This window comes from Gallibacterium genomosp. 1 (assembly GCF_000771875.1).
Taxonomy (GTDB): Bacteria; Pseudomonadota; Gammaproteobacteria; order Enterobacterales; family Pasteurellaceae; genus Gallibacterium.
On record NZ_JPXX01000021.1, the window covers coordinates 55,236 to 112,906 of the forward strand.

The window sequence follows — 57,671 nt, forward strand, 5'->3', positions numbered from 1 at the left end:
CGGCTGAAATGCAATTACCGATTCCAAATCCGATTTGGCGACCGGGCGATACTATGGATGCAATGCCACCGGCGCTGGAAAAACTACCTTATATTGTGGTGATTGTCGATGAATTTGCCGATTTAATGATGATTGTCGGAAAACAGGTAGAAGAATTAATCGCGCGCTTGGCACAAAAGGCGCGTGCTATCGGTATTCACTTAATTTTAGCAACACAACGTCCTTCAGTGGACGTCATCACCGGCTTGATTAAAGCCAATATTCCAAGTCGTATCGCATTTACCGTTGCCAGTAAAATTGACTCACGCACTATTTTGGATCAATCCGGTGCAGAAGCGTTATTAGGAAAAGGTGATATGCTCTATTCCGGTCAAGGCGATTTAATTCGTGTTCACGGTGCTTATATGACCGATGATGAAGTCGCTCGTGTTGCCAATGACTGGCGCGCCCGAGGCAAACCGAATTATTTAGATGAAATTGTCGAAAACAGTGAAGAGGAACAAAATAACAACGGTGAAGGTGGCAATAATGAGCTTGATGAAAAATTTGATGAAGCAGTCGATGTGGTGTTAAGCACAGGCAACACTTCCGCTTCATTTTTACAGCGTCGTCTGGGTTTAGGTTTTCCTCGTGCCGCGCGTATCCTCGATCAAATGGAACAACAGGGCATTTTATCTTCGCCGGTTAATGGTAAACGTGAAATCCTGGCACCAAAAAATAATTATTAAGGAGACATCAATGAAAAAATTACTGACATTTTGTGTTTTATGCGGCTTACTTTGCAGCACTACCGCTTTTGCTGATGCAAAATCTGAATTACAACAGCGTTTATCACAAATCAATTCACTGAGCAGTCAGTTCCAGCAACGTGTTTCCGATGCGGAAGGCAAAGTGGTTCAGCAAGGTGAAGGCACTTTACAAATTAAGCATCCGAATTTATTTAAAATGGAGATTAGCTCGCCACAAGAGAGTGAAATGGTTTCAGACGGCAAAACCTTATGGTATTACGATCCTTTTGTTGAGCAAGCAACAGCCAACTGGGTAAGTGAAGCGGTAAATAATACGCCGTTCGTGTTATTAACCAGTGATGATCAACACCATTGGGCAAGTTATCAAGTCACACAAAAACAGGATGTGTTTACACTTACACCGGTTGATAAAAAGAGCAATATCAAACAATTTACTATTCGGATTAATGCCAACGGATTATTAAATAGCTTTAGCACTATCGAAAAAGACGGTCAGGCGAATTTATATATTTTACGCAACATTAATACTTCGGTTTTACCCGACTCAACCTTTAAGTTTACCTTGCCAAAAGGTGCGGAATTGGATGATCAACGCAAAAAATAGTGATTGTTATAGGTGCTAAATGGAAACGCTTGATTTAAATTTTTCCGGTGATGATTTTCGCCCCTTAGCTGCAAGGATGCGTCCAACCTCATTGGATAATTATTTTGGTCAAAGTCATCTGGTCGGTAAAGGAAAGCCGCTACGCAAAGCAATTGAAAGCGGCAATATTCACTCTATGATTTTTTGGGGGCCGCCCGGTACCGGCAAAACGACACTGGCTGAAATTATTGCCCATCGCTTAAATGCAAAAGTAGAATATCTTTCTGCCGTTACCAGTGGCGTGAAAGAAATCCGAGAAGCAATAGAGCGTGCTAAACAGAACCAATTTATCGGTCAGCAAACATTATTATTTGTAGATGAAGTTCACCGCTTTAATAAATCTCAGCAAGATGCCTTTTTACCTTATATTGAAGACGGCACTATTATCTTTATCGGAGCAACCACAGAAAACCCCTCTTTTGAATTAAATAGTGCGTTACTTTCACGCGCTAGAGTCTATCTTTTAAAATCTCTTAATATTGATGAGATTACTGAAGTGTTGCAACGAGCTTTACAGGATAATCAGTTCGGTTATGGCAATCAAGTCATTACTCTTGAAGATGGTTTGTTAGAAATGCTGGCAGAATATGTAAATGGTGATGCTCGTTTGGCATTAAACTGCTTGGAGTTAATGGTTGATATGGCAGAGGAAACTCCCCAAAAAGGAAAAGTGCTAACAAAGCAATTATTAGTTGATACGTTAGGAGAAAGACAAGCACGTTTTGATAAACAAGGCGACCGTTATTATGACCTGATTTCAGCATTGCATAAATCTGTCCGTGGCTCTGCTCCTGATGCTGCACTTTACTGGTATGCTCGAATTATCACTGCCGGCGGTGATCCACTTTATGTTGCTCGCCGCTTATTAGCGATTGCTTCAGAAGATATCGGCAATGCTGATCCAAAAGCAATGGAGGTTGCATTGAATGCGTGGGATTGTTTCACACGTGTCGGTGCAGCGGAAGGTGAACGAGCCATCGCTCAAGCTATTGTTTATTTAGCCACAGCACCGAAAAGTAATGCAGTGTATCTTGCTTTCAAAAAGGCAAAGCAACTAGCAACACAATATCCTGATTTTGATGTGCCTTTACATTTGCGTAATGCACCAACAACTCTGATGAAAAATATGGGCATAGGTAAAAATTACCGTTATGCCCATGATGAGCCAAATGCTTATGCCGCTGATGAAAATTATTTTCCAGAGCCTCTAAAAGGAACACGCTTATATTTTCCAAATGAGCGTGGAATGGAGATCAAAATTAAACAAAAATTGGATTGGCTAGCTCAATTAGATGAAGAGGCAAAACATAAAAAATCATAGTATAACTAAATAGGGCTATTTTAGATTAGCCCTACATTCCCACCAAAATAGCAATATTGAAATAGCCCTACTTTCTCTAATATTTCACGCTTAACAAACCTCTCTGACAACATATTTAAAAATGTTGCTACTGATACTACAAAAAATCTAACACCAAATTAGCCAACTCGTCTGAGTGACAATAATTTTATCAAAGCGTTGCTATAGAAATAATAGTGAATTAATTTGTTAATTTTTATATTTATGAGAATAATTTTCATTTACTTATTTGTGATTTTAGGTACAATCAATCTTGCTTTTCAAATCACGCTGAAAAATATTTTAGTCAAATCTGAAGCGGGATAGCGGTATGAATAGCACTACGAATAAAGATGGTCGTTTAATTAATAATATGCACTACTTTTGCCTATCGTATTATGAATACTATTTATAGCCTATGTGTTGTAAAAATTAAACGGCTGGAAAATGTAAACTAACTATGGAGTATCCAAATGAAAAAAATATTATCCGCTATTGCTTGTCTCACGACCTTTGCCACTTCTGCCTTCGCTGCAAATGAAGTAAATGTATATTCTTACCGACAACCTTATCTAATTGAACCGATTTTAAAACAATTTGAACAAGAAAGTGGCATAAAAGTAAACTTTATTTATGCCGATAAAGGGCTTGTTGAGCGTGTAAAAAGAGAGGGCGAACTTAGCCCTGCTGATGTATTATTAACCGTAGATATTAGCCGTGTGATGGAAATTGTTAATGCAGGGCTAGCTCAGCCTATTCAATCCAAGGTGTTAGATAGCAACATTCCCGCACAATTCCGCGATAGCCAAGGCAAATGGTTTGCATTAACCAGCCGTGCGCGCGTGGTGTATTCTTCAAAAGATCGTGTTGGCAAACTTCCTGCAAGTTTCACTTACTACGATTTAGCTAAACCTGAGTTGAAAGGCAAAGTGTGTGTGCGTTCAGGAAAGCATTCTTATAACGTGTCGTTAGTGGCTTCAATGATCGCACACGATGGCGTAGAAAAAGCCAAAGCCTTTTTAACAGGATTAAAAGCGAACCTCGCCCAAAAACCACAAGGTGGCGACCGCGATCAAGTGAAAGCGATTAAAGAGGGCGTTTGTGATTATTCTTTAGGCAATAGCTATTATTACGGCAAAATGCTTGAAGATGAAAAACAAAAAAGCTGGGCGGAAGCGGCTTATATCAACTATCCAGACCAACAAACTGTCGGCACACATATGAATATTAGTGGCGTGGTGATCGCGAAATATGCTCCAAATAAAGACAATGCGGTAAAATTAGTGGAGTTTTTGAGTGGCGATAAAGCACAGCATCTTTATGCGGAGCTAAACCACGAATACCCTGTAAAACCTTCTGTCGAGAAATCAAAACTCGTACAATCGTGGGGTGAGTTTAAGCAAGATAATTTACCGCTCGAAAAAATCGCGGAAAATTATGAAAATGCCCTCAAACTCATTGATGAAGTGAAATTTGATCTCTAATTTTCTAATAATACAAATTTATGATAGCCTATTGCTGATCCTTTAAATAGGCTATCTTTTTATCACCTAGACAATGTTAGATAATAAAAAAACGTATTCTAAACTGACTGCCCTTTTATTCGCCTGTAGCTTGGCAAGTTTCTTTCTTTTGCCAATCTTCGCCTTATTGGCTTCCGCCTTGAGCGGTTCGTTGCAAAGTATGCAACATTTATGGGAAACGGTGTTCACCGATTATCTCATTAACTCATTGTTTTTAGTGCTTGGCACAACCTTGCTCAGTGCGTGTTTTGCCTTACCTTGTGCTTTTTTGGTTTCCCGTTACCATTTTTCAGGTAGAACCCTTTTACAATGGTTACTCTGTTTACCGCTGGCTATTCCAGCCTATTTATCCGCTTATCTTTACACTGATTTTCTTGATTATCCCGGTATCGTGCAACAAACCTTACGAAATGTGTTTGATTGGCAAAGTAAACAAGATTACTGGTTTCCCAACATTCGTAGCCTTGGCGGCGCGTGCTTTATCCTTGCCTTGTCGCTCTACCCTTACATTTTTTTGCTCACCCGAATGGCATTAATGGAACAAGGAGAACACTTACAACAAAGTGCAAAATTACTGGGAGCCAATCAATGGCGTATCCTCTATAAAATTACACTACCGTTAATCCGCCCAGCTATCGCCGTAGGCTGTGCCTTAGTGGCAATGGAAACCCTAGGGGATTTTGGTACAGTCGCTTTTTTCGCCATTCCCTCGCTGACTACCGCAATCTATGATACTTGGCTCGGCTTTGGTGATTTGCACGCAGCGGCACAAATTTCACTCTTTATGCTCGGCTTATTACTACTTTTTATAAGCCTTGAACGCTACGCTCGTCGCCAACAACGTTATTATCAACGTAGTGGTCAAGGCACGGCAAGTACAAGCCCCTTAACATTTTCAGCTAAACTATTGCTTATTTTTTGTCTTGTTTTAATTACTTTTGCATTTTTTATTCCTCTATTTCAACTAATTTATTGGTCAATACTGTATTTTGATCAAACGTGGAATGAATATTTCTGGCAATACAGCAAAAATAGTCTGCTCGTTTCAGGATTAGCAATGGTATTTTGTGTGCTTATCGCTCTACTACAACACTTCCTTGCACGCTTTTATCCAAATAAACTCACCACACAAAGTCTGAAACTCTCTGCGCTCGGTTATGCCATTCCGGGAACAGTTTTAGCCATCGGTTTACTCATTCCATTCACCTTTGCCGATCACCAAGTAAACAGCCTCGTAAAATGGTTCGGGCTTTCCCCTGTCGGCTTGTTTTTTTCAGGATCGATTTTTGCTTTAGTCGCCGCCTACCTTATTCGCTTTTCCGCAATGGCATTAGGAAGCCTCGAAACTAGCCTCAATCAAATCCCACCCTCATTAGATATGGCGGGCAAAATACTCGGGCATAAACCCTTAGCCATTTGGCAAAAAATTCATTTCCCATTAATGAGAAAAGGCATTTTCACTGCCTTATTATTAGTATTTATTGAAAGTATGAAAGAGCTTAATGCCTCACTTTTATTACGGCCTTTCAATTTTGATACGCTAGCAACGTACGTTTTTACCTTTACTTCTGACGAACAACTAGAACGTGCAGCACTGCCCGCGTTGGTACTGATCTTAGTTGGCATCGTCCCCGTATTAATTTTGACCCGATCCTTACTGAAATCAACGAGAAGCCTGTGATAATGAATACCTTAACGATTACTAATTTGACTTGCTCTTATCAGCAACAAAACATATTACAAAATCTAAATTTAAGTATTGAAAATGACGATATTATCTGCCTACTTGGGGCGAGCGGTTGTGGGAAGACAACTTTGCTCAAAGGGATTGCAGGACTAATCCCCCTTCATTCGGGCAAAATTTATTTACAAGGGAAAGAGATTGGTCATCTTGAAGCCAATCAACGTGAAATTGGACTGATTTTTCAGGACTATGCTCTTTTTCCACATTTAACCGTTAGCGAAAACATTCTCTTTGGTTTGCACCAAAAGCCATCACCAGAGCAACAAAAAATACTGCAAAAAATGACCTCACTTGTACATCTGCAAGGGTTAGAAAAACGTTATCCACACGAGCTTTCTGGCGGACAACAGCAACGTGTTGCTATTGCTAGAGCCTTAGCTTGCTGCCCTAAATTACTATTACTTGATGAACCTTTCTCAAACATTGATAGCCAAGTGCGTCGCCAAATGATTGAAGAAATTCGTATCATTTTGAAACAACAGCATATTCCTGCGATTTTTGTTACTCACAGTAAAGAAGAAGCGTTTTTATTTGCTGATAAATTAGCCATTATGGATAAAGGCGTCATCTGCCAAATAGGTACACCAAGCCAACTATATCAACAACCTAATAGCCCTTTTATAGCAAACTTTCTTGGTGAAACTAACTATCTACCGTGCCAATATAAAGAAGAAGGTGGTTATCAATCGCTCTTTGGCTATCATCCTTACCCTAAAATATCATCAGATAGCAAAAGTTATTTATTGGTTAGGCCTGAACAAATCAAAATAAAAATTGATGGTTCAGGTATTGAGGGAAAAGTTATTCAACAAAGATTTCTTGGATCTCATTACAGATATTTAGTCCAATCAGAAAATTTCCAGATAAATATAACAAGTCAAAAAATGTTGTCCTTAGGAGCAAAAGTAAAACTATCACTTAGTCCTACTTTTGAACCTATTATCTTCCCATACTATTTATGATAATTCGTCAAGTTCTTAAGTGATTCATTTAAATTACTGTATAACAAGAGCGTATTTTCTCTAATGTCTTAATCTCATCTTCAAAGTCACATTTTGTGGAGAACATTTATGAGATACAATAAAAGCTTTAGTTTTATTCAAAAAAAACGCACATAAAGTGCGTTTTTTATGATGAGAGAAACAATATGATTTTAAATTAATACTTGATTCGCTGCTAAATAACCTTGTGTTGCATATTCATTTTCATCGAAAGATACTAATTCCCACGCTTCCTGATCAGCTAACACCGCACGAATTAATTTATTATTCAAACCGTGTCCTGACTTAAATGCTGTAAACTCCCCGATGATATTGTGCCCTGCCATATAAAGATCACCGATAGCATCAAGCAATTTATGACGAACTAGTTCATCTTTAAAGCGTAAACCTTCTTCGTTAAGAATACGGTAATCATCTAACACAATCGCATTATCCAAACTTCCTCCCAAAGCTAAACCATTAGCCTGAAGGTATTCAATATCACGCATAAAACCGAATGTTCTTGCACGACTAATTTGTTGAATAAATGCTTTTGTCGAGAAATTTAGCTGATAATGAGCAACATCTTTACCAATAGCGGGATGTTTGAAATCAATCGTGAAATCCAATTTAAAACCATCATAAGGTTTAAATTCCGCCCATTTATCACCATCTTCAACACGAACAGTTTTCTTAATACGAATAAACTTCTTCGCAGCATTCTGCTCTTCAATTCCTGCATCTAATAACAAATAGACAAATGGACTTGCACTACCATCCATAATTGGAATTTCCGGTGCATCAACTTCGATAATAATATTATCGATACCCAACCCAGCTAACGCAGAATTTAAATGTTCAACAGTTGAAATACGCACACCATCATCATTGATCATACAAGTACAAAGCATTGTATCGCGGATCATATTAGGATCTGCTGTAAAAGTAACTACTTCAGGTAAATCAGTACGGCAGTAAATAACACCTGTATTTACTGGTGCAGGACGCAAAGTTAACGTTACTTTTTTACCGCTGTGAAGACCGATACCTGTTACTTTTACACTCTGTTTAAGCGTTCTTTGTTTAATCATAATTACTCCAGTTATCAACGCAACTTACAGCACATTGAAACTTTTCATTGTTTATTTAATTTGCGTTATCACGCAAGAATGTTGGTAAATCAAATAATTTAGCCTCATCTAATGCCGGTTTTTTCACTGCATTACCGCTAGTTGAAGTTACGGTTGAGTCTGTTCTCGAACCAAACTGATCTGGGCGAGTCGTTTCACCAAGAGGTGGTATATTATAAGCAAACTGTTTTGCTTTCGCATCTTGCGCTTGAGTATTATTTGAAACAATCTTAATTTGAGATTCATCTTTCACTCTACCACCGATGCCTGTTGCCACAATAGTAACCCGTAATTCATCTTCCGGTAATTCCGGATTCACACTAGTACCGATAACAACCGTTGCATCTTCTGCAGCAAATGCGTGAATAGTTTCACCAACTGCTTCAAATTCACCTAATCCGAAATTAAATCCACTAGTGGTAATATTTACCAATACCCCTTTTGCACCGGAGATATCAATATCTTCCAATAATGGGCTAGCAATCGCATCCTGAGCCGCTTTTTCAGCACGCCCATCACCCACTTCCCCAGTTGCAATACCGGTTCCCATCATCGCATATCCCATTTCAGACATTACTGTTTTGACATCAGCGAAGTCAACATTGATAAACCCCGGAGAAGTAATAATATCAGAAATACCACGCACCGCATTACGCAACACATCATTTGCTGCTGCTAATGCTTCAAGGAAATTAATATTTTTACCCAAAACTTTCAAAAGCTTGTCATTCGGAATAGTAATTAAAGAATCAACATATTTTGCTAATTCTTGAATACCAGACTCAGCAAACTGCATCCGTTTTCTACCTTCAAATTTAAACGGCTTAGTTACTACAGCAACAGTTAAAATACCCAACTCTTTTGCCACTTCCGCAATAATAGGAGCAGCACCTGTTCCAGTGCCACCACCCATACCAGCTGCGATGAAAACCATATCTGCGCCTTCGAGCATACTACGTAACGCTTCACGATCTTCTTCCGCTGCCTGACGACCTATTTCTGGTTTTGCTCCTGCTCCTAGGCCTTTAGTAATCTCAGCACCGATTTGAATAGTTTGCTGTGCCAAACTTTTACGCAATGCTTGCGCATCCGTATTTACGGAAAAAAATTCAACACCTTTAAATTCATCCTGCACCATATGGTTTAAGGCATTACCGCCGCCACCACCGACGCCAATGACTTTGATGACCGCATCCGCTGTGGTTTCATCAATAATAGGCTCAATTAACATAATTGTTTCTCTCTTTTATATAACCATTTAAAACGATTTGTTATTCTGTTTATTGTATGCCAAAAATCAATAATATCAAAACGTAAACTTTATTTTAGTGCTATTTTATAACCACTAACAGGCTATTTTGCCTATCTTACGCTAATCATTTCATAATATTGCATACTGATATCACTTACTTTATTACTCTTGTGGTTAATATCATCAATAAACACGTCATTCTTCTCCTTTTTTAAATTAATGACCGAACGTTATACATCAAAACTCAGACTTCACTTTATCAATAAATTTCTTCAAGAAACCTGCAACTTTATTTGTTTTTGATAACTCTTTGCCTATACCTTTTGTTTTAAGCGGCTGTTGGGATTCGCCATTGTAGTAAGTATATTGCAATAATCCCAACACTGTAGCATATTGCGGTTTATCCACATAATCAGTGAGACCAGTAATATTCAACGGTGTTCCGATTTTCACCTGAACCTGTTGCCCGAACACTTCGGTAGCACAATCCAAAATGCCGTCAATCAATGCACCACCACCGGTCAACACAACACCTGCAATCAAATCTGAAGCCACATTATTATTTTTTAGCTCCTGTTTTAACTGCCGTAACTCTTTATCTACCATTCCCAACAACTCTCTATAACGTGCTGAAGTAATAATAGATAAATCCTCTCTGGTTAAACCTCTTGGTGGGCGTCCGCCAATGCCTTGCACCTCAATCAGTTTATCCGGAGATGTGCGCTTTTCTGACGCAGATAACAGCACTGCACTGCCATAATTTACTTTAATGTTTTCGGCATTGCTGCGCGAAGTGTAAATTCCTTGTGCCACATCATCGGTTACACGATTACCGGCATAAGGAATAACTTTACTGTAACGCAATGCACCATCAGTAAAGACAAGAATATCCATTGTGCCGGCACCAATATCTATCAAACAAACGCCAAGCTCTTTTTCCTCTTCACTCAATACCGAATAACTGGAAGCCAATCCGGAAAAGACGATTTGATCAACAATTAATCCGCTGCGCTCTACTGCTTTACGCAAATTAATCAACCAATCCTGATGGCAAGCGATCAAATGGGCTTGTGCGGTTAGTCGAACACCTTGCAATCCTAATGGATTTTTAATATTCATCTGACGGTCAACAGAAAACTCTTGCGGAATAACGTGAAGTACGGTTAAACCATCGCCGACTTTCACTGAGCTGGCAATATGCATTGACTCATCAATATCTGCCTGCGTAACCTCACCCGACAAAGGCACGAAACCACTTTCATTCAGGCTTTGAATATGTTCCCCTGTAATAGCTAATGTCACTCGTGCGATTAATTTCAAATCCGCAACCGATTCCGCCGCTTCAATTGCACGCTGAATAGAATTTACTACTGCTTCTAAATCAGTAATGCTACCTTTATCTATTCCTTTTGAAGGACAGCTACCTACACCGATAACATTTACCACACCGTCCGGCAATAACTCACCGACAACCGCAATGACTTTGGAAGTTCCGATTTCCAAGCCGACTATTATTTGGGGTTCATCAATCTTAGCCATAATTATTCACTTAATATATCTTGTGCCGTTGTATTTTCAGGTGCGTCAGTAAAACTTACTGCTGCGCCTGTATTGTATCTTAAATCAATATAAGCGATTTTTTTATTTTCAGGAATTTCTATTTGTGGATAAATCGTTAAAAAACGATCAATTTTCTCTTTCCATTCGCCTCGCCCAAGCTTCAATATAATATCATTAGATAAAGTTACGTTCCACGAGCCGCGGTCATCAATGCTGACAATTTTTAAATTAATATTCTTTCCTTGCAAAATTTTGCCTAATTCATACCAAGTTTTTAATACATTTATTCCTTGAAAATCCGGACCGGATAAATTAGGCAATTTTTCATCATTAATTTTTTCTTTCGGCAAGCTAAAAATTGTCCCGTCAGCCGTTAAATAATTGACCTGATTCCACTTAGCAACCGGAACATATTCCACCACATTAATATTTAATTGCGCCGGCCATATTTTACGAATGGAAATAGTCTTAATCCACGAAAGCGATTCAAACATCTTTTCAATAGATTCGACATCTTGAGCAAAATATCCTCTTAATCCCTGATGACTTTCCGCATATTTTTTCAACATTTCACGCACATCATCATTTGTAGTAAATTGTGTCTTACCCACCAAATTAAATGAACTAATCGGCTTCGGATCCAATTTTTCAAATAATTCGATGCGATGTGAGTAACTGTAATAACCAAGACCAATGATAAACAAAAATAAAAAAAACTTGATCCAAGTCTTTAAATCAACTTGAGATATGCGTTTTTTCTCATTAGGTTCTCGGTAATAAACGGAGCGAGAATATTTTGTGCGATTTCTCATTCAGCACTTAACTCCAAAATTTTTACTACTAATTGAGAGAAACTATAACCGACAACTTTTGCCGCCATTGGGAATAAACTGTGGCTTGTCATACCCGGATTGGTATTCACTTCCACCAAACGGAAACGCCCTTGCGCATCAGTCATAACATCAATGCGGCTCCAACCGCGGCAACCGACAATATCATAGGCCTGTTTCACTAAATTTCTCAATTCATTTTCACGCTCTTCACTTAAACCTGATGGGCAGAAATATTGCGTGCTGTCGAGAAGATATTTAGCATCATAATCATAAAATTCGCCTGCCGGTTTAATTAAAATGGAAGGCAACACTTTACCGCCCAAAACCGGTACCGAAAATTCCTGTCCGGCAAGCCACTCTTCGATCAATACCGTATCATCGTGCGTCAAGGCGGTATCCACCGCTGCCGCTAACTCTTCCACTTTTTTCACTTTGGTTAAACCGACACTGGAACCTTCCAATGATGGTTTCACCATTAATGGCAAGCCTAATTTGGCTACCACTGCTTGCGCATCAAGTTGAGAACGTGTTTCTTTAGTAATCACCACCATCTCGGCAACCGGCAAACCAACCGCCTTCCATAACAATTTGGTGCGCATTTTATCCATTGTTAATGCAGAGGACATCACACCACAACCGGTGTAAGGAATACCTAACTGTTCCAATAACCCTTGCAAAGAACCATCTTCACCGCCGCGCCCGTGTAGAATATTAAATACGCGTTGGAAGCCCTGTTTTTTTAAATCTTCCACCGGAAACTCTTTTGGATCGATAGCGTGCACATCCGTGAAACCTTCGTCCTGCAATGCTTTTAATACCGCTGCTCCAGAATTTAATGACACTTCACGTTCTGCCGAAGTTCCACCCAATAATACCGCTATTTTTTGTTGTTTTAATTGTTCAATATCCATTATTTACTCCATAACTCCACAAGGCGACGAGATAGCTTGCTCACACTTCCTGCTCCCTGCGCTAAAATTAAATCTCCATCTTGCAACACTTGATCCATAATTTCCGGCAACTGTTCCGGATCTGCCAAGAAAATCGGATCAATCTTACCCAAGTTACGAATTGAACGACAAAGAGAACGGCTGTCCGCACCGGCAATTGGCGCTTCCCCTGCCGGATAAACATCCAACATAATCAATACATCAACTTGCGATAACACTTGCACAAAATCATCAAACAGATCTCGTGTTCTGCTGTAACGGTGTGGTTGGAAAATCATCACAATTCGTTTATTTTCCCAGCCGTGACGTGCCGCCTGAATAGTCACATTGACTTCGGTCGGATGATGGCCATAATCATCAATTAACATCACCTTACCGTTAGGGCGAATAAAAGAGCCTAACTGATCGAAACGGCGACCGGCACCTTGGAAGTCTGCTAATGCGGCTAAAATAGATTCATCATCAATACCTTCCTCTTTTGCCACTGCCAATGCCGCAGTTGCATTTAAAGCATTATGTTTGCCCGGCACATTCAGCAGAATTTCCATTCTTTGCCCATCCGGACAAATCACGGTGTAATGCCCTTGAAAACCGGTTTGGCTATAATCTTCAATGCGATAATCCGCTTTGTCGCTAAAACCATAAGTAATCACTTGGCGACCAACCTTCGGCAATAGTGTCTGTAGCACAGGATCATCAGCGCACAACACCGCTAAACCATAAAACGGTAAATTATGTAAGAAATTGATATAAGTCTGTTTCATCTCTTCAAAATTACCGTGATAAGTATCCATATGATCCGGTTCAATATTGGTTACCACTGCAACCATCGGCTGTAAATGCAAAAAAGAGGCATCGCTTTCATCCGCCTCTGCAATCAGATAACGGCTTAAACCCAAGTGCGCATTGGTACCGGCAGATTTCACCAAGCCACCGTTAACAAAGGTCGGATCTAATTTCGCCTGCGCATAAATCATCGCTATCATCGCAGTTGTAGTGGTTTTACCGTGCGTACCTGCCACCGCAATGCCGTGACGAAAACGCATAATTTCCGCCAACATCTGGGCGCGTTGAATAACCGGAATTCTGGCTTCACGCGCGGCAATCACTTCCGGATTATCCGACTTAATCGCACTGGAAACCACAACAACACTTGCGCCGGCAATGTTGTCGGCACTATGCTGTAAAAAAATTTTTGCGCCCATTTCCGCCAACTGCAAAGTCACCGCATTTTCTTGAATATCCGAACCGGTGATTTGATAGCCTTCATTTAACAATACTTCGGCAATGCCACTCATTCCGGCGCCACCAATTCCAACAAAATGGATCTGCTTTACGCGGCGCATTTCAGGCACAACCATACGCACCTGATGTTGAAAATTCTGTTTAATCTTATCTTCCATACTGCTCTCTTAATTAGTCACTGAAATAATCGTTTCCGCCACTCGCTGTGCTGCCGTCGGTGCTGCTTTGGATTGTGCTTTTTCTGCCATAGCCAATAAAGTTGGACGCTCCCATTTTTGCAAAAATTCAACCACCCGTTCAGGGGTTAGCTCGGCTTGTTGGATAATTTCCGCCGCACCGGCATCTGCTAAATAACGTGCATTAAGATACTGTTGTTGATCTTTATGTTGGAACGGCACAAAAATCGCCGGCACGCCGGCAGCGGCGATTTCACACACGGTTAGTGCACCGGAACGACAAATCACCACATCAGCCCACGCATAAGCTGCCGCCATATCATCAATAAAATCAGAAACATTCACCTTAATATTTTGCGGATACAACGCTTTTATTGCTTCACTGTTACCTTTCCCTGCTTGATGTCGAATGACCACATCTTTTGTTAATTGTGCTGCCACTTTCGGCATTAATAGATTCAAGACTCTTGCGCCTTGACTGCCTCCGACAACCAAAATACGCAACGCCCCTTCTCGCTGACTGAAACGTTGTTGCGGTGTCGGCAAAGCAAAGAGATCGGCACGCACCGGATTACCGACCACTTCGGCATCAGCAAAAGCGGTCGGGAAAGCTTGCAACACACGTGTTGCAATTTTTGCCAGCCATTTATTTGTCAAACCGGCAACCGCATTCTGTTCGTGTAAAATAATCGGCACCCCTGCCAATTTTGCCGCTACACCGCCCGGACCGGAAACATAACCGCCCATTCCTAAAACGGCATCCGGCTGATAAGTTTTAATAATTTTTCTCGCCTGCAATATCGCCCGTAAAATTTTAACCGGTGCGGCTAATAATGCTTTTATACCTTTACCGCGCAATCCGGAAATTTCAATAAAATGAATAGCAATGCCGTGTTTCGGCACAAGCTGTGCTTCCATACGATCTTTCGTACCAAGCCATTCAACCTGCCACCCTTGTTGCTGCAATACATTAGCAACTGCAATCGCAGGAAAAACGTGTCCGCCGGTGCCACCTGCCATAACCAGTAATTTTTTCGTCATAATACTCTCTTAATCATCTCGTAAATGTGCGTGCCCTGTTGCCATTCTATTTTCGTGATCAATTCGCAATAAAATCCCCATCGCGACACACATAATAATTAAACTTGAACCCCCATAACTAATTAATGGGAAAGTTAATCCTTTAGTAGGCAATAAACCGATAGTTACGCCCAAATTGACAAAACCTTGGAAAAAAATCCAAAAGCCGATACCAAAGGCAAAAAATCCACGGAAGCGAGCTTCAAGTTTTAAAGATTCTTTTGCTATCTTGAATGCTCTAAATACCAAAGCGGACAGCAAAATAATAATCAGCAAAATACCGACAAAACCGAACTCTTCTCCAATAATCGCCATTACAAAGTCGGTATGCGCTTCCGGCAAATACTCCAATTTTAATACCGAATTACCTAAACCTTGCCCCCAAAACTCACCGTTACCGAACGCCATTAATGAATTTGACAACTGGTAACCTGAACCGAAAGCATCAGCAAACGGATCCAAATAGGAAGTCACACGCTTCATTCGATAAGGCGAAATCAGAATTAAGAACATAATCGCGCCGGCACCCATTCCTATTAATAATACGAACTGGAACAGTTTTGCACCGACCACAAACAGCATACCGAAAGTGATCACAAACAAAACAACGCTACTTCCTAAGTCCGGTTGGCAAAGCAGGAAAATAATTAAAATGCCACAAACTAAAGTAGGTCGCCCGAAGATTAGCTTTTTTGTTAAAACGGCATCATATTTACGCACAAAAAAACTGGATAAATAGCAAATTAATGCTAATTTCGCTAATTCCGCCGGTTGAAAATTAACAAAACCGAGCGAAATCCAACGCGTTGCACCATTGATATTTCTACCGACAATCAGCACCACAATCAGCGACAACAATGCCAACAAATAAAGCCAATGACTCCATTTTTCCCATTTTTCGGTCGGAATCTGCAACACAAAAAAGAAACAGGCTAAACCGGTAACAATATAAACCGCATCACGAATCGTAAAATAGAGCGGATCGTCATAAAGTTTTGCCGCCACCGGAAAAGAGGCGGTGGTTACTGCGACAAAGCCGATAAACAATAAAATGATAAATAGCAAAAATAGCGCACGATCATAAAGAGAAGAGTGTGGCGTAATTCTTCCCCAACGATCAAACCAGTTTTTAAACTTTGACAACATCCGATTCTATCTCTCAATTTGACTGTTTTGCCAGACGTGCAAATTCTTGCCCACGCACTTCAAAATTCGGGAATTGATCCAAACTCGCACAAGCTGGGGAAAGCAGTACCATATCGCCGGCTTTTAATTTCGGTCTAATCTGCTCAATCGCTTGCTCCATAGTGTCCACCACCACACTTTGTGATGATAACTCTGCCAACGGCAATTTATCTTGACCGAAGCAATAACAGAAAATATTCGGTTTATTAATTAATGATTTAAGATCGCTGAAATCAGCTTTTTTGCCGTCACCGCCCAATAATAGATATAAATTACCTGCCACCTGCAAACCGTTCAATGCCGCTTCAGTACTGCCTACATTGGTCGCTTTAGAGTCATTCACCCAACGCACACCGTTTTCATAATGTACCGTTTGAAAACGATGATCCAGACCGGCAAAAGATTGCAGCGCATCGATGATGCCTTGCTGTGGAATTTTGACCGCTTGAGCTAAGGCAATCGCCGCCAACGCATTCATATAATTATGACGACCAATCAATTTCATTTTCTCAACATCCAACAACAAACGGCTGTCGGTTGCTAAATAAGTATGCCCCCACATCTCCTGTAAATAATAATCGGCGTGTTTTTCCGCAAAACTCAACAAACGATGTTGCGGTTCACGATAATCCGGATAAGTTGCCCGATCTTCATTATTAACCACTATCGTTTCTGCGTGACGATAAATGCGTAATTTCGCCTGACGATACTCTTCCATATCATCATAACGATTCATATGATCTTCGGAAATATTTAAAATGGTTGCCGCTGCCGCATTCAAACTGTAAGTGGTTTCTAATTGAAAACTTGATAATTCAAGCACATATAACTGGCAACCTTTGCCTAGCAACGATAATGCCGGAATGCCGATATTGCCACCGATACCAACATTTAAATCTGCCGCTTTCGCCATTTCATAAACTAAGGTAGTAACGGTGCTTTTACCGTTAGAACCGGTAATAGCCACAATCGGTGCATCCGCTTCACGACAGAAAAGTTCAATATCGCCAACAATTTCAACACCCTTTTCACTCGCTTTGCGAATTTCTGGGGTTTTTAATGAAATGCCCGGACTTAACACAATCAAATCACTCTGCAACAGCCATTCCTGATTTAAACCGCCGGTATGTACGGCAATGTCTGCCGGCAATTGATCCAAACCTGCCGTTTTTTCTCGGGTGTCAATCACCTGTAAATTCACTTTTTTATCTGCGAAATAAGAAACACAGGATAATCCGGTTTTTCCTAATCCCACTACTGTTACTGTTTTGCCTGTATAGTTATATTGATTTGCCATTTTCGCCTCCAACCACAGTTAACGTAGCTTCAATGTTACTAAGCCGAGTAACACCAAAATTAAAGAAACGATCCAGAAACGCACGATAACACGAGGTTCCGGCCACCCTTTCAATTCAAAATGGTGATGAATTGGCGCCATACGGAAAATACGCTGTTTTCTTAATTTATATGAGCCGACCTGCAAAATAACCGATAGCGTTTCAATAACAAATACGCCGCCCATAATGACTAACAGAAACTCTTGGCGCACCAATACCGCGATTGTACCAATTGCACCACCTAATGAGAGCGAACCGACATCTCCCATAAAAACCTGTGCCGGATAAGTATTGAACCAAAGGAAACCTAATCCCGCACCGACCATTGCAGTACAAACCACCACCAATTCGGCACTGTATTTAATGTATGGAATATGCAAATAATCAGCGAAATTCACGTTACCGGTCGCCCACGCAATTAACGCAAATGCGGCTGATACCAACACGGTCGGCATAATCGCCAAACCGTCCAATCCATCCGTCAAATTCACAGCATTACTGGTACCGACAATCACAAAATAGGATAAAACGATATAGAACAAACCGAGTTGCGGCATAATCTCTTTAAAGAACGGCACAACCAACAATGTGGCGTTGCTATCTTTGCCAAGCAGGTACATCCCGATTACTGCCACAAAGGCAATCACCGAAAGCCAAAAATATTTCCAGCGTGCGATCAAACCATCCGTATTTTTACGCACAACTTTACGATAATCGTCGACAAAACCGACCGCACCATAACCAAACAACACAAACAACACAAACCAGACATAAGGGTTATCCAAGCTCGCCCACAACAAGGTGCTGACACCAATGGAAGCCAAAATCATAATGCCGCCCATTGTCGGTGTGCCACGTTTGCTAAAATGGCTTTCCGGTCCATCATTACGCACCACCTGACCGATTTGCAATAACTGTAGTTTACGAATCACTTTCGGCCCGATCCACAAACAGAATAATAAGGCGGTCAATAACGCCAAAATAGCGCGTACGGTAATATATGAAAAAACATTAAAAAATGTGTGATATCGAACTAAAAACTCACTAACCCAAACTAACATTGTTCAAAACCTTTAAATGAATCAATCACTTGTTCCATTCTCATAGAACGAGATCCTTTAACTAATATTAAAATTGTTTTTCCGGCTTTCATTTGTTGCGCCGCATACTGCTGTAAATCGGCAATTAATTCCGCCTTATCCTGATAATGGTTGCCACCACAGGTTTGACTAATCACGCGACTATATTGACCAAAGCTCATCACCTGATCCAAATGCGCATTCAATGCCGCCTCCGCTACCTGCCGATGACATTGTTCCGTACTCTCTCCCAATTCCGCCATATCCCCGACGACCAACACCTTCACTTGCTGCGGTGCGGAGTGCAACACAGAAATTGCCGCTTTTAATGAATCAACATTGGCGTTGTAGGTATCATCAAGCAAAGTGAGTTGAGAATTGACTTCAACCGGAAATAAACGCCCTTTCACCCGTTTTCCTAATGCCAAACCTTTTTTTACATCATCCAAAGTTGCGCCTAAAGCGATCGCCAATGATGCGGCTGCCAAGGCATTGCTGACATTATGTAACCCTAAATAAGACAATTCGATCTCAATCTCGCCTTGTGGCGTACAAAGCACAAATGAAAAACCGATATTTGTGTGTTGAATCGCTCTCGCATAAATATCGGCTTCAGAATGAGTAAGAGAAAAACGCTTGATTGGATGTTGCGCAATATTTTGTTGCCACATTGGCAAATAGTTGCAGTCTTGATTGATAACCGCAATGCCATTTTCAGTTAAACCTTGATAAATTTCGCCTTTTGCTTTTGCAACACCCTGTAGCGAGCCAAAACCGGCTAAATGTGCCGGCGCAACATTATTCACTAATGCCACATCCGGTCTGGCTAATTGCGTGGTGTACGCAATTTCACCGGCGTGATTTGCGCCCAATTCAATCACAGCAAAACGGTGTTGATCAGTTAATCTTAATAATGTCAACGGCACACCGATATCATTATTAAAATTACCAGCAGTAAACAACACCTCATCGGCATTTTTTGCTGTTTGTTGCAGAATTGCTGCCGTCATCTCTTTGACCGTAGTTTTACCGGACGATCCGGTCATCGCTGCCACTTTCGGATTGACCTGTTGACGCACCCACAACGCCAGCTGTCCTAACGCTTTTTTGGTATCGGCAACCACCAACTGAGGCACCGAAACAGCCGGATCAGCCTGTTCAACTACCAAAATTTTTGCACCCTGTTGCGATACTTGCACCAAAAAACGGTGTGCATCAAAACTTTCTCCGCGTAAAGCAAAGAAAACACTGCCGCAACAATCTGTGCGGCTATCTGTTGTTACCTTATCCACTTCAAGCTCAGCCGAAGGCGGGTTCACCTCTTTCGCTGACAACAACTCACTTAAAGCAGCAAAACTCACTTTTATCATTCGTTATGCTATCTATGTAAAATTTAATAATTGAGAAACGATTTCACGATCAGAAAAATGATGCTTAGTATGCCCGATAATTTGATAATCTTCGTGACCTTTTCCGGCAACAAGAATCACATCATTGGCGTTGGCACAGGCAAAAGCATAAACCAAAGCCTGTTTCCGCTGGTGAATTATAGTAGCGTTATTTGGAAAGTCTAGACCCTTCACAATATCATTAATAATTGCTGCTGCATCTTCAGTGCGTGGATTGTCATCGGTAATCACAATATGATCGGCAAGCTGTTCGGCAATTTTCGCCATTTGCGGTCTTTTGCCTTTGTCACGATCACCGCCACAACCGAAAACACACCATAACTGTCCGTCACAATGCAAACGTGCTGCCCGCAACGCTTTATCCAAAGCATCCGGCGTATGCGCATAATCGACAATAGCCGTCGGTCTGCCTTCTGCGGTAAAACACTCCATTCTGCCGCAAACACCTTGCAACTGATTGACACTGTCGCTCAAGCAAGAAAGCGAATACCCTAACGACAACAACGTTGCCGTTGCCAACAACAAATTACAGACATTAAATTCGCCAATTAATTGCGAATGAAAAACGGCTTTGCCCCAACTTGAATCAACAGTGATTGTTACTCCTTGTTGGTGATAAACCAAATTTGTCACTTTTAACCAACGTTTATGCTGTGGCTGAAAATCACTTTGCAGACTCACTTCAATCGCATCATCCATTTGTTGCAACCACTGTTTACCGACTTCATCATCCGCATTAATAATACGATTCGGCACATTAAACTCGGTAAATAACATTTTCTTGGCATCGGCATAAGCCTGCATAGTGTGATGATAATCCAGATGATCCCGACTTAAATTAGTAAATACCGCTGCCGCAAACTGCAACGAGTCTACTCTATGTTGCACTAAACCGTGAGAAGAAACTTCCATTGCTACAAAATCAGCTTGATGCGCCACAAACTCTGCCAAATTACGCTGAATTTCCACTGCTGAACCGGTGGTATTGGTCGCCGCTTTAACCTGCTGATAAAAACCGTTACCGATCGTCCCCATTACCGCACTTTTTTTGCCTAACAAATGTGTCCATTGCGTTAATAAATTGGCAACTGTGGTTTTACCATTGGTACCGGTAACGCCCACTAACGTGACTTTTTGTGAAGGATGATGATAAAAAGCACCTGCTAAGGAGGATAATTGATGAGCAAGCCGGTAAACATAAATGAAAGGGATACTGTCGTGCCATTCAATTCGCGCCTGATCTTGCGGATCTTCGCTTTCTAAAATAACAACAGCTGCACCGGCGGCAACTGCCTGTGCTGCAAATTTTCTGCCGTCAAGCTGATGACCGATTAGCCCGATAAAAACATCGCCTGCCTGAACTGCTCTGCTATCCAACTGTAAATGGTTCAACGGCTGTTCCGGTAATGAAATCGCAAAATATTGATTTAATCGCTGCATCGTCTTTATCCTTAATTATGGCGTTGATTTTCTGTCTTAAGTGAATCGATATGCACAATGCGTTTCGCACTCTTGGTTTCACCTTCAATGCCGTCCGGCTTAATATTCTTCACTCTTAAAGTGTGTCCCATAATTTTTGAGAACACCGGTGCCGAAATCGAACCACCATAATATTTACCGGCGGTCGGATTATTAATCAAAATCACCAAGGCAAATTGCGGATCACTTGCCGGCGCTACCCCTGCGGTATACGCAATATATTTATCGACATAGCGACCATTTTCCAATTTTTTCGCTGTACCGGTTTTAATTGCAACGCGATAACCCGGCACTGCCGCAGCAATACCACCACCGCCAGGCAAAGCCACACTTTCCATCATATGTACTACTTCACGCGTCACTTTTTCTGAATAAATACGTTCACCGATAACCGGCGGATCCACTTTGGTAATGGATAACGGACGATATAAACCGAAACTGCCTAAAGTGACATAAGCGCGTGCCAGTTGTAGCGGGGTAACAGTTAAACCATAACCATATGCCACAGTTGCACGTTCAATATCTGCCCAACGCTTGCGATTGTATGGCAATGTTCCGGATTGCTCACCCACTAAGCCTAAATTGGTCGGCATACCAAAACCAGCTTTGTGATAGGTATTCATCAAGACTGAAATCGGCATCTGTAACGATAAACGGCTCACCCCGACGTTACTTGATTTTTGCAAAATGCCGGTAATCGAAAGTTCATTTCTCGGCGCAACATCTCGAATGGTATGCCCGTTCACTACAAACGGTTTAGTGTTGACAATGGTATCCGGTGACACAATTTTTTGCGTCAATGCGGTTAAAACCACAAACGGTTTCACAGTTGAACCCGGCTCAAAAGTATCGGTAATCGCACGGTTACGGCGCATTTCCGCTTGTGATCCTAAAATATTGTTTGGGTTATACGAAGGTGCAGTCGCCATCGCCAAAATTTCGCCGGTACTGATACTGACCAACACCGCCGTGCCTGACTCCGCTTTATTTTCTGCAACCGCTTTTTTGATTTCACGGAACACCATTGATTGCAAATGTTTATCGATGCTTAAAGTAACATCGTGCGCATCATATTTTTGTGTAGTGGAAATATTTTCAATCACATTACCGGATTTATCTTTGCGATAGGTTTTAGAACCTGATTTTCCGGTCAATAATGCGTTAAAACTCTTCTCAATGCCCTCGATTCCCTGACCGTCAATATCGGTATAACCCAATAATTGAGCAGACTCCTCAACGGTCGGATAAAAACGACGATATTCTTTCTGCAATGAAACACCGGTAATTTTCAATTCACGAATATAATTTGCCATCGTCGGGGAAATTTGACGATCTAAATAAACAAATCGAGATTTAGGGTTTTTATTTAAACGTGAAATCAGCCCATTCAATGAAGTATTTAACGCTTCAGCTAAACGCTGCCAACGATCTTTTTCCATTAATGAATTTTTACTGAAAATTTCTTTCGGATCAGCAATGACAGAATAGTTTTCAACACTAACAGAAAGCAACTCACCATTACGATCTAAAATATCACCGCGAATATAAGGGATTTGTTCCGTACGGAGTGAACGTTTATTTGCTTCAGAAATTAATACATCTGATTGCACCAACTGCACATAAGCTGCTCTTGCCACCAATGCTGCTAATAGAGCCAAGACAATAACGATGGTAGACCAGTATCTACCCTTCACAAAACTGCTTGAGTTCTGACTATAACTAGAAGATTTTTTTTTCACCTTTGCCATTATTATTTACTGTCCTCTAATTATTCAATAATTAACACTTCCTGATCATCCTGTGTAGATTGCATTCCCAACTGTTTTGCAATCCCCTCAATACGTGTGCGATCACTCAATGCACTGTCTTCCAAACGCAAATTAAGTGCTTCGCTCTGCAATGCTTGATATTCCGTCTGCAACTGATTCTTTTCGCTGATCGCCAAACGGGTTAAATGCGTTACCCAAATGGTCGACACTGCGCTAATCAATAACGCAATCAACAACAGCATCACCGTTTTATTGGCTTGGAAAATATCATCCACAATAATTCGCCATAACGGATAACGATCATAACGATTAAAAATCATAATAACCTCTCTGCAACACGTAATACCGCACTTCGAGAACGGCTATTGACAGCAATTTCCTGTTCACTTGGCATAATTGCTTTACCGATAATCTTCAATTTTTGATTGCGTTCAATTTGATCTTCTGTCAACGGCAAGCCTCTTGGAATATCGTCACCTTTGCTCTGCTTTTTCATAAAACGTTTGACCAAACGATCTTCTAACGAATGGAAACTAATAATTGATAAGCGCCCTTGCGGTGCTAACACCTCAATGGCTGCCGTTAAAATTTTCTCTAACTCCTCCAATTCGCTATTAATAAAAATACGAATTGCCTGAAAACTCCGGGTTGCCGGATGTTTATGTTTCTCTTTAACCGGAATAGATTGTGCAATTAATTGTGCCAACTGAAGGGTGCGGGTAAGTGGTTCTGTACCGTTTAATTTGGCTTGTTGATTGAATTGAACAATATTTCTCGCAATACGTTTCGCAAAACGCTCTTCACCGAATGCTTTTAACACCCAAGCAAGATCACTTTCCGAAACCTGTTGTAACCATTGTGCAGCAGAAAGCCCTTTTGTCGTATCCATACGCATATCTAAAGGCCCATCCTGCATAAAACTGAAGCCGCGTTCCGCTTGATCGAGCTGTGGCGAAGAAACACCTAAATCCAACAAAATGCCGTCAATTTTGCCGATTAGCTGATATTTTTCGCAAATTTCATTAATTTCTGAAAAGTTGTGGTGTTCTATGGAAAAACGAGGATCCTGAATGGATTGCGCAGCGGCGATAGCCTGCGGATCACGATCAATCGCAATCAAGCGACCTTGTTCGCCTAACAAGGAGAGAATACGACGTGAATGACCGCCACGACCGAAAGTACCGTCAATATAAATACCGTTCGGCTTGATTGCTAAACCATCCACTGCTTCATTCAATAAAACAGTAAAGTGTGAAGGATCTGAATAGGTGACTTGTTCCATATAAAAATTCACTTATAAAAACAAAGTTTTTAACTCTTCAGACGTTGCCATCGTACCACTGCTACCAATTTGAATGTCTTGTTCGATTTGCTGCTGCCATCTGTCGGCTTGCCAAATCTCAAATTTGTTAAGCTGACCGACCAGCATAATTTCTTTTTCTAGGGCGGCATGTTGTCTTAATGCGGGACTAAGCAAGATACGACCGGTCTTATCCAACTCGCATTCTGTTGCATATCCCAACATAACACGTTGTAAACGTCGTCCAGTTTCATCAAAATTCGGTAATTGCAGTAATTTCTGCTCAATAATTTCCCATTCAGAGAGAGGATAAAGTAAAAGGCAAGGTTGACGAATATCGGCAGTACAAATTAATTGTCCCTGCTCTTTTTCCTGTAATTCTGCACGATAACGAGTCGGGATCGCCAAACGCCCCTTTGCATCAAGATTAATCAACGATGCGCCTCGAAACATACTCGTTACCTATAAAATGAACCGAAAAAGAGAATTTATTACCACTATTTACCACAATTTACCACTTCTTGCTAAGTCTATGCTTTGAAAACCCTGATTGCAAGCGATTAGTTCAATCTTTACAAAGAATTTTGGGGTGTCGGAAAAGAAAAATCTCATTATCTGCTGAATGAGCTATTTCAATATCAATTTGATAATGCTTTTCTTTCATTAACCCCAGTTCAGATATCACTGATGTACTAATCTGATACTATTCATCAAAGATTTTTTAGCAGTATTTAAATGGCGTTTTAGTTCTGTGATCGCTCCCAAGTCGTCTTGACTGACAATCTTCACTAAAACGGCTAAATGTTCTTCAACTGCTAAAATATTTCTTGTTTTTAAATCTCTGTTATCCCATTGATAATGAAAGTTAAAAATTATAGAAATCAGCTCAATAAAATCATTAATAAAGGGGTTATCCGCAGCAGATAAAATAATCGAATGAAATTGATGATCCAATTTGGCAAAATCAGTAAATTGTTCCGAAATATGTTCTCGAAGAACTCTATGTTCTTGTAGCAACATTCTCATTTGACTCCATCTCACATCTGATTGAGGCAAGTTCATAAAGCAATTTAAAGCGTGGCACTCCAACATTTCTCTTAATTCAAATAATTTATCGGCATAATGAGGCGTAAATGCGACCAATTGCCACTCTCCCCTACCTAAATTTTTAATAAGATTAAATCTGGAAAATTGTATGAGATATGCTCTAACTGAAAAAATATCAACATTTACATTTTTAGCTAACCATAACTCTGAAATTTTATCTCCAGGTTTAATCACTTTTGTTCTCACAATTTCTTGAAAGTAGGATTCAATTTTTTTAAGAGATTTCGGATCATTTTGCTTTGTTTTTAATAAACTAAATTTATCCTCTTCTCTTGGCTCCCTCGACACAACATAATTTTCATTCTGTTTCACTAAAATACCTTTTTTCAATAATTCAGATAAAACAGAACGGATTGTTGTTCTACTAACGTTATATAAAGAAGCAAGAATCACCTGCGAAGGTAAAGGTGAATCCAATACTTTTGCAGAAATAGCATCCATTACCTGATTAGCGACTTCATTTCTTAGTTCAAAATCTCTACTCATTTCTGACTTCCTTTTTATAAAAAACACATAAAAAACATTAAAACATTTTGTTATTCACATTACTACAACTAAGTTCTGAAATTCTTTTGCAAAGCACAAATAATAGCCCTGTTGTTAATTTTCAATAAGCAAAAGAAGGATTAAAAATGAAAGCGTTAGTTTGCAATAAACCTTTTGAATTTTCATATAAACAACTCTCAACTCCTACAATCGAAGAAGATCAAGTCTTGCTTAAAGTTGCTGCTGTTGGTATTTGCGGAACAGATATTCACGCATTTGGAGGAAATCAACCTTTCTTTAGTTACCCTCGTATTTTAGGACACGAAGCTAGTGGCATCATTGCTGACATTGGTTCAAAAGTATCTCAATGGAAAGTTGGTCAAAGAGTTGCACTGATTCCTTATGTTTCTTGTGGTGAGTGTGATGCTTGCCGAAGCGGACGCACAAACTGCTGTGAAAAAATTTCTGTTATTGGTGTTCACGAAGATGGTGCATTTAGCGAATATCTTGCTGCCCCTGCTAGAAATATCCTAGCTATAGATGATCAAGTTGATGATATCACTGCTGCATTAATAGAACCTTTTGCAATCAGTGCTCACGCAGTTCGCCGAGCAGAAATTAAAGCCGGAGATGATGTTTTAATCGTTGGTGCCGGTCCTATTGGTCTTGGTGCTGCTGCAATCGCAGCTGCTGATGGGGCAAATGTCGCTATTGCTGATACCAGTGCTGAAAGAAGAGAACATATTAAAACACAGCTTAAACTTCCAGCCTTTAATCCAATTGATGAAAAAGTGGAAAACTTCTTTAACGGGAAATTACCTCTTATTGTCATTGATGCCACTGGTAATCAAAAGGCAATGAATAATGATGTAAATCTCATCCGCCACGGTGGCAGAATTGTTTTTGTCGGTTTATTTAAAGGCGATTTCTCCATTCACGATCCTGATTTCCATAAAAAAGAAACCACTCTTTTAGGAAGTCGCAATGCCACTCCGGAAGATTTTGAAAAAGTACAATCACTTATGGCGCAAGGAAAACTAAGCGCTTCAATGATGCTAACTCATACGTTTAAGTTTGATCAGCTTGCAGAAGTTTTTGAAGAGCAAGTAGTAAACAATAAAGCATTAATAAAAAGTGTTGTCACTTATAAATAAAAAACAGATAAAAATCATAAATTAGCTATTTTTATCACATTATGTTGTTAGGTTCAGCTTGGATCTAACAACACCCAAGTTCACAAACCACCCAAAACTAAGTGAGGAAAATTATGCGTTTATTCAAAAAACCATTAACAACCCTACTATCTTTAGGACTATTTACCCTTTCTGTTAATGCTTTTTCTGCTACAGAAATTATGATTGCTTATGGTAATCAACCGGGCGAACCGATTGATAAAGCAATGCACTTCTGGGCAGATAAAGTGAAAGAAAAATCTAATGGCGACATTATCTTTAAATTATTCCCTTCTAGCCAACTTGGGAGCGAAACAGAAGTGTTAGAACAAGCTCGTTTTGGAGCTAATATTATTACCATTAGTGACTATGGAGCATTAATGGATATCGTTCCTGACTTAGGTGTTATCAATGCTCCGTACTTATCTCAATCTTTTGAGAAAAAATCTAAACTTCTACACTCCGATTGGTTTAAAGGACTTAGTGAGCAATTAGATAAACAAAATATTCATATCGTTATCCCAGATGTCATCTATGGAACTCGTCATCTATTGACTAAAAAACCGGTTACTAAACCAGAAGATTTGAAAGGTATGAAAATAAGAGTTCAGCATTCTAGAGTACCTTTACAAACAATAAAAGCTATGGGTGGAGTACCTACTCCTATGTCACTATCAGATGTTTACCCTGGTTTGTCTGAAGGAATTATTGATGGATTAGAAAATCCACCAGCCGTACTTTATGGTGGCAAATTTTTTGAAGTTGCAAAAAATCTAAATCTCACCGCACATTCAACCCATATGTCTCCTTTTGTAGTGGGAACTGCGTTTTGGGATACACTAACCCCGGAACAACAAAAAATTATTATTGATTCAGGTAACGAGATGGTTGTTTTTGGAGCCAATCAAGTACAAACCGCAGAGAAAGAAGCAATCGAAAACCTTCGCAAAGCAGGAGTGAAAATTAACCAAGTGGATATCAAAGCATTTTCCGATACTGTGAGAAGCAAAATACAAGAAGCATTCCCTGAGTGGACTCCTAACTTATATAAAAATATCCAAGCTCAATTAGAAACTTATTAATAACTTTGATACACGGCGTGTCCTTCACGCCGTTCTTTAACTTTGGAGGGATTTATGAATCAACAACCCCAACAAAAGAAATTTTGGCTTAGTGATATTGATGAAATCCTCGCATCATTTTTCTTAGCATTAATCGTTCTACTTTCAGGCTACGGAGTTATTATGCGCTATTTTCTTAATTCGCCTAGTGCCTGGGTAGAAGAAATGTGTGTTGTGTTCTTTATTTGGTTTACATTTTTAGCATCAAGTGCCTTATGTAAAAATAATGAACTTATTCGCATTGATTTCCTGTTAAGCAAACTTCCTCACAAAATAGCAAACTTTATCGATGGCGTTATACAGCCTTGCATTATGATCTTTGCGTTAGTTTTTATGATCTATTTAGGATTCAAATTATTACCAATGTCCAAGGTGCGTTTTACACCAACACTACATATTTCTTATCTCGCTATTTATGCAATTATTCCAATTAGTGCCTGCTTTATGCTTTATTACGAGATCAGAAAGATTGTCTATTACTTCAGAATTAATCATAGGAGTAAATTATGAGCGTAGTTATCCCTATTACAATTTTGTTAATTCTTTTTGTTATAGGAACTCCTGTTGCATTTTGTATTTTCATTTCCACACTCTGCTATTTTTTGATGAGTGATCTACCAATGATTATGCTTATTCAACGTTTAGCCGGAGGTTTAGAGTCTGTCACTTTATTGGCAATACCATTCTTTATTATGGCAGGTGTTTTTATGAATTACACCGGTATTAGTGCAAGATTACTAAAATTTTGTGAAGTTCTAACCGGACATATGAATGGTGGATTAGCTCAAGTTAATGTGGCATTAAGTACATTAATGGGTGGTCTATCCGGCTCAAATATTGCCGATGCCGCAATGAATTCAAAACTGTTAGTGCCACAAATGGTTGCTCGTGGTTATAGTGCTTCATTTTCTGCCGCTGTTACCGCAGCTGGCTCACTAATTACTCCGATTATTCCGCCAGGTATTGCAATGATTATTTACGGCTATGTGAATAATGTATCTATTGGCAGATTATTCTTAGCCGGCATTATCCCAGGAACATTACTCTGCATCATGATGATGATTTTGGTCTCAATCATTTCTAAAAAAAGAGGATATTTACCAATTAGAGAAAAAAGAGCAAGCTGCAAAGAAATTGCACTTTCCGCTAAAGATGCCGTTCTTGCGTTATTATTACCAATCATCATCATTGGTGGTATTAGAATGGGAATTTTTACTCCTACCGAAGCAGGTGCTGTTGCCGTCATTTATGCCATAATTTTAGGAACTTTAATCTATAGAAATATGAATATAAAACAACTTTGGTTGGCAACCAGGGAATCAGCTTTAGGAGCAGCTAATGTCTTATTAATTATTTGTATGGCTGTTGCTTTCTCTAAATTCTTAACTTGGGAACGTGTTCCTCAAGCATTAGCTCAATGGATGACAACTGTTGTTGATAGCCCAATCACATTCCTTATGTTAGTTAATATTTCATTGCTGATTTTAGGTATGTTTCTTGAAGGCAATGCCATTATGATCGTGCTTGCACCGTTACTTGCACCAATCGCCAATTCATATGGCATAGATCCTATTCATTTCGGTATCGTGTTTATTTTCAATGGTGCAATCGGAACCATCACTCCACCATTAGGCACAGTAATGTTTACTACTTGTTCTATCACAGAAGTACCAATTGAAAAATTTATTAAAGATGTCATTCCTTTTTGGGGACTACTTATCTTTGAATTAATACTACTGACTTATATTCCATCTATTAGCATCTGGTTACCAAACCTCGTTTATGGAATTGCAAATTAATGAAGGACAATAAACTATGAAACAACTCAACCGTACAAACTTTCCAGGAAAGCAATATCCAACAAAAATTATTCAATTTGGTGAAGGCAATTTTTTACGTGCTTTTATTGATTGGCAAATTGATTTATTAAATGAAAAAACTGATTTTAATAGTGGTGTAACCATCGTACGCCCGATTAATACCGACTTTCCGCCATCATTAAATACCCAAGATGGGCTTTATACCACCATTATTCGTGGCTTAAATGAAAAAGGCGAAGCGGTAAAAAAAGTCCGCATTATTCGTTCTGTCAATAATGAAATTAATCCATATCAACAATTTGATGATTACCTTCAATTAGCTCATAACCTTGATATTAAAATTATTTTTTCTAATACCACTGAAGCAGGTATTAGTTATCACGAAGGTGATAAATTAACTGATCGTCCAGCTGTAAGTTATCCAGCAAAATTGACTCAACTTCTCTATGAACGCTTCAAAGTTGTTAATGGTGATAATACTCAAGGTTTTATTTTATTGCCGTGTGAATTAATCGATTATAACGGCGTAACATTAAAACGTCTGGTGCTCCGCTATGCACAAGAATGGCAACTACCAACCCAATTTATCGATTGGCTAGAACAGGCAAATACTTTCTGCTCCACTTTGGTAGATCGTATTGTTACCGGTTATCCCCGCAATGAAGTAGAGCAACTCACTAACGAACTCGGCTATCAAGATCAATTCTTAGATACCGCTGAATATTTTTATTTATTTGTGATTCAAGGTCCAAAATCTTTAGAAAAATTGTTCCGTTTGGATCAACTTAAACTGAATATTTTAGTGGTTGATGACATCAAACCTTATAAAGAGCGCAAGGTGGCTATTTTAAACGGGGCGCACACTTCATTAGTACCGGTTGCATACCTTTCAGGTGTGGATTATGTTGGAGACGCAATGCAAGATCAACAATTGCGCCAATTTGTGATCAATACTTTAGCACAAGAAATTATTCCGGTACTCTCTTTACCACAAGAAGAATTACAACATTTTGCCGATGCAGTTATCGGACGTTTCCAAAATCCATTTATTCAGCACGCACTATTATCCATTTCCCTAAATAGTATGACCAAATATCGTACTCGTATTCTGCCACAACTATTAGCTTATCAGCAAAAATATAAAAAATTACCAGCTCGCTTAACATTCGCATTATCAGCTCTTATTGCTTTTTATCGCGGAAAACGTGATCAACAAATTATTCCATTGAAGGATGATCAAATTTGGTTAGATCATTTTGCAGACTGGTGGCAACAATGGGAGCAAAAAAAGCTTTCCACTAAACAGTTAGTTCAAAACGTTTTAAGCCAAACTGAACATTGGCAGCAGGATTTAACACAGATTCCTGATTTAGTGGATAACGTTGCAGAAAAACTTGATGCTATCCTCAATAAAGGAATACGTAACTCACTATCACAATATTGTTAGAGGAAATTATGAAGCAGTTTATTCAAATTCAAGCACAGGATAATGTTGCTGTTGCTTTACAAAATTTGACCGCAGGCACGGTTATTCCTCTTGCTGATAAAAAAATTATTCTAAAACAGGATATTCCACGTGGACATAAATTTGCTATAAAAGATATTGCTGAACAGGAAAACATTATCAAATATGGTTACCCAATCGGACACGCCAATTGTGCTATTGCGTGTGGTGATTATGTGCATACACATAATGTTAAAACCAATTTAAACGATATTAATGACTATAGCTATCAACCAAACTTTCCAGCAATTAGAATTAATGAGGCAGATCGTGAAGTACAACTTTATCGACGTGCCAATGGTGATGTTGCTATCCGTAACGAACTCTGGATTATCCCAACTGTCGGCTGTGTTGTCGGCATCGCTAATCAAATTCGCCAACAATTTTTACAACAAAATTCGGCAGATGACATTGATGGTGTATTCACTTTTTCTCACAGTTATGGTTGTTCACAACTTGGCGATGATCACCAAAACACCAAAGTAATGTTACAAAATATGGTTAAACATCCTAACGCTGGTGCAGTATTGGTGATCGGTCTTGGATGTGAAAATAACCAAATTGATGCATTTCGGGAAACTTTAGGTGATTACGATCCGCAACGTGTTAAATTTATGGTATCTCAACATTTTGAAGATGAAGTAGAAGCCGGATTAGAATTATTACAACAACTCTATCAACAGATGCGTAATGATCGTCGCCAATCAGGGAAATTGAGTGAAGTGAAATTCGGTTTGGAATGTGGTGGTTCTGATGGGTTATCTGGCATTACCGCCAATCCATTGTTAGGTAATTTCTCTGATTACCTAACCTCTCACGGCGGAACAACAGTATTGACTGAAGTTCCAGAAATGTTTGGTGCAGAACGCATTTTGATGAGCCACTGTCACGATAAACAAACCTTTGATAAAACCGTTGCTATGGTAAATGGCTTTAAACAATATTTTATTTCCCATCATCAACCTATTTATGAAAATCCCTCTCCAGGAAATAAATCAGGTGGGATTACAACATTGGAAGATAAATCCCTCGGCTGCACTCAAAAAGCCGGTCATAGCCAAATTGTTGATGTATTGAAATATGGCGAACGCCTCTCCAAAGCAGGCTTAAATCTATTGACTGCCCCAGGAAATGATGCCGTAGCGACCAGTGCATTGGCAGCTTGCGGTTGTCATATGGTGTTGTTCACCACCGGTCGTGGCACACCATATGGTGGTTTTGTACCAACAATGAAAATTTCTACTAATAGTGAATTAGCACAACGAAAACGCAATTGGATCGATTTCAATGCAGGACGTTTAGTTGAAGACATTGATATGCCTCAGTTATTGAATGACTTTATTAATAATATTGTTGAAATCGTAAACGGAAAACCAACAAAAAATGAAATAAACCAATTTAGAGAACTGGCAATATTTAAGAGTGGAGTAACTTTGTAGAAAAACGTTGTAAATAACCCAATACAAAAACGGCATAACCTACATTACAGTAAGTTATACCGTTTTTTAATAGCTAAAATTAAATGTCTAAATTAGCGTGCAATGCATTAGTTTCAATGAAATCACGACGAGGTTCAACTTCATCTCCCATTAAAGTAGTGAAAATTTGGTCTGCAGCCACCGCATCACGAATGGAAACTTTTAACATACGACGCGCTTCTGGATCCATTGTAGTTTCCCATAATTGCTCAGGATTCATTTCTCCCAATCCTTTATAACGTTGCACTGACAAACCACGACGAGATTCTTTCACTAACCAGTCAATTGCTTGTTCAAATGAAGTAATGTTAAAACGGCGTTCACCACGAGTAACATATGCTCCATCTTCAATCAGGTTGCGTAATTGATGACCAAGTTTCAATAATAATACATATTCACTGCCTTCGATAAAGTGGAAATCCAAGGCGTAATCGGTATCAATGCCGTGAGTACGCACGGTAATCACTGGCTCATATAAATGACGTTCAGCATTATATTGCACTTTTGAAGAATAATGTGTGCCGTGTTGTTCTTTGCGGCTCAATGTTGCTACTAGCGTATCCACCCAACTCTTCACTTCCGCTTCTTGCTGCATTAATGCCGGTGTTAAATCATCCTGATAAATCAACTCCCGCAAAATTGCCGCTGGATAACGGCGAGATACACGATTAATCATTTTATTAACTCGATTATATTCCGCTACCAAATTTTCCAGCGGTAACCCTTTCATTGCTGGAGCAGTCGAGTTGACATACAACGCCGCACCGTCTAACGCAATCGCCAATTCATATTGAGTCATCGCGTCGTCATCTTTAATATATTGTTCCTGTTTACCTTTCTTCACTTTGTAAAGCGGTGGTTGAGCAATATAAACGTGTCCACGTTCAATCAATTCCGGCATTTGACGATAAAAGAAAGTTAATAACAGGGTACGAATATGTGAACCATCCACATCCGCATCAGTCATAATAATAATGCTGTGATAACGCAATTTGTCCGGATTATATTCATCACGACCAATACCACAACCCAATGCGGTAATCAGTGCAGCAACTTCCTGAGAAGAAAGCATTCTATCAAAACGGGCTTTTTCAACATTTAAAATTTTTCCTTTTAACGGCAAAATTGCCTGATTTTTACGATTACGTCCCTGTTTTGCTGAACCACCTGCCGAATCTCCTTCCACAATATAGAGTTCTGATAATGCAGGATCACGCTCCTGACAATCCGCTAATTTGCCCGGCAATCCTCCCAAATCCAATGCACCTTTACGACGAGTCATCTCTCTGGCTTTACGTGCTGCTTCCCTTGCGCGGGCAGCGTCAATAATTTTTCCTACAATAATTTTGGCATCATTCGGATTTTCCAATAAATATTCTTGCAAACGCTCACCAACAGCGGATTCGACTACACTTTTCACCTCTGAAGAAACCAATTTATCTTTAGTTTGTGATGAAAATTTCGGGTCTGGTACTTTAACGGAAACAATTGCAACTAATCCTTCACGAGCATCATCTCCTGCCATTGCCACTTTCGATTTTTTGTTGTAACCCTCTTTTTCCATATAATTATTCAGTGTACGCGTCATTGCAGCACGGAAGCCAGCTAAGTGAGTGCCACCATCACGTTGCGGAATATTGTTAGTGAAACAGTATAAATTTTCTTGGAAACCATCATTCCATTGCAATGCAACTTCCACGCCGATACCATCCTTCTCGGTATTAAGATAGAAAGGTTTGCTATGAATCGGATTTTTATTTTTGTTTAAATATTCCACAAATGCTTGAATTCCACCTTCATAATGAAAATGATCGGAACGGTTAGTACGTAAATCTATTAAACGAATGGAAACACCTGAATTTAAAAATGAAAGTTCACGCAAGCGTTTAGATAAAACTTCATATTGAAATTCAGTATCGCTAAAAATAGATGGGCTAGGCCAGAAACGCACAGTTGTTCCTGTTTTATCGCTTTCACCGATAACTGCCAACGGTGCTTGTGGTTCCCCTAAACAGTAAAACTGTTCGTGAACGTGTCCTTCACGGCGAATAGTGAGCTGTAACTTATCAGAAAGTGCATTTACCACTGATACGCCCACGCCGTGCAAGCCACCTGAAACCTTATAAGAGTTGTCGTCAAATTTACCGCCAGCGTGCAATACCGTCATAATTACTTCCGCTGCAGAAACGCCTTCTTCTTCGTGAATACCAACTGGAATACCTCGCCCGTCATCCTGCACGGATACAGAATTATCTTCGTGAATAGTCACGATAATATCTTTACAATAACCGGCTAAAGCTTCATCAATCGCATTATCAACGACCTCAAACACCATATGGTGTAAACCTGTACCATCATCGGTGTCGCCGATATACATACCCGGACGTTTACGCACCGCATCAAGCCCTTTTAAAACTTTAATACTTGATGAATCGTAAGAATTTGACGTTTGATTTGACATAATTATTATCTCTAGTTTTATTCAAAAAATTAGTCTGAATTATAGCAGAAAAGGGCTTTAAATCCTAGAACATACCGATTTTATCGCCCCTGTTTTCGGAAGAAACAATACCTTAACGACGGCATTGCTGTGCGAATTGTTCGCTGGCTTGATCCAACCAACTTTGATTATGGGAAGCCGTTTGATTTTTCATATCACGCAACGCATCATAAATGGCTTGTTCCAGTGTCGGGATGTCCACCTGCTGCCAACAATTTAAATGTTGAAAATTGCTTTGCAAATCGGCAGCAAAAATAATGCCGCTGTAATAATCGTAAATATAGCCGTCAAAACCTTTTCCCTGATCATAAAGCTGATGTTTTAGCTCGGAAATCGGCTGTTTATATTTGCCGTTAAACCAATCAACAACACCGTGTGCAAAAGAATCAACATTAAAATGCTGATTAACTCGTCCTTGATAAGTCTGCTGTGTCGCCTGATAAACCGGTGCATAAGTGCTTTTCACCAGCTGCTCTTGTGGCAGATCAATCACCGGCTTTGCCTCGTGTTGCTGCGCACAGGCGGCTAACAACAAAATCGCTGTCATCAAAAATACTTTTTTCATTGTCTTATGTTTTCCTTGATATTCAATAAATCACTAATATACCTCAAGCAACGGATGATAAATTTTACAATTCAGTGTTATAATCGCAACTTAATTCATCCTTATAACAACTTTTAATTATGAGTCGTCAGAAAAAAACAAGAAAAATCAGTGATTTAATGCCTACACGTAAACAGGATAAAACCGATATTTCCAGCACTAAAAAAGGCAAAAAACCAACAAGATATGAGTTGGATAACAAGGCTTGGGAAGAAAAACGTAAGAAAAAACATAAAGGTCGCCCTTCCGGCAGCCGTTATGCTAACGCTGAAAAAGCGGATATGATTGTGGAGAATGTCAAAAAAGATCCGCGTGTCGGCAGCCGTAAGAAAATCCCACTCATTGTGGAAGAAGTGAATCACCAAGAGAACAGTTCCGCTGAACCAATCGAGATTGTTATTCGTCCGAAAAAAGAACGTTCCGCCGAACAGGAATTATTTGAGTTGGAAAATAACGAAATTCTGAATCAATTGCTTGATCAACTCGAAGCGGGAGCAAAACTTTCGAAGAAAGATCAAGAATTCGTTGATCAATGTTTAGATCGTATTGACGAATTAATGGCAGAATTAGGTATTGAGCCGGAAGATGACGATGAGCAGGATCTTTACTATCAATTTGAAAAAATCAATATCAACCAATTTAAATAAATTACAATGAATATTTCAGTATTACTATTAATTGTCGGCTGTGTCATTATTATTGCAATGGCAAGCTATCTTGTTTGGTTACTGCTTGCCATTAAAAAGCAGAAACGCTTGTTACAACAAGCTTATCAACAACGAATGGATCGATTGTTAGAAAGTATCGAAATTATCGCCAAAGCAATGTTGAGTGATGAATGCAATCATTCCGAGGGTGTGTTACGCTTAAAACCATTGTTAGAAGCTTATGGTAAAATTCAGCTGAATGCTTTCCCAGCGATGCAAGAACTCTACCTCACCGTTAAAGATATGCCTGTTAAGGAAGAACGCCAGGCATTAGATAAAAAAGAGAGAAAAAAGCTCGATCTCACAAGGGAAAGTAAAGAAGCAAAATTAGAAAAGCAAATTAAGTTGGAGTTGCCTCAATTACTTGAGGGTCTTAAATAATCATAATTAGTGGGTATTTATTATGTCAGAAATTTTATGGGATCATAATCTGATTCGAAAATATAACCAATCAGGGCCGCGCTATACTTCATATCCTACTGCGTTAGAGTTTAATGAAGTTTATAACAATGATGATTTTATTATGGCGGCAGAACGTTATCCAACGCGTCCATTATCATTATATATTCATATTCCTTTCTGTCATAAGCTTTGCTATTTCTGTGCGTGTAATAAAGTAATTACACGCCACCAACATAAAGCGGATATCTATTTGGATTACTTGGAAAAAGAGATCCGAACTCGTTCCTCTTTATTTGCTCAACGAACCGTTACTCAAATCCACTGGGGCGGTGGCACACCAACTTATTTAACTGAAGAGCAATCTGAACGTTTAATGTCAATGTTACATCGCTACTTTACTATTAATGAAAAAGCAGAAATCAGCATTGAAATGGATCCTCGTGAAATTGAACTTGCTATGTTGGATCACCTACGTAAAATCGGTTTCAACCGCATCAGTATGGGCGTGCAGGATTTTAACAAAGAGGTTCAAAAAGCAATCAATCGAGAACAGGATGAACAGTTTATTTTTGATTTAATGCATCACGCTCGTGAGTTGGGCTTTCAATCTACCAATCTTGATTTGATTTACGGTTTGCCGTTGCAAACATTAGACAGCTTTATGTTTACCTTGCAGAAAGTGCTTGAATTAAATCCTGATCGCTTAAGTGTTTTCAATTACGCACATTTACCGACACGTTTTGCCGGTCAACGCAAAATTAAACAGGAAATGTTGCCTTCACCGGAAACAAAATTATCTATACTGCAAAATACCATCGAATTTTTAACCAGTTCCGGTTACAAATTTATCGGAATGGATCACTTTGCTAAACCGGATGATGAATTGGCTATTGCGCAAGCAAATGGCGTTTTACATCGTAATTTCCAAGGCTACACCACTCAGGAAGAGTGTGATTTGTTGGGAATGGGGGTTTCCGCCATCAGCTTATTAGGTGACACTTACGCACAAAACCAAAAAGAATTAAAAAGTTACTATGCCGACATTGAGACTCGTGGTATTGCTTTAAACAAAGGTTTAGTAATGACACGTGAAGATTGCTTACGGCGTGATGTAATTAAAGCATTAATTTGTAACTTCAAATTAAAATTTGAAGTTATCGAACAACAATATCAAATCAACTTTAAACAACATTTTGCTGAAGATTTGGCTCTGCTTGCGCCTTTAGTTGAAGATGGGTTACTTAGCATTGATAATGAAAGTATTACTGTTTCATCAAAAGGTCGTCTATTAATTCGTAACATCTGTATGTGTTTTGATACTTACTCTCGTCAGCAAGCGAAACGTCAGCAATTTTCACGTATTATTTAATCAAAAGGATTTCGGATGAATACTTTACAATTTATCGTTCAAACCGTTATTGGCATCTATATTTTTATTTTAGTCGCAAAAGTCTGGTTGCAATATTGCAAAGTTGACTTCTACAATCCGCTTTCGCAAACATTAGTTAAATTAACACAACCAGTGTTATTGCCGTTACGTAAGATCGTACCAATAAAATATGGCATTGATTTTGCAGCAGTTTTAGTTGCTTTTATTCTAGGAGCAATCAAACTACCTTTACTCTATTTTGTTGTTTCCGGACATCTTTCCTTAGAACTTCCTTATGTTCTATTATTAGGTGTACTTTCCGTCGTTAAAGCGTGGGGGGAAATGATCTTTTGGGCAATCTTTTTACGAGCTATTTTAAGCTGGTTCAGTCGTGGCGGAAACCCGTTAGATTATGTGTTATATCAAATTAGTGAACCATTGCTTGCACCAATTCGCCGGATTTTACCTCGTACCGGAATGCTTGATTTTTCAGTAATGGTTTTAGGAATTATCCTTATTTTACTAAATAACATATTGTTCGATCTCTTCGGTCAACTTTGGATGATTGCATAATGGCAGTCAACCGCACTGAAAATGGGTTGTTGTTAAATATCATTCTTCAACCCAAAGCCGGCAAGGATCAAATTGTCGGCTTATATGGCGATGAATTGAAAATCACTATTACCGCACCGCCTATTGACGGCAAAGCCAATGCCCATTTGCTTAAATTTCTTAGCAAACAATTTAAAGTCGCCAAAACACAAATTGAATTACGCAAAGGCGAATTAAGCCGACATAAGCAGGTTTTTATTCCCTCTCCCGAACAAATTCCCCAGCCTATTCTGGATCTACTTGAATAGCACTCCGATTTTATTCAGATTCTTATCGACCTACGGCGTTAGTTGTCATTATTCTCGCTTAAATCCGTACTGAAACAACGATCACAAGGATCGCTTTTTTTCAAAAAAATTTCTCTTCTGCCACTATTTCACCATTAAAAATTTTATCTTTTTGATGCCAAACCCTTGTTTTTTTTTTTTTTTTTTTAAACTAAGAAAGTTTTTGTTTACTAAAACAGTTTAGTAGCAAAACAAAGCTTTCATTGTATTTTTTATTAATTTCACAACACTTTTAACGGAGATTTCTATGCAAAAACTTCCTTTTAAACAAATTGCGCTTGTTACACTTTTTTCACTAGGTATTGTTGCTTGTGGGAGCTCCGGTGGTGGTAACAATTCATCAAGCGGTACTTATGCAATTGGTGATGTAAGATTTGAGAGAGATGGCGCAGGAGAACTCGTTGATGCAAGACATAAAATTGTTAATGCGTCGGAGAGTAATGCAAGCGTTTATAAACAAGTTTATGAAACACTCGTCAATCAAACAGGAGAAAATGCGTATCATCAATCCTATACTGCTTATGGATTACACAATATGGGAACATCTGATTCACCGGACTATCGTGTTGTTTTTGCAGCAAAAGATATACCTAATACCCTACCAACTAACTTAGATGCCAGTTATCAAGGAAAAGCTATTTTCACTGATCCAGAACAAGCAAATCAATTCTTAAGCGGTACAATGAATATGACCATTAAGGATGAGGGAATTACTGGAGCGTTTGACTTTGCTCAAAATGGAAAACTTACTATTGGCGGAGAAATTAACACTGAAGAAAATATGGCTGAAATCAGCAAAATGGGTAATGGGCGTGCTTTTAATATGTTCGGTGAAGTAAACGGTGATATTAAAGGTTATACCCTTAACGGTTATTTCTACGGTTCTGTTGCAGGTAAACAATATGAAGAGGTTGTGGGTGCAATAACCGGTAATTTAAAACAAGGAACGACACAGATTGAAGCGCAAGGCGTATTCGCTGGTAGCAAACAATAATATAACCAATCAATACACTTCATAAGAAGTGTATTGATTATTCTGTAACATTAATGTTTTATGACCATAATGAAAAATAAATTTCTCTTTCCTTTAATCCTTTTTTTATCATTCTCTGTTCAAGCAAATTCTGTTGTATCTACAGAAAATATGCCAAACACTAATATTGATTTTTGGCAAGAACAATTTAAAAATAATAAAGACCTTACTGAAAAAGGATTAAATCTTGCTATTCAACAAAGAGATTTTAATTTAATTAATACATTTTTATCTTTATATCTAACTTTTCCTAAACCGGATCAGTTCTTAGTTCTGTTCGCTGAAAGTCTTTTAGCTCAGAATGAACAAAACTATACCAAATCGATCAATTTATTACGACGAATCCTTGCTATCAATCCTAAATTAAATCCGGTACGGCTCGAATTAGCCAAAGCTCTCTTTTTAAATCAACAAAATAATGAAGCACAAGCGCAATTTGAGCTTGTCAAATCAGATAATTTACCTCCGGCTCTTGAACAACTCATTGATTTATATCTTGAAGCAATTCAACGACGTAATCGTTGGTATAGTCAATTTAACGCCTATTATACCCAAACCGATAATGTCAATAACGTTTCTTCAGATATAAATATTGGGAATACAGGTTTTCGGAAAAATCCAAGTATGCTGCCTCAATCGGCACACGGTATTGCTTTTAGCAACAACATAGGAAAAGATTTCAATCTAATATCTACGCATTATCTTGCCTTAGGAAACTATCTTAATGGTAAATACTATTGGGATAATCACGATTATACTGATATTCAAGATCGCCTTAATCTAGGCTATAAATATAAAAATGCAGTTCAACAATTAGCAATTTTACCTTTTTATCAATGGCGATGGGTAGCTAATAAACGATATCAACAAAGTTATGGTATTTCCCTAGCGTGGTCGCATTGGCTAAATAATCATTTTCAATTATCTAACACACTTGAATACGCAAAAAATAAATATTCACAAACCAAAATATTAGATGGGAATAGCAAATCCATCTCCAGCACTTTATTTTGGTTACCGAAAAGCACTCAATTTATATATATAGGATTTGATGCACTGTGGGAAAATACACAAGAAAAGCAATATTCTCATCATACGCATAGCCTACGCTTAGGTTGGAAACAGGAATGGAAGCTTGGAATTTCTAGTCAGATAAATTTTTCTATTTCAAAACGTAAATATCATGATCAAGCTGTACTAGGGGGCATTTTACCGCTTAATAAAACGAGGAAAGATCATATCTATCAAGCTAACTTAACCCTATGGAAACGTGATTGGCAATGGTGGAATATTACACCAAAACTACAATTTAATTGGAAACAACAGGTAAGTAATATTCCGTCAATGTATTCTTATACAGATAAGAACATCAATCTGTTATTTGAAAAACAATTTTGATTAAATATTTGGAATTAAATATTTACCAAAATCTTCAATTAAAAATCACTATCTATTATCCACGCTGCTTTTTAACCAATAAAAAAGCCTGATATCGAAAATATCAGGCTTACTCCAAAATTCCATCTCTCGCTTAGTGGTGATGATGCCCACCGCAGCCACAGCCACCGTGTCCACCTCCGCAGCAGCCATCTTCATCATCGTGATGATGATGTCCTCCGCAACACCCCTCACCTTCTTGATGTAAATGACCATGTGCAATCTCTTCTGCTGTAGCTTCACGCACAGAAACAACTTCAACAGTGAATAATAAAGTTTGACCGGCAAGCATATGGTTACCATCAACTACTACATCTTCGTCCGTTACTTCAGTAATAACAACCGGTAATGGTCCGATGTCAGTGTCAGCAATAAAACGCATTCCCGCCTGTAACTCATCAACACCGTGGAACACATCTTTCGGCACACGTTGCACTAAATTGTCATTATATTCACCATAACCCTCTTGTGGTGATACTTTCACGTCAAATTTTTCACCAACTTCTTTGCCTTCCAATGCATTTTCTAAGCCGATAACAAGATTATTGTGACCTTGTAAATAAAGTAACGGTTGATTCGCAGGTGCTTCATCTACTAACACACCATCTTCAGTACGAACTTGATATGCAATACCTACTACGTAATTTTTTGCAACTTTCATTAATTTCTCCAATTATTTAGGGATAAAGTGCGGATTGTAACGGAATTTCTACTTTTCCGATAGAGCAATAACAACATTTGCCTCAATCGATAATTGAGATTCCCCCGGTGTAAAACTAACAGCATTACCATCTTCCTGTATTTCAGCAACTTTAGCCATACGCAAAGGCGCTGCTCTCATCATATAATCAACATTATTTTGGTCGATATTCATATTAATAATTCGATATTGATTGTAATGTAATCCAGATTTGATTAATTCCGCCTGTTGCTGTACCTGTGTCAACAATGACTGCAATAACTTATCTCGTTGCTGTTTTTGCAATTCAGTAGAAACAAAAAATTTGGTTGACTGTACAAGGAAATCTTTCGGTAAATCCGAAACAAATTGTGCAATTTCACTAAAACTATTACTTTCTAACACTAAATTCGCTTTTAACGTCCAACTTGCCACTTTGCCTTTTTGATCATAATTAGCGTAACTTTGTCGTTGATTATTGGATAATTTAATATTTTTATATTGTTTTATTTTAGTGACCGCCTTTTCTACCCGCTCCTCAATTTCCTGAGAACTTTTCGCCGAAAGATGCTCTCCGGTGAGTTGAGTGCTGATAATTAACTGAACTTTATCTTGAGGAACAACCGTTTCAGCTGAAACCCTAAAACTGACTTTTAATGTTTCTTCACTATTAGTCGGCTCCGCTTTTACCGGCGAAGCTACCATCATTAAACAACAAACAAAACCTGAAAAATAGTGAATAAATGTTTTTTTCATATGACTCCTTTAGAAAATAACAAAACAATTAAAAAGCTAGTCTATTCGCTGTCAAACCAACCACGAATAAACTGAATAGATAAAAATAATGTTACTAACAATATGACATATAAGATATAGCTCACAATTGGTTTTGAAGCAGTAGCATCCTGCGCAACCTCTTTAATCGAAACGACATTACTGAACTCATCAAACATTGTGATACGCCACCCATAATATTTTACTTCAACCAATTTACGCTCGTTAGCAAAGCCCTGAGCTTTAGCTTGCAAATTAGCTGAATCAAACTTGAAGTAGAAAGGAAACCCCCATCGAGTGTCTTCATTACGATACACCATCACTTTATCTGTTTTGGGGTCTTGTGTATAAATATAATAAACATCACGTGTTGGTCCATCTGCCGGATTAGATTTAGTAATCGGACCATCCTTATCAACACGTTTGACTTCAACGCCCGTCACTTCTTTGATTGCATAACTTGGAAAGGTATAATTTACTCCTGCAGCCAAAATCAAATGCACACATAACGTAACTAATAGGAAAAACCAAAAGAAAAAACGGCGTAATGTAGAATGCTGAGCCATAATTATTTCCTCATTTCATAGATAACATTGCTTTATCCTAGCATATTATTGTGACAAATTAACGCCAAATAAGTTGCTAAAATTATTAGTAGTGATCTGGGCTAACTCTTCAACGGAAACACCTTTTAAGGTTGCAACATATTCACACACCTCTCTGACATAAGCAGGCTGATTTTGTTTACCACGATATGGCACCGGCGCAAGATAAGGGGAATCCGTTTCTACTAGAAGACGTTCAAGCGGCACGTGACGGATCACTTGACGAATATCTTCTGCATTTCTAAAGGTGATAATACCGGAAACAGAAATATAAAAACCTAATGCTAATGCCTGCTCCGCAAACCATTGATTTTCAGTAAAACAGTGGATTACACCACCACAACGTTCAGCATGCTGTTCCTGCAATAAACGAATAGTATCTTCTCCAGCAGAACGGGTATGAATAATCACCGGTTTCTTAAATTCATTAGCAATATCAATCTGCTGTGCGAAACAATCTTGTTGCTGCTGCTTATTATCCGCACTGTAATAGTAATCTAAACCGATCTCACCTACCGCCACCACTTCAGGCAAGGCAATAATCTCTCTCAATTTGGCACTATCAAATACCTCTTCACCAATATCCAACGGATGTATACCACAAGAATAGGAAATATCATTACGATGCGATAACTGCTGTTGTAGCTGGTGAAAGCGAGAAATACCTACGCCAATTGCCAAGCAGTGTTTCACATCACGCTGTTTCGCTTTTTCCAACACCTCATCCACATTTTTATGTAAAGCTTCATAATCTAATGCGTCTAAATGACAATGGGAATCTACAATAAACATTTTTTAACCTTCAAATACCTGTTCTATCATTTTAATTAATCCATCTGTAATAATCAGTTCCTGATTTACACCATTAATCGACATTAAATCTGCGCGCATTTGCCGAACAATTAGCAATGCACGATAAATTTTTAATGTCGGTACTGCTTGCGCAAATGCGATAATCCCAGATTGCAAATCCCGACATAACCAATTTTGATAAATATGCAAACTGCATTTCAAAGTATCTAATAAAAATGATTCCAACCAATTAAGCTGTGTAACTGATTGTTCTGTTTCAAAATAGGGCAACAATATAAGTAAATTTTTATTGCGATAAAATTTCCAAAATTGTCGTAAAAAAGCGAGTCGTTGCGCAATTTCCCCTTTTTCTAAACTGATTTTAGCAGCGAATGGACGTTGATAATTCATCAACAAAGCTGTTTTCATTTGTTCAAGATCGGAAAAACCTTGCTGTTGCAACCAATCTATTCCTTGTTGCATTGTCGGTAATGGCAATGCCCATTGCTGACAACGACTCTGAATCGTTGCCAATACACGATGTTCAACATTAGTTTGCAAAATAAAATAGCAATCTTCTGTCGGCTCTTCTAATGTTTTCAACAATGCGTTAGCAGCAGCTTCCGTAAGCTGTTCTATTCCTTGTAAATAAACCACTTTTGATGTTTGCTGTTGACTGCGACGAGATAGCTTATCCGCCACTTCACGAATCGTATCAACGCTGATTTTTTTGCCTTCTTCACTATGAATAAAATAAAAATCGGGATGAGAATGATGCAAAAAAAGTTGACATTGACGACAATGCCCACAAGCTTCTTGTGGTTGTTTATCTTCACACAACAACCATTGAGCTAAGGCAAAACAAAATTGCTCAGCTCCATTATTATCGGCACTGCGAATTAACAGTGCGTGATGTCCGTAACCAGCTAAAAATGCTTGTATAATTTGTTGATAAATCGGAAATACCCAAGGTAAATCCACTATTTTTGTTGTTGAAACCATTGTGTAATTGCTTTTCTAAGTTGTTCATTTACCTTTGAAAAATCTAAATTGGCATTAATAGTAATACTCTTCTCATCATCATTAACCAGTTGCAAATAGCGTTGACGAGTACGTTGGAAAAAATCTATCTGCTGCTGTTCAATACGATCCAACTCACCTCGGCTACGCGCTCTTGCTAATCCGATTTCAGGCTCAACATCCAAATAGAGCGTTAAATCTGGTGTAAAATCACCTAGTACCGCCTTTTTTAAGGTCATCAACAAATTAATGTCCAAACCACGTCCACCACCTTGATAGGCTTGTGATGATAAATCGTGTCGATCACCAATGACCCATTTACCTTGTTCCAATGCTGGTTTAATCACATTTTCCACCAATTGAACTCGAGCAGCATAAAGCATCAATAATTCTGCTTTATCGGTAATAACTTCATCACCTTCGCCCTGCTTGATTAATTGACGTAATTTCTCCGCCAGTGGTGTGCCACCCGGTTCACGCGTGAATACGAACTCCTTTATACCTAGTTCTTTCAGTACAGCCACTACGGTCTCTCTTGCACTGGTTTTTCCCGCACCCTCCAAACCTTCCAGTACGATAAATTTTGCTATCATTCTTTATTTCCTTGCTGCGCTTTCCAATTTCGATACCAACGTAAATATTGCTGTACCGCACGATTATGTTCATTTAATGAACGACTAAATTTGTGTCCGCCACTACCGTCAGCAACAAAATAGAGATAATCTGTATCCGCCGGATTTGCCGCTGCTTCCAACGATGATTTATCCGGCATTGCAATCGGTGTAGGCGGTAAACCATCAATAACATAGGTATTATATGGCGTTGTTGCATTCAAATCCTGCTTACGGATATTGCCTTGATAATGTTCGCCCATTCCGTAAATCACGGTCGGATCAGTCTGCAATTTAATACCTCGTTTTAATCTATTGACAAAAACAGAGGCAATTTGTGGACGTTCCGACACAATAGAACTCTCTTTTTCAATAATTGAAGCTAAAATTAACAGCTCATATTCTGATTTTAACGGCAATGATTTATCTCGTTGTTCCCACGCCTGTTGCAATGTTTTTTGCATTTTATCTGCAGCGCGTTTTAACAGGGCAAGATCGGTTGAATTTGCAGTGTAATAATAGGTGTCAGGATAAAGCCAACCTTCAAGTTTACCTACTTTCACTGCCTCTTTCGGCAAGCCCAAAAGCTGATAAATTTCAGCTTCATTCTTATCTTTTAAATTGTGTTGAAGATACGGAGCTGCTGCCAAAGCTGCTTTCCACTGTTGAAATGTCGTTCCTTCCGGTAACGTTAAAGAAAATTGAACCTCTTTTCCACTGTGTATCAATGACAATAATTGCTCAAGATTATTGATATTCTTAAGAGAAAATGTGCCGGCTTTCAAAGTATATTCCGGATGTAGCTTAAATAGATAAGGCAAACCCCAAATCTTTTTGTCGATTAAACCTTGCTGCAATAACAATTCGGAAAATTGCTTACTACTCGTCCCTTTCTCAATCGTTAATAACTGCTCCGGCTGATGTGAAATCGGTAATGTCAATAACTGAATGAGATGACGATAAATCAATGTTGCCGCTACAGCTACACTAATGATTAAAACCAATAAAAAGATAAGAAATTTTTTCATTCGACTAAATAATGCTTTTAAAAAGGAGCTAAGTTTAGCATAAAATCATTTTGAATAAGACCAAGAGAACATTTAAAAAATAGCACACGCTAAGATGTGCTATTGAGAATCTATTTTTTTGCTGCCTGTAACGCTTGTAGAATATCCGATTTAATATCTTCAATATTCTCTAGACCAACTGAAAAACGTAATAAGCGGTTGCACACGCCACGCACAACTCTCTCCTCTTCAGGAATATCCATATGCGTTTGTGTTGCCGGATAAGTAATAAAACTTTCTGTACCGCCCAAACTCTCAGCAAAAGTAATTAATTTTAATGCTTTTAAAAATGGCACTACCCATTTTTCTTCACGCAATCGAAAAGAGAGCATTCCGCCTTTATTCGGATAAAGCACATCGGTAACATCATCCAAGTCATTTAAAAATTTTGCTATTTGTCTCGCATTTTGTTGGTGGCGCTCAACACGTAATGATAGTGTTTTTAACCCCCTGATGGTTAAATAACAATCAAATGGAGCCAACACAGCACCAGCACCATTTTGCATATAATAAAGACGATCACAAAGTTCCTGTCCTTTTGCTACAATCAACCCAGCCAACACATCATTATGCCCAGCGATATATTTAGTTGCACTGTGAATAACAATATCCGCACCATGCTCAATCGGTCTAAACAATACAGGTGTTAAAAAAGTGTTATCCACAATCAGTAACAAATTATGTGCTTTTGCCAATTTAGCAATGGCGGAAACATCGCACTCTTCCATCAATGGATTGGATGGTGTTTCCACAAAAATCGCTTTTGTATTTGATGTAATTGCCGCTTCGATTGCTTCCAAAGAGGCTGTATTAACGTAAACCGGTTTAACTCCGTGATTATTTTTGTAACAAAAATCCAATAAACGATACGTGCCACCATAAACATCACTAGAAATAATCCACTCATCCGGGCTAGTAAACAGGCTCATAATCAGTTGAATAGCCGCCATACCTGATGAACAGGCAAAACCACGATCGCCTTGCTCTAAACGTGCAATACCATCTTCCAATACTTGGCGAGTCGGATTTTTAGTTCTGATATAGTCGAAATTATCTTTGGCAATGCCTTTAATATCGGTATGACCAAATGCAGTTGAAAGATGAATCGGGGTTGCAACAGCGCCGGTTGTAGCATCAGTACGATTACCAAGCTGTACTAATAAGGTGTCTATTGATTGTTGTGCCATAATGATTCCTAACAAAATTTAAAATATTTTTATATCAAACTCATCATTCTTGCATAAACAGCTATGACAGAAAAGGGATTCTATGTAAATCATCAAATTATTCACATTTATGGGTAAAAAAACGGCATTAATTTTTAATCCTTAATTAATAAGTTTCTTTTTTCATCAATCAGACAAGAAATTAAAAATAATCGTTTGACAAAAAAATTCAATTCCGTAAAATGCGCCTCGTTGATTAGCGATGCTGTTAGCATAATTAATCTAAGCGGGAATAGCTCAGTTGGTAGAGCACGACCTTGCCAAGGTCGGGGTCGCGAGTTCGAGCCTCGTTTCCCGCTCCAATGCCCGGGTGGTGGAATCGGTAGACACAAGGGATTTAAAATCCCTCGGCTTTCGAGCTGTGCGAGTTCAAGTCTCGCCCCGGGCACCATTTAATAATAAGCGGGAATAGCTCAGTTGGTAGAGCACGACCTTGCCAAGGTCGGGGTCGCGAGTTCGAGCCTCGTTTCCCGCTCCAATAAATGGCGTGTTAGCAGAGAGGTTATGCACCGGATTGCAAATCCGTGGAGCTCGGTTCGATTCCGGGACACGCCTCCATAAAACATAAATATTCGCCCGGGTGGTGGAATCGGTAGACACAAGGGATTTAAAATCCCTCGGCTTTCGGGCTGTGCGAGTTCAAGTCTCGCCCCGGGCACCATTTATATCCTTTCAAATCAATATCTTATATTTTCCATTTATAACGTTACTTTATTAATTTTTCTCTTGGTGGCTGTTTGGTGGCTGTAAAACCAAAATTTTTTTCTCGAAAAAATAGCTATTTTTTTGGTGGCTGTTTTGGTGGCTGTTGTGACAAAAACAGATGTCACATTTATCATTTTTTCACCAATTTCCCACGTAAAATCGCCCTTTTTCTTTATTCATCATAGTGATAGCCGAAAATTTACTTTATTTTTCATTTTCCCAAACTGAAAACCGCTGTAATTTACTGAAAAATTTCAGTTAAGATCATTTTAATGCGATCTGTTTCACTACAAGAATAACAAATAATATCTTTATTTCACCAACTGTTACAAAAAAAGCTGATACTTTAGGATATCAGCTTTTCATCAATAAGAACTAATAACAGTCAATGTATTATTTATTTTCGCTTTTTAATTCTTCTGCTTTATCAGCTACTGCTTTTGCAGCATCTTCAACTTTCTCTACCGCTGCATCTTTCGCATCAATTACAGCTTCTTTAGCCGCATCTACTTTTTCTGCTGTAGCCTGTTTTGCTTCTTCAACTTTCGCTGCCGCTGCATCTTTTGCATCAATTACAGCTTCTTTAGTCGCATCTACTTTTTCTGCTGTAGCCTGTTTTGCATCCTCAACTTTCTCTGCTGCTGCATCTTTTACATCAATTACAGCTTCTTTAGTCGCATCTACTTTTTCTGCTGTGGCCTGTTTTGCTTCTTCAACTTTCTCTGCTGCTGCATCTTTCGCATCAATTACAGCTTCTTTAGTCGCATCTACTTTTTCTGCTGTAGCCTCTTTTGCTTCTTCAACTTTCGCTGTTGCTGCATCTTTTGCATCATTTACAGCTTCTTTAACATCATTTGCAGCTTGTTTTACATCTTCCACAGCTTTTGTAGCAACATTAGCCGCAGATTCTTTAGTATCTTTATCAAAACAACCTGTTAAAGCCAAAGAGGCACTTAAGACTAATGTAGCTAATAGTGTTTTTTTCATTACCAATTCCTTCTTGAGTTAATTACAGGGTAATCCATTAGGATTTATTAAAAATAAGCCTGCTTTTTATAAGCGACTTTCTACTAGACAACAATTTTTAGAGCATTACTCATCAATTGTTCTTAATAATTCATTGATTCCTACTTTTCCACGTGTCTTTTCATCAACCTTCTTCACAATTACTGCACAATATAAGCTATGTGAGCCATCTTTGCTCGGCAAACTACCAGAAACTACAACCGAACCTGCTGGCACACGACCATAATGGATCTCACCGGTTTCACGATCATAAATTTTGGTACTTTGACCAATAAACACACCCATCGAAATGACAGAACCTTCTTCGACAATTACACCCTCCACAATTTCAGATCTTGCACCAATAAAGCAGTTATCTTCAATAATAGTTGGATTTGCCTGCAATGGTTCCAATACACCACCGATTCCAACACCACCGGATAAATGAACATTTTTACCAATTTGTGCACAAGAACCAACTGTTGCCCAAGTATCAACCATTGTTCCTTCATCTACATAAGCGCCGATATTGACGTAAGACGGCATCAATACCGTATTTTTAGCAATAAATGCACCTTGACGTACTGCTGCCGGAGGAACAACTCGGAAACCTTCTTGTTTAAAACGTTCTTCATCGTAATTCGCAAATTTCATCGGTACTTTATCGTAGTATTTTGTTTCAGCACCATCAACAATCTGATTATCATTAATACGGAAAGAGAGTAACACGGCTTTCTTTAACCACTGATTAACCACCCACTCACCATTCACTTTTTCAGCAACACGACGTTTACCTTTATCAAGATCTTGGATAACCTCTTCTACTGCGGCTCTTGTTACTGCATCCACTGTAGTTGGCGTAATTCCAGCACGTCTTTCAAACGCTTCTTCAATAATTTGTTGTAAATTTGACATAGTTTTCCCTATCAATAATTCCAAAAAAGAAGGCTAGTTTTATCATATTTTGCCGTTAAGCAAAAGATATTTCTAAAATCACTTGTTTATTAAATAGACTTTAGAAAATATCCGATTTCTAAATTTAATAAAGAATAAATCACCATTGTTCCTTTATCTTATTTACATAATCCAGACAAAAACGACAAAATAAAAAAGGGTTACCATTTCAGTAACCCTTTGATTTATTAATATTTAAACTAATTTAATGCTTTAAGGATATTATCCACACTCTCCTTCGCATCACCAAACAACATCTGTGTATTTTCTTTAAAGAATAGTGGATTTTGTACACCTGCATAGCCAGTATTCATTGAACGTTTAAACACCACAACATTTTGTGCTTTCCACACTTCCAATACCGGCATACCTGCGATTGGGCTGCTAGGATCATCCTGTGCGGCTGGGTTTACTGTATCATTTGCCCCAATAACCAACACAACATCGGTATCAGCAAAATCATCATTGATTTCATCCATTTCCAATACAATGTCATAAGGCACTTTAGCTTCCGCTAATAATACATTCATATGACCAGGCAAACGACCTGCAACCGGATGAATACCGAAGCGGACATTGATACCTTTTTCACGCAATTTTTGGGTAATATCCGCCACCGGATATTGCGCTTGCGCTACTGCCATTCCATATCCTGGAGTGATGATAACGGAACTCGCATTTTTCAACATTTCCGCTACTTCTTCCGCTTTCACTTCACGATATTCGCCCTGTTCTTCATCGCTTTTCGCAACAACATCATTACCAAAACCGCCAGCAATAACACTGATAAATGAACGATTCATCGCCTTACACATAATGTAAGAAAGAATTGCCCCTGAAGAACCAACTAATGCTCCGGTAACAATCAGTAAATCATTATTTAGCATAAAGCCTGCCGCCGCCGCTGCCCATCCAGAGTAGGAGTTCAACATTGAAACCACAACTGGCATATCTGCACCGCCAATTGAAGCAACTAAATGCCAACCAAACACCAATGCAATGATAGTCATTAATATCAATGGTAACAATGCAGGTTCATTCAAGAAGCAGAGCATTAAAAGGAAAGAAACAATTAATGCAAGCAAGTTTAATTTATGACGATGTGGCAACATCAATGCTTTAGATTTGATGATTCCACGTAATTTACCAAATGCAACGATAGAACCGGTAAAAGTTACCGCTCCGATAAAGACGCCTAGGAAAACTTCAATATTATGAATATTTTCTAGCGTTGGATCGGTTAGTTCGTGAGATAAATAACTATTAAAGCCAACAAGTACTGCCGCTAAACCAACAAAGCTATGCAATAACGCAACTAACTCCGGCATTTCTGTCATTTCAACTTTTAATGCTTTACGAATACCGAGTATAGCGCCAATAATCATCGCAATGATGATCCAAAATTGTCCGTGAGTATGTGGGCCGAATACTGTTGTAAATAGCGCAATTGTCATCCCGATAATACCGTACCAACAACCAGCTTTCGCAGTTTCGTGTTTAGACAACCCTGCCAAACTCATAATAAACAATACTGCAGCAATGATATAGGCTGCATGCACAAAACTTTCAGACATTATTGACTCCTTAACCTTTTCTGAACATTGCCAACATTCTTTGTGTTACTTTGAAGCCACCAAAGATATTAATGCTTGCAACCAAAATCGCAATAAACGCTAATAGACTGACAATAAAATGTCCGTGCCCGATTTGTAACAACGCCCCAACGATAATAATACCGGAAATTGCATTAGTTACCGCCATTAATGGAGTATGTAAGGCATGACTGACATTCCACACCACATAGTAACCAACAACACAAGAAAGCACGAATACTGTAAAATGAGATAAAAATGCTGCCGGAGCAACCGAAGCCACACACATATATAGAACGATAGCAGTAATCAATAATCCCCATTTACGTACCGGATTTGCCGTTTTTTCCTCTGTTTTTTCTTCTTTCACTACCGCTTTCGGTTTTTGCGGTTGTGCAGAAACTTTTATTGGAGGAGCTGGCCACGTGATTTCACCATCACGAATAACGGTAACGCCACGTTGAACTACATCTTCAAAATCAATATTGATGATGCCGTTTTTCTCTTTGCACAAGAGTTTCAATAAATTAACTAAGTTAGTGCCATAAAGCTGAGAGGATTGGGTTGGCAAACGACTTGGTAAATCGGTATAACCGATAATTTTGACTTGATTTTCTGTAATAACCACTTCATCTGCTTTAGAAAGTTCACAGTTACCGCCGGTAGCCGCCGCCAAATCGACAATCACACTACCCGGTTTCATACTTTCAACCATCTCTTTTGTAATCAAGCGTGGCGCAGGTTTGCCTGGAATCAATGCTGTAGTAATGATAATATCAACTTCTTTAGCCTGTTCCGCATAAAGTGCCATTGCACGACGGTTAAACTCTTCTGACATCACTTTGGCATAACCATCACCACTGCCTCCCTCTTCCTGATAATTAATTTCAAGGAAAGAGGCTCCCATACTTTCAACCTGTTCTTTTACTTCAGGACGAGAGTCAAATGCACGAACGATTGCACCAAGGCTATTAGCCGCTCCGATTGCTGCCAATCCGGCAACGCCGGCACCGATAACCAATACTTTTGCCGGTGGCACTTTACCTGCGGCTGTGATTTGACCAGTAAAGAAACTACCAAACTCGTGCGCTGCCTCCACAACCGCACGATAACCAGCGATATTTGCCATTGAACTCAATGCATCCAATGATTGTGCACGAGAAATACGCGGCACCGCATCCATTGCTAGCACATTAATTTTTTTGCTAGACAATTTTTTCATTAAATCAGGATGTTGTGCAGGCCAAATAAAGCTAATTAGCGTTGCACCTTCTTTGATCTTTGCAATTTCATCATCTGTTGGTGGATTAACTTTTAAAATGATGTCTGCTTGCCAAACATCATCGGCTTTCCCGATCTTCGCTCCTGCTTCAGCAAAAGCGTGATCTTCAAAACTTGCTTTAAAACCGGCATTTTGCTCAATAATCACATCAAAACCGAGCTTTTTAAGCTGTTGGACGGTTTTAGGCGTTGCCGCTACGCGACATTCTTTATCGAGCAGCTCCTTAGGTACACCAATTAGCATAATTATTCCTTAAAAATCAGCTCATTATTCATCAGGATAAGTGCTTATCCTCCCATAAATTGATCTTAATATGTCTAAGATCAAGCCGATTAACTGTATCACTAAATTAAGAAAAAAGGGCAATTTTTTAATAAAAAAAAAAGCAATTTTTCAGATAGCTGAATAATAAGTTACATCATTTTGATAACTCATTAACAACCTGATTTCGTTCTATTATTCATTGCAAATGTAAATATTTGTAATTTCTATTTTATTGAGAATTATTTTCATTTATATTTATAGCATAAATTTTGATAATCACTCCAACACTTTGCCTCTTTTACCCACAAAAAGAGGCTTTTTTTTTCTAAAGCACAGCTATTTCCTCTTGTATGCTTTCTATTTAATAAATAACCTTTATAATGGAAAAGTCGTTATTTTTATTTATTTTTTAGGGACTGTTATGACAGATATAAATCAAGTTCTCGCGGAATTAAAGCGCGGCGTAGATGAAGTACTTTCAGAAGAAGATCTTATTGAAAAACTTAAGGAAAATCGTCCATTAAAAATTAAACTTGGCGCAGACCCAACAGCACCAGACATCCACCTCGGCCACACTGTCGTATTGAATAAATTACGACAATTCCAACAATTAGGTCACGAAGTTTATTTCTTAATCGGTGATTTTACCGGTATGGTCGGCGACCCTTCCGGTAAGAATACAACCCGTCCACCACTTACGCGTGAAGATGTATTACGCAATGCGGAAACCTATAAACAACAAATTTATAAAATTTTGGATCCAGAAAAAACCCATGTTGTCTTCAACTCATCTTGGTTAGGCGAACTTGGTACAGAAGGAATGATTCGCTTAGCTTCTCAATATACCGTTGCACGTATGTTGGAACGCGATGACTTCAAAAAACGTTTTTCCAATCATCAATCTATCGCCATCCACGAATTTATTTACCCTTTATTGCAAGGTTATGATTCTGTTGCTTTAGAAGCAGATGTTGAACTTGGCGGAACCGACCAGAAATTCAATTTATTGGTTGGTCGTGAATTACAAAAAGCTCGTGGTTTAAAACCACAAGTGGCAATTACTCTCCCTCTTTTGGAAGGACTTGACGGTGAGAAAAAAATGTCAAAATCTTTAGGTAACTATATCGGAGTTTCCGAAACACCTAATGATATGTTTGGCAAAGTGATGTCAATTTCCGATGAATTGATGTGGCGTTGGTATGATCTACTCTCTTTCCGTTCATTAGAAGAAATTGCTCAATTAAAACAAGATGTTGAAAATGGTCGCAACCCACGTGATGTAAAAATTTTATTAGCGAAAGAGTTAATCGAACGTTTCCACGATAAAGCGGCAGCGGATGCAGCGGAACAAACCTTCATTGAACGCTTCCAAAAAGGTGCAATGCCGGATGAAATGCCTGAATTTACTTTTGAAGGTGAAATGCTTATTGCCAATCTATTAAAAGAATCGGATTTGGTCTCTTCAACATCAGAAGCATTACGTATGATTAAACAGGGAGGCGTAAAAATTGATGGCGAAAAAGTAGAAGATAGCAAACTTATTATTTCTGCTTCTACTGCTGTTTACCAAGTGGGTAAGCGTAAATTTGCTAAAGTCACCATTAAATAAATTTTATTAATAGTCCGACTTTCCCTTTCCTCTTGAAGGGAAAGTCATTTTTTTGAATACCTCTTTTATTTCAACAACATATTTACTTTATGACAAATCAAACATTCTTAGAAGAAGTCAATAAACGCAGAACCTTTGCGATTATTTCTCACCCAGATGCTGGGAAAACCACAATCACAGAAAAAGTATTATTGTATGGACAGGCTATCAAAACAGCTGGTACGGTAAAAGGTCGAGGTTCTAATCAACACGCAAAATCCGACTGGATGGAAATGGAAAAACAACGTGGAATTTCCATTACCACCTCCGTAATGCAGTTTCCATATAATGACTGTTTGGTGAATTTATTGGATACACCGGGGCACGAAGACTTCTCAGAAGATACTTACCGTACATTAACCGCTGTGGATAGCTGTTTAATGGTTATTGATGCAGCGAAAGGGGTTGAGGAACGCACTATTAAACTAATGGAAGTCACTCGTTTACGAGATACGCCAATTCTTACATTTATGAATAAACTCGACCGCGATATTCGTGATCCAATGGAGTTATTGGACGAAGTGGAAAATGTTCTGAAAATTAATTGCGCCCCCATCACTTGGCCAATTGGTTGCGGTAAATTGTTCAAAGGAGTATATCATCTTTATAAAGATGAAACCTATTTATACCAAACTGGTCAAGGACACACTATTCAGGAAGTTCGTATTATCAAGGGACTAAATAATCCAGAATTGGATCAAGCCGTCGGTGATGATTTAGCACAACAATTGCGCGATGAATTGGAATTGATCCAAGGGGCAAGCAACGAATTTGATTTGGATGCTTTCCTTAAAGGTGAATTAACACCGGTTTTTTTCGGAACTGCACTTGGTAATTTTGGGGTAGATCATATGCTAGATGGGTTAACACAATGGGCTCCAGCACCACAATCTCGCCAAACTGATGTACGCACTGTGGAGGCCACTGAAGAAAACTTTTCCGGCTTTGTATTCAAAATTCAAGCCAATATGGATCCAAAACACCGCGACCGTGTCGCCTTTTTACGAATTGTTTCCGGTAAATATGAAAAAGGAATGAAACTCCGC

The 57,671-nt window shown here is 38.9% G+C and carries 52 protein-coding genes and 5 tRNA genes (2 of these 57 cut by a window edge); 26 read left to right on the plus strand and 31 right to left on the minus strand.

From position 1 onward, the window contains the following. The 6 genes from JP36_RS11910 to JP36_RS07690 form a co-directional block, all read left to right on the plus strand. Positions 1-728, plus strand: partial view of a DNA translocase FtsK gene (locus JP36_RS11910; RefSeq protein ID WP_081964357.1) — the final stretch only. The gene continues 2,155 nt to the left of window position 1, outside the view; 728 of the gene's 2,883 nt are visible here — the last part of the coding sequence; its start codon lies off the left edge, out of view; its stop codon occupies positions 726-728. A 10-nt stretch (positions 729-738) separates the two neighbouring features. Beyond that, entirely contained in the window at positions 739-1,353 is a 615-nt protein-coding gene (gene lolA / locus JP36_RS07670; RefSeq protein WP_039084215.1) for an outer membrane lipoprotein chaperone LolA, read from the plus strand. Between the two features lie 19 nt (positions 1,354-1,372). Beyond that, positions 1,373-2,713, plus strand: a complete 1,341-nt coding sequence (locus tag JP36_RS07675; RefSeq protein ID WP_039173624.1) for a replication-associated recombination protein A — start codon at positions 1,373-1,375, stop codon at positions 2,711-2,713. A gap of 491 nt (positions 2,714-3,204) precedes the next feature. Beyond that, positions 3,205-4,215 carry a Fe(3+) ABC transporter substrate-binding protein gene (locus JP36_RS07680; RefSeq protein WP_013745285.1) on the plus strand — a complete coding sequence of 337 codons (1,011 nt, stop codon included), beginning with the start codon at positions 3,205-3,207 and terminating at the stop codon, positions 4,213-4,215. Positions 4,216-4,288: 73 nt separating this feature from the next. Continuing rightward, the gene (locus JP36_RS07685) at positions 4,289-5,935 is read left to right on the plus strand and encodes an ABC transporter permease (protein WP_039173625.1); all 1,647 of its coding nucleotides are present in this window, start codon (positions 4,289-4,291) and stop codon (positions 5,933-5,935) included. 2 nt (positions 5,936-5,937) lie between these two features. Continuing rightward, positions 5,938-6,960, plus strand: coding sequence for an ABC transporter ATP-binding protein (locus JP36_RS07690; protein WP_039173627.1), 1,023 nt, complete (start codon positions 5,938-5,940; stop codon positions 6,958-6,960). A 191-nt stretch (positions 6,961-7,151) separates the two neighbouring features. On the opposite strand, the gene lpxC is transcribed toward JP36_RS07690, so the two are convergent. The 17 genes from lpxC to JP36_RS07775 form a co-directional block, all read right to left on the minus strand. Continuing rightward, positions 7,152-8,069 (minus strand): UDP-3-O-acyl-N-acetylglucosamine deacetylase, encoded by a 918-nt coding sequence (lpxC, locus tag JP36_RS07695; RefSeq protein ID WP_039173629.1) that lies wholly within the window; start codon positions 8,067-8,069, stop codon positions 7,152-7,154. Positions 8,070-8,124: 55 nt separating this feature from the next. Continuing rightward, a complete protein-coding gene (gene ftsZ, locus JP36_RS07700; RefSeq protein WP_039173630.1) occupies positions 8,125-9,339 on the minus strand; it encodes a cell division protein FtsZ in 1,215 nt (404 codons plus the stop codon). A 258-nt stretch (positions 9,340-9,597) separates the two neighbouring features. After that, positions 9,598-10,899 carry a cell division protein FtsA gene (ftsA, locus tag JP36_RS07705; RefSeq protein WP_013745290.1) on the minus strand — a complete coding sequence of 434 codons (1,302 nt, stop codon included), beginning with the start codon at positions 10,897-10,899 and terminating at the stop codon, positions 9,598-9,600. 2 nt (positions 10,900-10,901) lie between these two features. Beyond that, positions 10,902-11,732, minus strand: a complete 831-nt coding sequence (locus tag JP36_RS07710; protein ID WP_013745291.1) for a cell division protein FtsQ/DivIB — start codon at positions 11,730-11,732, stop codon at positions 10,902-10,904. Further along, positions 11,729-12,664, minus strand: a complete 936-nt coding sequence (locus JP36_RS07715) for a D-alanine--D-alanine ligase (RefSeq protein ID WP_013745292.1) — start codon at positions 12,662-12,664, stop codon at positions 11,729-11,731. The genes JP36_RS07710 and JP36_RS07715 overlap by 4 nt, the downstream gene beginning before the upstream one ends. Continuing rightward, positions 12,664-14,106, minus strand: a complete 1,443-nt coding sequence (murC, locus tag JP36_RS07720; protein ID WP_039095591.1) for a UDP-N-acetylmuramate--L-alanine ligase — start codon at positions 14,104-14,106, stop codon at positions 12,664-12,666. The genes JP36_RS07715 and murC overlap by 1 nt, the downstream gene beginning before the upstream one ends. A gap of 9 nt (positions 14,107-14,115) precedes the next feature. After that, on the minus strand, positions 14,116-15,165 hold the full coding sequence (gene murG / locus JP36_RS07725) for an undecaprenyldiphospho-muramoylpentapeptide beta-N-acetylglucosaminyltransferase (RefSeq protein WP_039145564.1): 1,050 nt from the start codon (positions 15,163-15,165) through the stop codon (positions 14,116-14,118). Positions 15,166-15,174: 9 nt separating this feature from the next. After that, positions 15,175-16,350: a putative lipid II flippase FtsW gene (ftsW, locus tag JP36_RS07730; RefSeq protein WP_013745295.1), complete on the minus strand. Its 1,176-nt coding sequence runs from the start codon at positions 16,348-16,350 to the stop codon at positions 15,175-15,177. Positions 16,351-16,363: 13 nt separating this feature from the next. Beyond that, positions 16,364-17,686 (minus strand): UDP-N-acetylmuramoyl-L-alanine--D-glutamate ligase, encoded by a 1,323-nt coding sequence (murD, locus tag JP36_RS07735; RefSeq protein WP_039173632.1) that lies wholly within the window; start codon positions 17,684-17,686, stop codon positions 16,364-16,366. 18 nt (positions 17,687-17,704) lie between these two features. Beyond that, positions 17,705-18,787, minus strand: coding sequence for a phospho-N-acetylmuramoyl-pentapeptide-transferase (gene mraY / locus JP36_RS07740; protein ID WP_013745297.1), 1,083 nt, complete (start codon positions 18,785-18,787; stop codon positions 17,705-17,707). Beyond that, complete coding sequence (murF, locus tag JP36_RS07745) at positions 18,781-20,175, minus strand: UDP-N-acetylmuramoyl-tripeptide--D-alanyl-D-alanine ligase (protein ID WP_039145569.1); 1,395 nt, start codon at positions 20,173-20,175, stop codon at positions 18,781-18,783. The genes mraY and murF overlap by 7 nt, the downstream gene beginning before the upstream one ends. A gap of 12 nt (positions 20,176-20,187) precedes the next feature. Then, positions 20,188-21,654: a UDP-N-acetylmuramoyl-L-alanyl-D-glutamate--2,6-diaminopimelate ligase gene (gene murE, locus JP36_RS07750; protein WP_039173635.1), complete on the minus strand. Its 1,467-nt coding sequence runs from the start codon at positions 21,652-21,654 to the stop codon at positions 20,188-20,190. Between the two features lie 11 nt (positions 21,655-21,665). Beyond that, the gene (gene ftsI / locus JP36_RS07755; RefSeq protein WP_039169484.1) at positions 21,666-23,441 is read right to left on the minus strand and encodes a peptidoglycan glycosyltransferase FtsI; all 1,776 of its coding nucleotides are present in this window, start codon (positions 23,439-23,441) and stop codon (positions 21,666-21,668) included. Between the two features lie 20 nt (positions 23,442-23,461). After that, entirely contained in the window at positions 23,462-23,782 is a 321-nt protein-coding gene (ftsL, locus tag JP36_RS07760) for a cell division protein FtsL (RefSeq protein ID WP_013745301.1), read from the minus strand. Then, entirely contained in the window at positions 23,779-24,744 is a 966-nt protein-coding gene (rsmH, locus tag JP36_RS07765; RefSeq protein ID WP_039173638.1) for a 16S rRNA (cytosine(1402)-N(4))-methyltransferase RsmH, read from the minus strand. Before rsmH ends, ftsL begins: the two co-directional genes overlap by 4 nt. 12 nt (positions 24,745-24,756) lie before the next feature. Continuing rightward, positions 24,757-25,215 carry a division/cell wall cluster transcriptional repressor MraZ gene (gene mraZ / locus JP36_RS07770; protein ID WP_013745303.1) on the minus strand — a complete coding sequence of 153 codons (459 nt, stop codon included), beginning with the start codon at positions 25,213-25,215 and terminating at the stop codon, positions 24,757-24,759. A gap of 228 nt (positions 25,216-25,443) precedes the next feature. Then, positions 25,444-26,355 (minus strand): GntR family transcriptional regulator, encoded by a 912-nt coding sequence (locus JP36_RS07775; RefSeq protein WP_039173640.1) that lies wholly within the window; start codon positions 26,353-26,355, stop codon positions 25,444-25,446. A gap of 146 nt (positions 26,356-26,501) precedes the next feature. Here JP36_RS07775 and JP36_RS07780 point away from each other — a divergent pair, with 146 nt between their 5' ends. The 6 genes from JP36_RS07780 (at position 26,502) to JP36_RS07805 (ending at position 33,411) form a co-directional block, all read left to right on the plus strand. Next, on the plus strand, positions 26,502-27,509 hold the full coding sequence (locus JP36_RS07780) for a zinc-binding alcohol dehydrogenase family protein (protein ID WP_039084224.1): 1,008 nt from the start codon (positions 26,502-26,504) through the stop codon (positions 27,507-27,509). Between the two features lie 113 nt (positions 27,510-27,622). Beyond that, the gene (locus tag JP36_RS07785) at positions 27,623-28,609 is read left to right on the plus strand and encodes a C4-dicarboxylate TRAP transporter substrate-binding protein (RefSeq protein ID WP_018346131.1); all 987 of its coding nucleotides are present in this window, start codon (positions 27,623-27,625) and stop codon (positions 28,607-28,609) included. A gap of 54 nt (positions 28,610-28,663) precedes the next feature. Next, on the plus strand, positions 28,664-29,158 hold the full coding sequence (locus tag JP36_RS07790; protein ID WP_018346132.1) for a TRAP transporter small permease: 495 nt from the start codon (positions 28,664-28,666) through the stop codon (positions 29,156-29,158). Beyond that, positions 29,155-30,447: a TRAP transporter large permease gene (locus JP36_RS07795; RefSeq protein WP_039173641.1), complete on the plus strand. Its 1,293-nt coding sequence runs from the start codon at positions 29,155-29,157 to the stop codon at positions 30,445-30,447. Before JP36_RS07790 ends, JP36_RS07795 begins: the two co-directional genes overlap by 4 nt. Positions 30,448-30,463: 16 nt before the next feature. Next, positions 30,464-31,915, plus strand: coding sequence for a tagaturonate reductase (locus JP36_RS07800; RefSeq protein WP_039173643.1), 1,452 nt, complete (start codon positions 30,464-30,466; stop codon positions 31,913-31,915). 8 nt (positions 31,916-31,923) lie between these two features. Beyond that, positions 31,924-33,411, plus strand: a complete 1,488-nt coding sequence (locus JP36_RS07805; RefSeq protein ID WP_039173646.1) for a UxaA family hydrolase — start codon at positions 31,924-31,926, stop codon at positions 33,409-33,411. Positions 33,412-33,490: 79 nt separating this feature from the next. Here the strand turns inward: JP36_RS07805 and gyrB are convergent, their stop codons facing one another. Then, the gene (gene gyrB / locus JP36_RS07810; RefSeq protein WP_039173648.1) at positions 33,491-35,911 is read right to left on the minus strand and encodes a DNA topoisomerase (ATP-hydrolyzing) subunit B; all 2,421 of its coding nucleotides are present in this window, start codon (positions 35,909-35,911) and stop codon (positions 33,491-33,493) included. A 112-nt stretch (positions 35,912-36,023) separates the two neighbouring features. Then, positions 36,024-36,515: a hypothetical protein gene (locus tag JP36_RS07815; RefSeq protein ID WP_013745312.1), complete on the minus strand. Its 492-nt coding sequence runs from the start codon at positions 36,513-36,515 to the stop codon at positions 36,024-36,026. Between the two features lie 119 nt (positions 36,516-36,634). Between JP36_RS07815 and yihI the strand changes: the two genes are divergently transcribed. The 7 genes from yihI (at position 36,635) to JP36_RS07850 (ending at position 42,362) form a co-directional block, all read left to right on the plus strand. Then, on the plus strand, positions 36,635-37,201 hold the full coding sequence (gene yihI, locus JP36_RS07820; RefSeq protein WP_039173651.1) for a Der GTPase-activating protein YihI: 567 nt from the start codon (positions 36,635-36,637) through the stop codon (positions 37,199-37,201). Positions 37,202-37,207: 6 nt separating this feature from the next. Then, a complete protein-coding gene (locus JP36_RS07825) occupies positions 37,208-37,642 on the plus strand; it encodes a DUF2489 domain-containing protein (RefSeq protein WP_039173653.1) in 435 nt (144 codons plus the stop codon). A gap of 22 nt (positions 37,643-37,664) precedes the next feature. Further along, a complete protein-coding gene (hemN, locus tag JP36_RS07830) occupies positions 37,665-39,032 on the plus strand; it encodes an oxygen-independent coproporphyrinogen III oxidase (protein WP_039173655.1) in 1,368 nt (455 codons plus the stop codon). Positions 39,033-39,047: 15 nt separating this feature from the next. Continuing rightward, positions 39,048-39,605, plus strand: a complete 558-nt coding sequence (locus JP36_RS07835) for a YggT family protein (protein ID WP_039173657.1) — start codon at positions 39,048-39,050, stop codon at positions 39,603-39,605. After that, positions 39,605-39,892: a DUF167 family protein YggU gene (gene yggU / locus JP36_RS07840; RefSeq protein WP_013745317.1), complete on the plus strand. Its 288-nt coding sequence runs from the start codon at positions 39,605-39,607 to the stop codon at positions 39,890-39,892. Before JP36_RS07835 ends, yggU begins: the two co-directional genes overlap by 1 nt. 286 nt (positions 39,893-40,178) lie before the next feature. After that, complete coding sequence (locus tag JP36_RS07845) at positions 40,179-40,925, plus strand: hypothetical protein (protein ID WP_013745318.1); 747 nt, start codon at positions 40,179-40,181, stop codon at positions 40,923-40,925. Positions 40,926-41,075: 150 nt separating this feature from the next. Next, on the plus strand, positions 41,076-42,362 hold the full coding sequence (locus tag JP36_RS07850; protein ID WP_167332837.1) for a porin family protein: 1,287 nt from the start codon (positions 41,076-41,078) through the stop codon (positions 42,360-42,362). Between the two features lie 133 nt (positions 42,363-42,495). Here the strand turns inward: JP36_RS07850 and slyD are convergent, their stop codons facing one another. From slyD to JP36_RS07890, 8 genes are all read right to left on the minus strand, one after another. Continuing rightward, complete coding sequence (gene slyD, locus JP36_RS07855) at positions 42,496-43,062, minus strand: peptidylprolyl isomerase (protein ID WP_039173660.1); 567 nt, start codon at positions 43,060-43,062, stop codon at positions 42,496-42,498. A gap of 48 nt (positions 43,063-43,110) precedes the next feature. Next, positions 43,111-43,836 (minus strand): SIMPL domain-containing protein, encoded by a 726-nt coding sequence (locus JP36_RS07860; RefSeq protein WP_052119471.1) that lies wholly within the window; start codon positions 43,834-43,836, stop codon positions 43,111-43,113. Positions 43,837-43,877: 41 nt separating this feature from the next. Further along, positions 43,878-44,420 (minus strand): DUF1523 family protein, encoded by a 543-nt coding sequence (locus JP36_RS07865; RefSeq protein WP_039133786.1) that lies wholly within the window; start codon positions 44,418-44,420, stop codon positions 43,878-43,880. 45 nt (positions 44,421-44,465) lie between these two features. Continuing rightward, positions 44,466-45,251: a YchF/TatD family DNA exonuclease gene (locus JP36_RS07870; RefSeq protein ID WP_039173662.1), complete on the minus strand. Its 786-nt coding sequence runs from the start codon at positions 45,249-45,251 to the stop codon at positions 44,466-44,468. A 3-nt stretch (positions 45,252-45,254) separates the two neighbouring features. Then, the gene (holB, locus tag JP36_RS07875; protein WP_039173664.1) at positions 45,255-46,253 is read right to left on the minus strand and encodes a DNA polymerase III subunit delta'; all 999 of its coding nucleotides are present in this window, start codon (positions 46,251-46,253) and stop codon (positions 45,255-45,257) included. Then, complete coding sequence (gene tmk, locus JP36_RS07880) at positions 46,232-46,864, minus strand: dTMP kinase (RefSeq protein ID WP_039173666.1); 633 nt, start codon at positions 46,862-46,864, stop codon at positions 46,232-46,234. The genes holB and tmk overlap by 22 nt, the downstream gene beginning before the upstream one ends. Continuing rightward, the gene (gene mltG / locus JP36_RS07885; protein WP_039173668.1) at positions 46,861-47,910 is read right to left on the minus strand and encodes an endolytic transglycosylase MltG; all 1,050 of its coding nucleotides are present in this window, start codon (positions 47,908-47,910) and stop codon (positions 46,861-46,863) included. The genes tmk and mltG overlap by 4 nt, the downstream gene beginning before the upstream one ends. A 110-nt stretch (positions 47,911-48,020) precedes the next feature. Further along, complete coding sequence (locus JP36_RS07890; protein WP_039173670.1) at positions 48,021-49,136, minus strand: methionine biosynthesis PLP-dependent protein; 1,116 nt, start codon at positions 49,134-49,136, stop codon at positions 48,021-48,023. A 265-nt stretch (positions 49,137-49,401) separates the two neighbouring features. On the opposite strand from JP36_RS07890, the gene JP36_RS07895 reads away from it, so the two are divergent. From JP36_RS07895 to JP36_RS07915, 5 genes are all read left to right on the plus strand, one after another. Beyond that, positions 49,402-49,477, plus strand: a tRNA-Gly gene (locus tag JP36_RS07895). 2 nt (positions 49,478-49,479) lie between these two features. After that, positions 49,480-49,566 (plus strand) — tRNA-Leu (locus tag JP36_RS07900). Between the two features lie 11 nt (positions 49,567-49,577). After that, positions 49,578-49,653: transfer RNA gene (locus JP36_RS07905), tRNA-Gly, on the plus strand. A gap of 6 nt (positions 49,654-49,659) precedes the next feature. Then, a tRNA-Cys gene (locus JP36_RS07910) sits at positions 49,660-49,733 on the plus strand. A 16-nt stretch (positions 49,734-49,749) separates the two neighbouring features. Further along, positions 49,750-49,836: transfer RNA gene (locus tag JP36_RS07915), tRNA-Leu, on the plus strand. A 437-nt stretch (positions 49,837-50,273) separates the two neighbouring features. On the opposite strand, the gene JP36_RS07920 is transcribed toward JP36_RS07915, so the two are convergent. The 4 genes from JP36_RS07920 to pntA form a co-directional block, all read right to left on the minus strand. Then, entirely contained in the window at positions 50,274-50,867 is a 594-nt protein-coding gene (locus JP36_RS07920; RefSeq protein WP_039173672.1) for a hypothetical protein, read from the minus strand. A 105-nt stretch (positions 50,868-50,972) separates the two neighbouring features. Then, positions 50,973-51,800 (minus strand): 2,3,4,5-tetrahydropyridine-2,6-dicarboxylate N-succinyltransferase, encoded by an 828-nt coding sequence (dapD, locus tag JP36_RS07925; RefSeq protein WP_039173674.1) that lies wholly within the window; start codon positions 51,798-51,800, stop codon positions 50,973-50,975. Between the two features lie 239 nt (positions 51,801-52,039). Beyond that, the gene (pntB, locus tag JP36_RS07930) at positions 52,040-53,413 is read right to left on the minus strand and encodes a Re/Si-specific NAD(P)(+) transhydrogenase subunit beta (RefSeq protein WP_039173677.1); all 1,374 of its coding nucleotides are present in this window, start codon (positions 53,411-53,413) and stop codon (positions 52,040-52,042) included. Positions 53,414-53,423: 10 nt separating this feature from the next. After that, positions 53,424-54,956, minus strand: a complete 1,533-nt coding sequence (gene pntA, locus JP36_RS07935; protein WP_039173679.1) for a Re/Si-specific NAD(P)(+) transhydrogenase subunit alpha — start codon at positions 54,954-54,956, stop codon at positions 53,424-53,426. 442 nt (positions 54,957-55,398) lie between these two features. Between pntA and tyrS the strand changes: the two genes are divergently transcribed. Together tyrS and prfC are read left to right on the plus strand one after the other, a co-directional pair. Continuing rightward, the gene (gene tyrS / locus JP36_RS07940) at positions 55,399-56,586 is read left to right on the plus strand and encodes a tyrosine--tRNA ligase (protein ID WP_039173681.1); all 1,188 of its coding nucleotides are present in this window, start codon (positions 55,399-55,401) and stop codon (positions 56,584-56,586) included. Positions 56,587-56,675: 89 nt separating this feature from the next. Next, on the plus strand, positions 56,676-57,671 hold the 5' portion of the coding sequence (gene prfC / locus JP36_RS07945) for a peptide chain release factor 3 (RefSeq protein ID WP_039173683.1). Its footprint extends 594 nt past the window's final position; the window shows 996 of its 1,590 coding nt (coding positions 1-996); it begins with the start codon at positions 56,676-56,678; its stop codon lies off the right edge, out of view.

Bases quoted from the DNA above. Each gene is read 5' to 3' on its own strand.
- tyrS (WP_039173681.1), top strand. From the start codon at position 55,399: ATGACAGATATAAATCAAGTTCTCGCGGAATTAAAGCGCGGCGTAGAT.
- JP36_RS07680 (WP_013745285.1), top strand. From the start codon at position 3,205: ATGAAAAAAATATTATCCGCTATTGCTTGTCTCACGACCTTTGCCACT.
- JP36_RS07775 (WP_039173640.1), bottom strand. From the start codon at position 26,355: ATGAGTAGAGATTTTGAACTAAGAAATGAAGTCGCTAATCAGGTAATG.
- murD (WP_039173632.1), bottom strand. From the start codon at position 17,686: ATGGCAAATCAATATAACTATACAGGCAAAACAGTAACAGTAGTGGGA.
- JP36_RS07920 (WP_039173672.1), bottom strand. From the start codon at position 50,867: ATGAAAAAAACACTATTAGCTACATTAGTCTTAAGTGCCTCTTTGGCT.
- JP36_RS07815 (WP_013745312.1), bottom strand. From the start codon at position 36,515: ATGAAAAAAGTATTTTTGATGACAGCGATTTTGTTGTTAGCCGCCTGT.
- rsmH (WP_039173638.1), bottom strand. From the start codon at position 24,744: ATGGAACAAGTCACCTATTCAGATCCTTCACACTTTACTGTTTTATTG.
- JP36_RS07710 (WP_013745291.1), bottom strand. From the start codon at position 11,732: ATGAGAAATCGCACAAAATATTCTCGCTCCGTTTATTACCGAGAACCT.
- JP36_RS07685 (WP_039173625.1), top strand. From the start codon at position 4,289: ATGTTAGATAATAAAAAAACGTATTCTAAACTGACTGCCCTTTTATTC.
- ftsA (WP_013745290.1), bottom strand. From the start codon at position 10,899: ATGGCTAAGATTGATGAACCCCAAATAATAGTCGGCTTGGAAATCGGA.
- mraY (WP_013745297.1), bottom strand. From the start codon at position 18,787: ATGTTAGTTTGGGTTAGTGAGTTTTTAGTTCGATATCACACATTTTTT.
- yggU (WP_013745317.1), top strand. From the start codon at position 39,605: ATGGCAGTCAACCGCACTGAAAATGGGTTGTTGTTAAATATCATTCTT.
- murE (WP_039173635.1), bottom strand. From the start codon at position 21,654: ATGCAGCGATTAAATCAATATTTTGCGATTTCATTACCGGAACAGCCG.
- yihI (WP_039173651.1), top strand. From the start codon at position 36,635: ATGAGTCGTCAGAAAAAAACAAGAAAAATCAGTGATTTAATGCCTACA.
- ftsZ (WP_039173630.1), bottom strand. From the start codon at position 9,339: ATGTTAATTGAGCCTATTATTGATGAAACCACAGCGGATGCGGTCATC.
- ftsL (WP_013745301.1), bottom strand. From the start codon at position 23,782: ATGATTTTTAATCGTTATGATCGTTATCCGTTATGGCGAATTATTGTG.
- murG (WP_039145564.1), bottom strand. From the start codon at position 15,165: ATGACGAAAAAATTACTGGTTATGGCAGGTGGCACCGGCGGACACGTT.
- murC (WP_039095591.1), bottom strand. From the start codon at position 14,106: ATGGAAGATAAGATTAAACAGAATTTTCAACATCAGGTGCGTATGGTT.
- tmk (WP_039173666.1), bottom strand. From the start codon at position 46,864: ATGATAGCAAAATTTATCGTACTGGAAGGTTTGGAGGGTGCGGGAAAA.
- JP36_RS07690 (WP_039173627.1), top strand. From the start codon at position 5,938: ATGAATACCTTAACGATTACTAATTTGACTTGCTCTTATCAGCAACAA.
- JP36_RS07675 (WP_039173624.1), top strand. From the start codon at position 1,373: ATGGAAACGCTTGATTTAAATTTTTCCGGTGATGATTTTCGCCCCTTA.
- JP36_RS07850 (WP_167332837.1), top strand. From the start codon at position 41,076: ATGCCAAACACTAATATTGATTTTTGGCAAGAACAATTTAAAAATAAT.
- lolA (WP_039084215.1), top strand. From the start codon at position 739: ATGAAAAAATTACTGACATTTTGTGTTTTATGCGGCTTACTTTGCAGC.
- JP36_RS07870 (WP_039173662.1), bottom strand. From the start codon at position 45,251: ATGTTTATTGTAGATTCCCATTGTCATTTAGACGCATTAGATTATGAA.
- JP36_RS07715 (WP_013745292.1), bottom strand. From the start codon at position 12,664: ATGGATATTGAACAATTAAAACAACAAAAAATAGCGGTATTATTGGGT.
- pntA (WP_039173679.1), bottom strand. From the start codon at position 54,956: ATGCTAATTGGTGTACCTAAGGAGCTGCTCGATAAAGAATGTCGCGTA.
- slyD (WP_039173660.1), bottom strand. From the start codon at position 43,062: ATGAAAGTTGCAAAAAATTACGTAGTAGGTATTGCATATCAAGTTCGT.
- ftsW (WP_013745295.1), bottom strand. From the start codon at position 16,350: ATGTTGTCAAAGTTTAAAAACTGGTTTGATCGTTGGGGAAGAATTACG.
- JP36_RS07860 (WP_052119471.1), bottom strand. From the start codon at position 43,836: ATGAAAAAAACATTTATTCACTATTTTTCAGGTTTTGTTTGTTGTTTA.
- murF (WP_039145569.1), bottom strand. From the start codon at position 20,175: ATGATAAAAGTGAGTTTTGCTGCTTTAAGTGAGTTGTTGTCAGCGAAA.
- mltG (WP_039173668.1), bottom strand. From the start codon at position 47,910: ATGAAAAAATTTCTTATCTTTTTATTGGTTTTAATCATTAGTGTAGCT.
- gyrB (WP_039173648.1), bottom strand. From the start codon at position 35,911: ATGTCAAATCAAACGTCAAATTCTTACGATTCATCAAGTATTAAAGTT.
- JP36_RS07800 (WP_039173643.1), top strand. From the start codon at position 30,464: ATGAAACAACTCAACCGTACAAACTTTCCAGGAAAGCAATATCCAACA.
- JP36_RS07790 (WP_018346132.1), top strand. From the start codon at position 28,664: ATGAATCAACAACCCCAACAAAAGAAATTTTGGCTTAGTGATATTGAT.
- JP36_RS07835 (WP_039173657.1), top strand. From the start codon at position 39,048: ATGAATACTTTACAATTTATCGTTCAAACCGTTATTGGCATCTATATT.
- JP36_RS07825 (WP_039173653.1), top strand. From the start codon at position 37,208: ATGAATATTTCAGTATTACTATTAATTGTCGGCTGTGTCATTATTATT.
- JP36_RS07795 (WP_039173641.1), top strand. From the start codon at position 29,155: ATGAGCGTAGTTATCCCTATTACAATTTTGTTAATTCTTTTTGTTATA.
- holB (WP_039173664.1), bottom strand. From the start codon at position 46,253: ATGGTTTCAACAACAAAAATAGTGGATTTACCTTGGGTATTTCCGATT.
- JP36_RS07890 (WP_039173670.1), bottom strand. From the start codon at position 49,136: ATGGCACAACAATCAATAGACACCTTATTAGTACAGCTTGGTAATCGT.
- mraZ (WP_013745303.1), bottom strand. From the start codon at position 25,215: ATGTTTCGAGGCGCATCGTTGATTAATCTTGATGCAAAGGGGCGTTTG.
- hemN (WP_039173655.1), top strand. From the start codon at position 37,665: ATGTCAGAAATTTTATGGGATCATAATCTGATTCGAAAATATAACCAA.
- JP36_RS07780 (WP_039084224.1), top strand. From the start codon at position 26,502: ATGAAAGCGTTAGTTTGCAATAAACCTTTTGAATTTTCATATAAACAA.
- lpxC (WP_039173629.1), bottom strand. From the start codon at position 8,069: ATGATTAAACAAAGAACGCTTAAACAGAGTGTAAAAGTAACAGGTATC.
- JP36_RS07805 (WP_039173646.1), top strand. From the start codon at position 31,924: ATGAAGCAGTTTATTCAAATTCAAGCACAGGATAATGTTGCTGTTGCT.
- JP36_RS07785 (WP_018346131.1), top strand. From the start codon at position 27,623: ATGCGTTTATTCAAAAAACCATTAACAACCCTACTATCTTTAGGACTA.
- JP36_RS07865 (WP_039133786.1), bottom strand. From the start codon at position 44,420: ATGGCTCAGCATTCTACATTACGCCGTTTTTTCTTTTGGTTTTTCCTA.
- JP36_RS07845 (WP_013745318.1), top strand. From the start codon at position 40,179: ATGCAAAAACTTCCTTTTAAACAAATTGCGCTTGTTACACTTTTTTCA.
- ftsI (WP_039169484.1), bottom strand. From the start codon at position 23,441: ATGGCAAAGGTGAAAAAAAAATCTTCTAGTTATAGTCAGAACTCAAGC.
- dapD (WP_039173674.1), bottom strand. From the start codon at position 51,800: ATGTCAAATTTACAACAAATTATTGAAGAAGCGTTTGAAAGACGTGCT.
- pntB (WP_039173677.1), bottom strand. From the start codon at position 53,413: ATGTCTGAAAGTTTTGTGCATGCAGCCTATATCATTGCTGCAGTATTG.